Raw genomic sequence first — 56,656 nt, 5'->3', positions numbered from 1 at the left:
GCCTGTTCGGCGATGGCGTCAAGCAGGCGCCACACGGTCGTGCGCTTGACCTCGGCATCCTCGAGCGCCCGTGTCACCGGCACCTGGTAGACGCCAAGCGGTTCCAGTCCCGATCGCGGCAGGTAGGAGCGGCCGGGATCGCCGACCAGTATATCGGCGCCGCGCCGCTTGAGTGCCGAAAACCACGGCATCAGCCGGGCGGCGAAGGGTTTGTCATAGAAAACGTCTCCGGCGAGCACGACATCCCATCCCGCATCGGTGCCGACGCAGTCGGTGCCGAGGAAATCGATCGCGACGTCGTTGGCTTGCGCATTAAGGCGAACCGCGGTTTCGCAAAACGGATCGATGTCGGCGGCGATCACATCCGCCGCGCCGGCTTTGGCGGCGGCGATGGCGACAAGGCCGGAGCCCGAGGCGAAGTCGAGCACGCGCTTGCCCCGTACCGTGTCGGGATTGTCGATGACATGGCGGGCGAGGCCCTGGCCGCCGGCCCAGGCGAAAGCCCAGAAGGGCGGCGGCAAGCCGATCTCGACCAGCTCCTCCTCGGTCCGCTGCCACAAGTCATGCGCTTCGTCGGCGAGATGAAGCGTGATTTCCGGCACATGCGGCGGCGCCATCAGCGCCGTATTGTCGAGAATGAACTGTCTGGCGCTGTCGGGGGTGAGTGCCGTCACGGCGCCGGCGTCAGGCCGCCCATGCGGCAGACTTCCTTCCATTCGGCCGGCGTCACCGGCTGCACGGAAAGCCGTCCAAGCCGCACCAGCGCCATCTCGGCCAGCTTCGGATTGGCCTTGACGTCCGCCAGTGTCGGCGGATTTGGCACATCCTTGAAGGCGCGGATATCGACACATTCCCAGCGCGGGTCGTCCGACGTGGAGTCGGGGTGGGCGAGCGCGCAGACCTCGGCGATGCCGACGATGTCGAGCCCTTCATTGGAATGATAGAAGAAGCCGAGATCGCCGACCTGCATGGCCTTCATGTTGTTGCGGGCGGCATAGTTGCGTACGCCGTCCCATTGCGTGCCGGACTTGCCCTTGGCCTTCAACGCCTCGAAGGAGAAAACCGAGGGTTCGGATTTGAACAGCCAGTAGTTCATTTTTTCTCCTCCATGCGATCCAGTCGCGGGCGCCGGGAATTAACTAGCCGCCGGCTTGTTGAACGTCCAGTTCCACTGCCGGATTTCGACGCTTTCAAACAGTCCGGCCTTGGCATAGGGGTCGGCGGCCGACAGAGCCTGCGCACCCGCCATGTCAGGCGCCTCGACCACGACGAGGCTGCCATTGGGCTTGCCGTCGGCATCGAGGAATGGACCGGCAAAGGCCAGTTTCTTGTCGCCGTTCAGTCCTTCGAGAAAGGCGACATGTTCGGGTCGCGTGTCGAGGCGCACTTGCAGGCTTCCGGGCTTGTCCTTGCAGATCAGAGCAAACAGCATGGTCTTTCTCCTGGATCAGAGTGAGGGGGTCAATCGTTGGTTTCGGTCTTCAATGGCCGCGTCATCAAGGCCGTCACCGCCTGCTGGACGGTGATGGTGCCTTCGATTATCGCCGCCACGGCAGCGATAATCGGCGCGTCGATGCCGCGCTCGGCGGCGATGCGGGCCGCGATGGCCGCCGTCGGCACGCCCTCGGCCAGCGGCAGTCCAGAAAGCGCCTTGCCCTGTCCGAGCGCCAGCCCATAGGCGAAATTGCGCGATTGCGACGACGCGCATGTGAGCAGCAGGTCGCCAAGGCCGGAAAGCCCCATCAGGGTCTCGGGCCGGGCGCCAAAGGCGGCGCCGATGCGGCGCAGTTCGACGAAGCCGCGCGTGACCATGGCGGCCTGGGCACTGGCGCCGAGGCCGGCCCCGGTAACGGCGCCGGCGGCGATGGCGAAGACGTTCTTCAGCGCGCCGCCGATCTCGACGCCGATCAGGTCGTCGCTCGAATAGCAGCGCAGGTTTTCCGCCGAAAAACGGGCGGCAAGGTCGGCCGCCAGGGTCTCGTCGCCAGCAGCCACCACCACCGCTGTCGGCAGGCCGCGGGCGACGTCGCTGGCAAAGCTCGGCCCGGACAAGGCGGCAACCGGGTTTGGCGGCAAGATTTCCGCGGCGATCGCCGACAACAAGGCGCCGGTGTCGCGTTCGATGCCCTTGGCGCAAAGCACGAGCGGAATGCCAGCCGGCATATGATCCCTTGCGCTCGCCAGCGTCGTCCGCAATGCCTGCGCCGGCGTCACCGCCAGCACGCAATCGCTTCCGGTGAGCGCCGCCTCGATGTCGCTCGTCGCCTCGATGCCGGGCGCAATCGCGATGCCGGGAAGGTAGCGCGGGTTCTCACCGCGGCCGATCGCGGCGACCGTTTCGGGATCACGCGCGAACAGCCGCACCGAATGGCCGGCGCGCAGCATGGCCAGCGCCAGCGCCGTGCCCCAGGCGCCGCCGCCGAGCACGGTGACATGCCAGCCGCCTTTGCCGCCAGTGCCCGCGCTCTTCATGGCTCGATCGGTCATGCCTTTGCTCCGCGCCGGCCGGAGCCGACCATTGGCGTCGAGACGCTGTCCAGCGGCCAGCGCGAGCGCGGCACAAAATCGAAGCCGTTCTCTTGCGCCATTCCCTCGCGCAGCCGCTCGATGCCGGCCCAGGCGATCATCGCCGCATTGTCGGTGCACAATTTCAACGGCGGCGCGACGAAGGCGAAACCGGCCTTGGCACAGAGCCCTTCAAGCGTGGCTTTGATGGTGCGGTTGGCGGCAACGCCTCCGGCAACGACCAGCGAGGGCCTTTTGGTGCCCGGGAACGTCTCGCTGAAGCGCGCAAGGGCGCGAGACACGCGGTCGGCCAGCGCATCGGCGACCGCCGCCTGAAACGAGGCGCAGATGTCGGCGACATCCTGTTCGCTCAACGGCTCGATTGCCGTTGCCGCCTGGCGCACGGCCGTCTTCAGGCCGGAAAAGGAGAAATCGGGCTGCGCCGAGCCTTTCATCGGCCTGGGGAAGGCAAAGCGCGAAGCATCGCCCGACATCGCCGCCTTCTCGACATTGGGACCGCCAGGATAGGGCAGGCCGAGCATCTTGGCGGTCTTGTCGAAAGCTTCGCCGAGCGCGTCGTCTATGGTGGTGGCCCAGCGCTGGTAGTCGCCCACGCCGCGCACGGCGAGGATCTGCGTGTGGCCGCCGGAAACCAGCAGCAGCAGGTAGGGAAATTCGAGACCGTCGGTCAGCCGCGCCGTCAAGGCGTGGCCTTCGAGGTGATTGACGGCGATCAGCGGCTTGTTCGCCGCGGCGGCGATGGCCTTGGCCGTCATCAGACCGACAATCAGCCCGCCGACGAGGCCCGGCCCGGCGGTGGCTGCGATGGCGTCGACGTCGGCCAATGCCACGCCCGAATCGGCGAGTGCCGCCTCGATGATGCCGTCCAGCGCCTCGACATGGGCGCGCGCGGCGATCTCCGGCACCACACCGCCGAAGGCGGCATGTTCCTCGATCTGGGAGAGCACGATGTTGGACAGGATTTTCGGCGCGGCGTCGCCCTCCAGCGCCACGACGCTGGCGGCGGTCTCGTCGCAACTCGTCTCAATGCCCAGTACGCGGATCAATTCGTCGCTATCCCAAGAGATTGTGCAGCCGGGCTTTCCCCGTTAGGAGGTCAGCCGATATTCAGGTGATGCCGGCCTGCAAATGGCGGGTTTCTGCGCTTCCGGTGCTCACGTACCCAAAAGTACGCTGCGCTCCGGTTCTCAAAACCCACTATTTTCGGCACGGCCTGACCTGAATCTCGACAGACCTCGATCTGCTCGGGGGTTATCACGGACCGCTCGCCATGCAAACAATCTTGAAAATCGGAACGCGCGGCAGCCCGCTGGCGTTGGCGCAGGCGCATGAAACACAGGCGCGGCTGATGGCCGCGCATGGCATGCCAGCGGCAGCGTTCGAAGTCGTCGTCATCTCGACCAGCGGCGACCGCATCCAGGACCGGCCGCTGTCGGAAGCCGGCGGCAAGGGCCTGTTCACCAAGGAAATCGAGGAAGCGCTGCTGGCCGGCGCGATCGACATCGCCGTGCATTCGTCGAAGGACATGCCGACGCAACTGCCCGCCGGCCTGGAACTCTCGGCTTTCCTGCCGCGCGAGGATGCGCGCGACGCCTTCGTCGGCAAGGCGGCCAAGACGATCGCCGAGCTGCCGCGTGGCGCAAAGGTAGGCTCGTCGTCGCTCAGGCGCCAGGCGCTGATCCGGCGCATGCGGCCCGATCTCGACGTGGTGATGTTCCGGGGCAACGTGCAGACGCGGCTGCGCAAACTAGAGGAAGGCGTCGCTACCGGTACCATCCTGGCCTATGCCGGACTGAAGCGGCTCGGACTGGAACATCTGGCTACCGACCTGATGCCGCTCGACATTTTTCCGCCGGCGCCGGGACAGGGCGCGATCGGCATCGAGACGCGTATCGGCGACCGCGACGTCGAGAAGATGCTGGCGGCCATCCACGACGTGCCGACCGGACAGGCACTTGCCTGCGAGCGCGCCTTTCTCGCCGCTCTCGACGGCTCCTGCCGCACGCCGATCGCCGGCTATGCGGCGGTCGAGGCCGGAAAACTCTCTTTTGCCGGGCTGATCATCTCGCCCGACGGCACGCAGTCGCACACGGTCGAACTGCGGGGGTCGGCAGAAGATGCCGCGCGCATCGGCGATGAGGCGGCGAGGACGGTGCGGGCCAAGGCTGGCGAAAAGTTCTTCGACGGCTGGCTCTGACATGCTTCGCGTCCTGGTGACCAGGCCGGAACCAGGCGCGTCGCGCACGGCGCGTCGGCTTGAAGATGCAGGCTATGAGCCGCTTCTTTTGCCTCTGACCGCGACGATTGCCTTGCCTGTCGATGCCGGACTGATCGGAGGCGACGCCGTCGTCGTTGCCGTCACCAGCGCCAATGCCCTGCGCCATGCCTCGAAGGAGACGATCGCGGCGCTTGCCGACCTGCCTTGCCACGCCGTGGGCGCCAGGACCGCCGAGGCCGCGCGCAAGACAGGTTTTGCGTCCGTCGTTGACGGCCCCGGCGATGCCGGATCGCTGGCCGATGGCCTCGCGGCGGCCTTTCCCGGCAAGGGTATCGACTATCTCTGCGGACGCGTGCGCTTTCCGCTGTTCGAGCAGAGGCTGGAAGCCTCTGGAGTCCGGGTCCAGGCCGTCGAGACATATGACACAGTAACGGTGGGGTATCAGGACGAGGCCATCCTCGCGCGGCTGTCCGGCCGACCGGTCGATGCGGTGCTGCTCTATTCGGCCACGGCGGCGGCGGCGATGCGAGCCCTGATCGGGAAACCGGCCCTGAGCGGTATCTTTGAAAGAACACGGTTTTTCGCGCTTTCAGCGCGCATCGCCGCCGCCTTCGGCGACGCCGCCGGCAAAGCAATCCACAGCGCGGCCAGGCCCGACGAGGAGGCGCTGCTGGCGCTTTTGCGGACTCCAGGTTGAGCCGCGTCATCACACCGCCCCTTTTCACCGCTTGGTGATGTGCTAGACCCTTTCTGAGAACCATCACGCGCCGCCGGGCGTTGAGACGAAGCGAATTTTGCGGAGCCATGCATGGTCAAGACGCCGAAGATGCGACACTCGAAAAGCCGCCGCGAGCCGGTGACCATCGATCTCGAGCCCGGCGCCGTCTCGCGCATCGTCGACGAGGATGCCGCCCAAACCGATGACACGAAGACCGATGAAGCCAAGGCCGAGGAGGCCGTGACCGCTTCCCAGCCGCAGGCTCCCGAGGAGCCGATGCATGCCGACCAGACCGATCTCGAACCCTGGGAGCATGCCGATGCCGCCGCCCGGCAGGCCGGCACGGAGGCGCAGCCAGGCGCCGAAAGCAAGGCCGGAGAGCCGGAATTGCCTTATCCCGGTTCGAATGCATCGGAGAGCCGTGCCAAGGCCTCCGACTACAATTTCGATGATGCCTCATCGAAGGGCGGCGACGACAACAAGGCAAAGACCGAGACGCGGAGCGAGAAGATGGCGCCGACGCCGCCTGAGGCAAAGCGTGGCGGCCTCAATGGCATTGCCGCCGGCATTGTCGGCGGTGTCATCGCGCTTGTCGGTGCCGGTGGGCTGCAGTTTGCCGGTCTGCTCGGCGCGCCGGGCTCCGGCGCGGGTGTGTCGCTCGACGGGGTCAATGGCGAGATCGCTTCGCTCAGGACCGAAATCGCCGGCCTGAAGGAAACCGGCGGCGACAACGGCGCCTCGGCCAAGGTCGACGGCCTGTCGTCGGCGCTCGACCAGGTCAAGAGCGATGTCGCGGCGTTGAAATCGGCGGTCGAACAGGGCGGCGCCGGCGACAATGCCGGGCTTGCCGCCCTTGGCGACAAAGTCAAGCAGATCGAAACGGCGGTCGCGGCGCTCGGCAAGGCCGGCAGCGCCGCCCCCGTCGATCTTGGCCCGATCAACGAAAAGCTCGCCGGCCTTGATGCGCTGGTGAAATCAAGCGGCGAGGCGGCGAAGGCGCAGGAGGGCCGGCTCGCCGCGCTGGAGCAGTCGGTGTCGCAGCTTTCCGGCAAGGTCGACGCACAGGCATCGCAGCCGAAGATCGCGCTCGCCATTGCCGCTTCGGCGCTGAAGGCCGCGCTCGACCGTGGCGCGCCATTCTCGGCTGAGCTCGATACGCTGGCCGCGATTTCGCCCAATGCGCCTGAGCTCGCGACCTTGCGCCCCTATGCCGAAAAGGGGGTTCCGACCCGCACCGAGATCGCCTCGCAGATGGATGCCGCGGCCAATGCCATGGTCGCCGCCGCCACCCCGGTCGACCAGAATGCCGGCTTCCTGCAAAATCTGATGGCGAGCGCCGAATCGCTGGTCAAGGTGCGGCCGATCGGCGCCGTCGAAGGTAAGGGCGCGCCGGAAACCGTGGCGCGCATGGAGGTTGCGGTCACTCAGGGCGACTACGCCAAGGCGCTTTCGGAATATGACACGCTGCCGGAGGCCGTGAAGGCGGCGGGCGCCGACTTTGCCGGCAAACTAAAGGCGCGCATCGAGGTCGAAACCCAGGTCGACGCGCTGATCTCCGGCGCGATGAAGGCATGAGGGCAACACGATGATCCGCCTGCTCGCCTTCCTCATCGTCGTCTTCGCTCTCGGGCTGGGCTTTGCCTGGCTGGCCGACCGGCCGGGCGACATGGTCGTCACCTTCAACGGTTACCAGTACCAGGTCAGCCTGATGGTGGCGGCGGTGGCCGTCGTCGCCGTTGTCGCGGCGGTGATGATCCTGTGGTGGCTGGTCAAGTCGCTGTGGAACAGCCCCTACACCATTTCGCGCTATTTTCGCGTGCGCCGCCGCGACCGTGGCTATCAGGCGCTGTCGACGGGTATGATCGCCGCCGGCGCCGGCGATGGCGCGCTGGCCCGCAAGAAGACCAAGGAAGCGGCCAAGCTGATCCGTTCGGACCAGGAGCCGTTGATCCATCTGCTCGAGGCGCAGGCATCGCTGCTCGAAGGCGACCATGAAGGCGCGCGGCAGAAGTTCGAGAGCATGCTTGACGATCCCGAAATGCGGCTGCTCGGCCTGCGCGGGCTTTATCTGGAAGCCGAACGGCTGGGTGATCGCAACGCCGCTCGCCACTATGCCGGCCGTGCCGCCGCGGTGGCGCCGCAACTGGCCTGGGCCGCCGAATCGACGCTGGAGGAACTGACCGCGCGCAGCGACTGGGACGGCGCGCTGAAGCTGGTCGAGGCGCAGAAGTCGACACGGCAGATCGAACGCGACGCCGCCAGCCGCCGCCGGGCCGTGCTGCTCACGGCCAAGGCCCAGGCGCTCGCCGATAGCGATCCTGCCGCCGCCAGGACAGCCGCAATGGAGGCCAACAAGCTGCAGCCTGACTTTGCGCCGGCCGCGGTTGCCGCAGCCGCCGCGCTGTTCAAGCAGAACGATGTCCGCAAGGGCTCCAAAATCCTGGAGACGGCATGGCGAGCGGAGCCGCATCCGGAACTGGCTGAGCTCTATACCCATGCCCGGCCGGGCGACGCGGTGCTGGACAGGCTGAACCGGGCGAAGAAGCTGCAGGACATGAAGAAGAACCATGCCGAATCGTCGATGACGGTGGCGCGCGCCGCGCTCGATGCGCAGGAATTCGCGACCGCCCGCCGCGAGGCCGAAGCGGCGATCCGGATGGACCGCCGCGAGGGCGCCTATCTGCTCCTGGCCGACATCGAGGAGGCCGAGACCGGCGACCAGGGCAAGGTACGGCAACTGCTTTCCAAGGCGGTGCGGGCGCCGCGCGATCCGGCCTGGGTCGCCGACGGCGTGGTCTCGGAGCGGTGGGCACCGGTATCGCCGGTCACCGGGCGGCTCGACGCCTTCGAGTGGCGCGCGCCGATGGAACGGCTTGGGCAGCTGATCGACAGCCGCGAGGATGCGCCGGATGCTCCAGTCGCGGCCATCGAAGCGCCGCCGAAGCCCGTCGCGGAAAAGCCGATCGACGTCATCGATCATGCCGCGGTTGGAAGCGAGAGCAAGCAAGCCGACAACCAGGCGGATCACGTCACGCCGGTGACGGCGGCGGCGTTCGCGGCGGTGCCAACCGATGCCGAGGCCGTCGAGCCGGCGGAAGAGCTGGCGCGCCTGCCGGATGATCCCGGCGTCGATCCGGACGAGGACGCGGAAAAGTCGCCACGCCGGTTCCGGCTGTTTTGATTTTGGCCCGCGGGCGATAGACCTGGCCGCCGGGCCGTTTGGGAATGGATTGATGTTCGAGCGCGTTCTGTCGTTTCTCAGGGATTTGCCGGCCGGTTCGGGCAGCCACACCAGCACGGACGATCCGCGCGTCGCGGCTTCGGCGCTGCTCTACCATGTGATGAACGCCGATGGCGTGCGCCAGGATGTCGAATGGGAGCGCTTCAAGGCGGTGCTGGCGCAGAGCTATTCGATCAGCGGCGCCGAACTCGAAGCGCTCGCCGCCGCCGGTGAGCGCGCCGACAACGAAGCGATCGACCTCTACGCCTTCACCAGCGTGCTCAAGCGCCATCTCGATGCCGAGGGACGCAAGGCCTTCATCGGCCTGATGTGGGAGATCGTCTACGCCGATGGCGAGTTGCACGAGCTCGAGGACAATACGGTGTGGCGCGTCGCCGAGCTGATCGGCGTCGAGCGCCACGACCGGGTCGAGGCGCGTCGCAAGGCGGCGGCGCAGGCGCCGGGCGCGCGTGGAACGTCGAGCGACGAATAGACGGGATCCCGCCTGACGATGCCGCGCAGACCAAGCCCGAAGCCAAAGATCCTGATCGTGCTGCATCAGGAGAATTCGAGCCCCGGACGCGTCGGCCACATGCTTTTGCAGGAAGGCTTCGATCTCGACATCCGTCGGCCGCCGCTCGGCGACGCCTTGCCGGAAACGCTAGACGGCCATGCCGGCGCGGTGGTGTTCGGCGGGCCGATGAGCGCCAATGACGAGGACGAGTTCGTCCGCCGCGAAACCAATTGGCTGGAAGTCCCGCTCAGGGAAAACCGGCCGCTGCTCGGCATCTGCCTCGGCGCGCAGATGCTGGCCAATCATCTTGGCGGCAAGGTCGAGGGCCATGGCGATGGGCTGGTCGAGATCGGCTGGTATCCGCTCAAGGCGACCGAAGCCGGCCGGAAACTGATGCATTGGCCCGAAATGGTCTACCAGTTCCACCGCGAGGGCTTTTCGTTGCCTGATGACGCGACGCTGCTGGCCACGAACGAGACCTATCCCAACCAGGCCTTCCGCTATGGCGACAATGCCTGGGGCATCCAGTTCCACGGCGAACTGACCAGGGTGATGATGCAGCGCTGGGTGGTGCGCGGCGCGCACCGCTTCGAACTGCCCGGTGCGCAGCCCGGCCGCGACCATCTCGGCGGCCGGCTGATCTGGGACATGCATCTGAAGCGCTGGCTGGACGAGTTTTTGGGTATGATCTTTGGCAAGCCGGTGGCGCGGTAGCGGCAAGCCGGCGGTCGAAACGGCCGATGGCCCGGTTTTTGAACCGGGAGGCGACGCGCTTCGGTTACGCCGAAAAACTCACGCTCACGCCACGCTGGCGGAAATAGGCCTGCATCAATTTGCGGCCCGAGCGGTTGTTCTGCGCCAGCTTGGCGGGATCGAACACTGCCTGCTTTTTGCCCTCTCGCGTCAGCGCGGCCTTGAGCGTCGCGATATGGGCGTCGATGTCGGCATTGTCCGCCCGCAGCGACGCGTAGATGCTGTCGGTTGCCTCGGCCACGGTCGGTTCGCTCACTTTTTTCGTCCTTTGTTGATCGGGCGGCGGCTTAGCACAGATTCGCGGCTGCGCCGATACCGATGAAACCGTCAATTGCGGCTGTTCAAATGCCGCACGCGCTGCAGCGCCGGGAACAGGTATGCCCACAGGCCGGCAACCGCGACGGCGCCGACGCCGCCGATCACCACGGCCGGAACCGTGCCGATCAGCGCCGCCATGGTGCCGGCGCGGAATTCGCCGACCTCGTTGGAGGCGCCGACGAAGACCTGGTTGACGGCGTTGACGCGGCCGCGCACCTCGTCGGGTGTCCACAGCTGGATCAGCGTTTCCCTGATGTAGACGCTGAACATGTCGGTGGCGCCGAGCAAGGTAAGCGCCAGGATCGACAGCCAGGTGACGGTCGACAGGCCAAACAGGACAGTGCATGCACCGAACGCGGCGACGAAGCCGAGCATGATCTTGCCGGCATTGTCACGAAGCGGGTGCCCGGCCAGCCAGACGGCGACGCAGATGGCGCCGATGCCGGGCGCCGAGCGCAACAGGCCGAGGCCCCACGGACCAAGCTCCAATATGTCGCGGGCATAGACCGGCAGCAGCGCCGAGGCGCCGGAGAGCAGCACGGCAAAGAGGTCGAGCGAGATGGCGCCGAGCACAATCTTCTCGCTCCAGATGTAGCGAAAGCCGGCAAACAGCGTCTCCATCGTCGGCTTGTCGGTCGCGGTCTGCTGAGCAGGCTTGGGAATGGTGAAGATCAGCAGGCCGGCCACCAGCATCAGCACGGAAGCGACGGCGTATGCGGCTTCGGCCGAGACGCCATAGAGCAGGCCGCCGGCGACCGGTCCGATGATGGTCGCCGTCTGCCAGGCGGATGAGTTCCACGCAATCGCGTTGCCGAAATCTTCCGGCGGCACCAGATTGGCGAACAGCGACGATGATGCCGGGCCGTAGAAGGCACGCGCCATGCCGAACAGCGCGAGAACGACGAAGATCGGCAGCGGACTGACGAGGCCGCGCAGCGTGAAGTACAGGAGAACGAGGGCACAGCATGCCTCGACCACCGTCGCCAGCGCCATGATCAGGCGGCGGCCGAAGCGGTCGGCGACGACACCGGTGACCAGCACCAGGAGCAGCGATGGGAGGAACTGGACGATGCCGACAATGCCGAGGTCGAAGGGGTCACGCGTCAGATCATAGATCTGCCAACCGACGGCGACGGAGACGATCATGGTCGCGAAAGTGGTGAGAAAGCGGGCCGTCCAGTAACTGAGGAAGGCCTTGTGCCGGAAAGCCGCATAGCGCTGCTCCGGCGAAGTTTGTTCAGGCATCATTGGATATGGCCCCGTTGCGATGGCATCGGCTGGCGGGGCACTTCCCGGATGGGCGCTGGTCCGACCAATGGACTTGGTGAAGTTCGGCGCGCATATGCGTCAAAATCAGGCGTGGATCAAGGGACTTTCGCGCGGCGGCGTGGATCGCACGATGAAGTTACCGCCGCAACGCAGCCGAAATCGCCTCGAGTCCGCCCTTCAACTCGGCCTCCGTCGGCCAGCCGAAGCCGACGCGGAAGAAGCGTTTTTCCATTTCGAACCAGTGGCCGGGCCCGACATAGGTGCCGTGGTCTTCCAGCAGCCTGACATAGAACCGGTCGAGGTCGAAGCCGGGATCGACATCGAGGCGCGGGAAGCCGACGACACCGCCCTCGGGCCGCACCCAGTCCACCAGGGGCTCGCCATCGATCCAGGCCTGGACGATGTCGCGGCGCTTTGTCATCTCGGGCAGCAGCGTGGCCAGGAACGCGTCGCGACGCTCCAGCATGCCGCGCGCGATGCCTTCGTCGATGACGCTGCCGCAGATGCCGATCTGCTCCTTGGCGGCGAGGAATTTTTCCTGCAGGGCGGCATCCCTGGTGATCAGCCAGCCGATGCGGATGCCGGGAATGCCGAAGGCTTTCGACAGCGACGAGACGCTGATCGCCTTCGGGCTCAGCGATGCCGCCGCGGGCAGGCGCCTGCCATAGGAGAGATCGCGATAGGTCTCGTCGACGAGCAGCCGGCAGTCGCTCGCCTCGGCGAGCGCGACCAGCGCGTCGAGATCGGCGCGGCGCATCATGGTGCCGGTCGGGTTGTGCGGGCAGGTGACGCTGATCAGCCTGGTGTTCGGCCGCATCGCGGCCTTGATGGCCTCGATATCGAGGGCGAAGCCGTTCTTGAAGGCGAGGTCGACGAAGCTGATGGCGCAGCCGATGGCCCTGGGCGTTTCGATGTTGGTGGCGTAGTTGGGCCTGATGACGACGAGATGATCGCTGGCCGACAGAAGCGAGGTCGAGATGATGAACAGAGCGCCGGCGGCACCCGCCGTCACCAGCACGTCGTCGGGCGAAATGCCGGCATCCTGAGCCGCGACCAGCGCGCGCAACTCCCTATCACCGCGATGCTCGCCGTAGAAAAGCGTGAGATCGGGAAGGGACAGGCCGATGTCAGAGAGCTTCTGGTCGGCGATCGAGCTCTCGGAGAGATTGTAACGGATACGGTCGTAGCCGTATTCCTCCGGCGCTTCCTTCTCGATCACCATCCTGGTGTAGTTCATGGCTTCCCCCGGATCACCTTTGTCGGATCAGGATGACGCTGGCTGGATCGTCATGCTGATCATCTGTCAGTTGAGCATGATCTCTGGACAAACGAAAACCGTTTGTCCGAGAAGACCGGCCTCCACCTTTCGGGATCATGCTCCGACTATCCAAGCCACAAAAGCACGAAGCCTGCCAAGGCGGATTCGCCGGCAGGCTTCTATTCCAGTTGTCCTAACTATTGGCTCAGGGGGAATTGCTCAGGCCGAGACCTTCGCCTTGCGCCCCTTGGCCTTGACGGGTGCGACATCGACGGCCTTGCGGCCGAGGCCGATCGACTTCGCCAGTTCGGAACGCGAAGCGGCGTAGTTGGGGGCAACCATCGGATAATCGGACGGCAGGCCCCATTTGGCGCGGTAGGCATCCGGCGTCAGGCCGAAATGCACGCCGAGATGACGCTTGAGCGATTTGAACTTCTTGCCGTCCTCGAGGCAGATGATGAAATCCGGCGTCACCGACTTCTTGGGGTTGACCGCCGGCACCAGCGGTTCGACGACCGGTGCGGCCGGTTTGCCAAGCCCGCCGATGGAGGTGGCAACGCTGGCGATCAGGTCCGCCAGACCGGAGGCGGGCAAGCGGTTCTTCTCGACATAGGCCGATACGATGTGGGCGGTCAGCTCCAGAAGGTCGATATCCTTGCTGGCGTGGCTGTTTTCGTCGGTCAATTTATTCCTCCATCCATGGCGCATGACCTCGAAAATGGGGCCGTTTTCAAAAAGGATAATGCGCAAATTAAAGTGCGTCGTCTCTGTGCGTCCCGCGCGACGCGATGTAGTAGGGCTGAATTCCTAGTCGGCAAATCTCGGCAATGCAATCTATCGGCGCGGCATCACACGCTATTTTGAACAACTATACTAAACTGTAATAATATCAGACGATGAGGGCCTTGTCGCGCCACAGACGAAATCCGCCTTCGAAGGCGCGTGTGTTGTCGCCGCGCCTGGAGTTGGCGGGCAATTCGTCGAGCTTGTCAACATTGCCGCCGCCGATGACGACATAGTCTGGCTGCAGGGCGGCGCTCAGCCGGTCGACGACGTCGAAGACATAGCCGCGCCACTTCTTCTTGCCACGCTTTTCCAGGCCGCGCTCGCCGACATAGTCCTCGAAACTGTGGCCTTTCCTGTAGGGCAGGTGGGCGAGTTCCATCGGTTGGGCGACGTTGTCGAAGACCATCGCCGCGCCGAGACCGGTTCCGAGGCCCAGGAACAGCATGCGACCGCCCTGATAGCTGCCGACGGCCTGCATCAGCGCGTCGTTCACCACCTTGACCGGCTTGCCGAACGGCGCGGCGAAGTCGTAGCCGGCCCAGCCCTTGCCGAGATTCTTGGGATCGAGCACCGGTTTGTTGTGACGCACCGGACCTGGATAGCCCATCGAGATGACGTCGTAGGACAGGCCCTGGGCGAGCTTCTTGACCTTGTCGATCATCTGCTTCGGCGTCAGGTCCGGGCCGGAATCGGCGCGGCGTTCCTGGCCGCCGTCGCTGGTCAGAATCTTGACGTGCGAGCCACCGATGTCGATCGCAAGGACGACCTGCCCGGTATCCGATGCAGCCTGCTTCACCGCCTTGGCCATCTTGTCACTCCGCTCATGCCACCGGGTCGATCCAGCCATTGGGCGGGCCGAAGCCGGCCATGGCGTCGGCCGGCCCCCATGTCTTGGGTTCGTAGAGATGCGGCGGCGTGGTGTCGCCGAGCACCGGACCGACGATGCGCCAGGCGAGTTCGGCCGCATCCTGGCGGGTGAAGAGCTGGCCATTGCCGTTCATGGCGTCGCCGATCAGCCGTTCATAGGGCGGCATGTCGCCCTTCGAATCGTCGAGCGCGGTCAGTTCCACCTGCTCGCCGATCATGTCGTCGCCGGGCGCCTTGCGCTGCGCGCCGATGGCGATCATCACCTGCGGGTCGATGCGGAAACGAACGTAATTCTGATCGGCGGGCTTGATCGGGTCGAAGACGTCGAGCGGCGGCCGCTTCAGCCGCACCACCACCTCGGTCACATGCACCGGCATGTTCTTGCCGGCGCGGATGAAGAACGGCACGTCCTGCCAGCGCCAGGTGTCGACGAAGAAACGCACCGCCGCGAAGGTCTCCACCGGCGAGTTCGGGGCCACGCCGGGCTCGGCGAGGTAGCCGGCGAACTGGCCGCGCACAACATCGTCCTTCGTCAATGTCCGGATAGCGCGCAGCACCTGCACCTTCTCGTCGATCAGGTCGTCGGCGGAACGGCCGACCGGCGGCTCCATGGCAAGCAGCAAAAGGATGTTGAGCAGATGGTTCTCGATCACGTCGCGGATCGCACCGACATCGTCATAGAATTTGCCGCGGCCCTCGACGCCGAAATCCTCGGCCATGGTGATCTGCACGCTTTCGACGAAATTGCGGTTCCAGATCGGCTCGAGCAGGGAATTGGCGAAGCGGAAATAGAGCAGGTTCTGGATCGCTTCCTTGCCGAGATAGTGGTCGATGCGGAAGATCGATTGCTCGTCGAACACCAGATGCAGCACCCGGTTCAGCCAGCGGGCCGACTGCAAATCGTGGCCGAAAGGCTTTTCCACCATCAGCCGCGCGCCCTGCGCGGTGCCGGATTGCTCCAGCCCCTGCACGACGGTCTCGAACATGGACGGCGGCACCGCCATGTAGTGCAGCGGCCGCCGGGCGCTACCGAGCGCGGTCTTCAGCTTCTCGAAGGTTGCCGGATCGCGGTAATCGCCGCTGACATAGCGCAGCAGCGAGGCAAGCTTGGCGAACACCGTCTCATCGACGGCGCCGAGGGCATGGACTATGCCGTCACGGGCGCGGTCCTGCAACTGCTTCAGATCCCAGGCGTCGAACGCGACGCCGATCACCGGTTCGGTGAGCGTGCCCTTGGCGACCATCTGGTAAAGCGCTGGAAATATCTTCTTGTGGGCGAGGTCGCCGGTTGCTCCGAAGAGCACCAGCGTGTCGGACCGTTCCTGGCTCATGCGTGCGTCTCCCCTCTCGCCGTCACTTGCCGCCCTTCGGCTTTTCGATGTGGCCGCCGAAAGCATAGCGCATCGCGGACAACAGCTTGTCGGCGAATTCGGATTCGCCCTGCGAGGAGAAGCGGTCGAACAGAGCCGATGACAGGACCGGCGCCGGCACGCCGGTGTCGATCGCCGCTTTCAGCGTCCAGCGGCCTTCGCCCGAATCCGAGACGCGGCCGCCGAAGTTCGCAAGCCCCGGATCGCTCTTCAACGCGCCCGCGGTAAGATCGAGCAACCAGGAACCGATGACGCTGCCATGCCGCCAGACCTCGGCCACTTGGGGAAGGTCGATGTCGAACTGGTAATATTGCGGGTTTTCCAGCGGGCTGGTCTCGGCGTCCGCCGTGCGCTGCCTTTTGCCGGCATTGGCCGATTTCAGGATGTTCATGCCTTCGGCATAGGCGGCCATGACGCCATATTCGATGCCGTTGTGCACCATCTTGACGAAGTGACCGGCGCCGCTCGGTCCGCAATGCAGATAGCCATAGGGGGCGGTGCCGGCGGTCTTGTCGGGGGTGGCCGCACCGGCGTCGAGCCCCGGCGCCAGCGTGGCGAAGATCGAATCGAGGTGCTGCACCGCCACATCGGGCCCGCCGATCATCAGGCAGTAGCCCCGCTCCAGCCCCCAGACACCGCCGCTGGTGCCGACATCGACAAGATGCATACCCTTGGCGGCGAGTTTCGCCGCCTGGTCGACGGCGTCGTGATAGTAGGAATTGCCGCCGTCGATGACGATGTCGCCGGGCTCCATCAGCGCCGCGACCTGGTCGATGATCTTGCCGGTGATCGCCGCCGGCAGCATCAGCCAGACACAGCGCGGCTTGGCCAGCTTGCCGACGAATTCCTCCAGGGAGGCTGCTCCCAAGGCGCCGTCGGCGACCAAGGCCGCGACGCTGGCCGGATTGATGTCATAGACGACGCATTCGTGGCTGTCGCGCATCAGGCGCCGCACCATGTTGGCGCCCATCCGGCCCAGTCCCATCATTCCGATCTGCATGGTTTTGTCCCTGTTTCCTGAAAAAGAGTCTCGGGTTTCCCTGGGGAAGGGGGTCTACTGGCTATCCTGCCCGCCTGATATGACAGAGAAGTCGACATTCTCCCAATCGCCGCTGCCGGGCCAGAAAAAAGTGAAGATCAGGGTGCTTCCGCTGGGGAGGCTGGCCGTCGGCAGGTCGACAAGGTGGATGCCGAAGGTGTTTTCGACGGTCTGGCTATCGCGCACTGTTACCCAATTGTCGGCGCTCCAGTGGACGGTGGCGGCGGCCAGAAGTTCGATGCGCAGCGTCTTGCCTTCGGGCAGGGCGCGGATCTTGTTGTTGAAGCGCCATGTCCTGAACGGCGAGACGGCTTTGTCCCTGATGTAGCGCGTGACGCCTTGCGGCGGCATGTCGAAGACGGCGCCGTCGCGCAGCGAGCGCAAGAGCTTGATGTGCTCGGAATGCGCCCAGACCAGCGGCATGGCGCTGCCCGAAGGCTTGCCGTGCAGCAGCTCGCGGTCCGCAATATCGGCGCCGTCCCAGACCTGTTCCGGCAGCAGGCCGCCGGATCCCGCGGAGCCTTCCAGCGCATCGAGCAGGCTGGCCGCCTTGTCCTTGCGCCCCGCCGCCAGCTCGTAATGGGCGCGTTCGCCGGCAAGCAGCGGCCAGGGCCGGCCCTGGCCGGTGCCGTCGAAGGGCGAGCCGTCCTCGTGTTCGCCATAGCCGTCGCTGTTGTAGCGGTACCAGAGCGGACCTTGCGGCAATTCACAGCGCAATTGCGCGTCGATGACCTTGACCGTGTCGAGGATGCGCGGATCGCTGGCGGCCCTCAGGCCAAAGCGCACCAGCGCCAGCGCGTCGGGGCTGACGATTTCCTCAGCGGGCCGGTCGGTGTCACCCGGCGGCCGGTTCTTGATCGGGACATAGCCATCCCTGGGCGAACCGGCATCGGCGCTATCGGGCGGCGCGATGCGCACGTAATAGCCGTCGACGCCCATCGCCTTGCAGGTGGCGGTGCCGGTGACATAGGTCCAGCGCTCGACCTGGTCGTTCCAGCCATCGGCGGTTTCGCGCAGATAGGCCGCTTCTTCCTTCCTGCCACAGGCGTCGAGCAGGTCGGCGCCGGCAAGCAGTGCCGCGATCTCGACGGCCAGCGTGAACGGGCTGTAGCCGGCGTCTTCTTCCCAGCGGTCCTCGCCGGTGACGGGGCCATTGCGCACGACATAGGAAGCGGCGCGCTCGATCATCGGCAGAAAGGCCTCGAGCCCGGTGGCCGGCAGATGGCCAGCGCGGTGCAAGGCGTCGGCCAAGAGGAGAGGAAAGGCGCACTCGTCCATCTGGATACCGGGCCAATAGGCGGAGCCGTCAAGCCAGGCATTCTGCGGCCAGTGGCCGTCCGGCTGCTGGATGGAGCGGAGGTATTCAAGGATCTGGAGCGCCGAGGCGGCATCGCCGGCGGCGAGAAAGCTGCCCGCCGTCTCCACCAGGTCGCGCGGCCAGACCAGGTGGTAGCCGCCGAGATCGTCGTCGCCCTTGTTGAATCCCCAGGGGATCGACAGGCTGGCCACCGCGGCGCCCGGCATCGCTGATGACCGGTGGGTCGCCAGCACGGCGGTGGAGACGCGGTAGCTGTTGATCCCGGACGCCGCGCGGCGGTCCAGCGGCAGCAGTCGCGCCTGCCATTCGCGCCATTTTCCGACGTAGGATTCCGCGGCCGGCTCAAAACCTTGCCTCAGGCTGGCGAAGGCGTTCCCGGCGGCTTCGTCCGGAGTCGCGCCAAAACCCAGCGCCAGCACGGCCTTTGTCTTCGTGGCGGTGAAGCCGATCTCGCCGGTCAGCGCGACATTGCCGTCCTCGGCGCGCCGGCAAGCCGGATCGAGCTCGCCGGCATGGTTCAATTGCTGCCAGCCATCGGAAACACCGACATAGCCGGCCGAACAATCCTGCCAGGGCAGCGAGGAGGCCAGCGCCAGGCAGGTGCCGCGCCCCGAGGCAAACAGGACGGGCTGTGCCTCGTACTCGCCGATCCACGCGGTGTTGCCCATGCCGGCGTTGACGAGATGCGGCGCCAGAAGCGCGTAGACGCGGTAGTCCGCGGCAGTGCCCTTGAGCGGCGTGAAGGCGACTTCCTGCAGCAGCACCGGGCGGGCAGGATCGGCCAGGATGCGCTTCTCGATCCGGTAGGCGCCGTCATCGGCCGTATTGGCCAGCATGTAGGCCGGCACGCCGTCCTCGAACGGCTCGATGGCGTGCGCGGCGTCGCGCTTTTCTTCCGAGAAATATCCGCCCTTGCCGGTGACGATCAGGCCCAGATCGCGCGTGCAGGCGCTGTCGACGCGCGGATAGTAGATTTCGTTCAGGATGCCGTGGCTGAGGGTGAACCAGACCTGGCCCGCCGGCGAAAGCGCGGTTCCGACGCCGCTCTTGGCGCTTGACGTCCAGCGCGCCGGAATTCCCGGTGCGCCTGGGGGAACGATCGGCGTCGCCGTCATGCTTTCAGCCTCATATCCGCATGCCTAGCCCATCAGCCGAAGCCTTTTCAATCGTCGCACCGCAATGTGATCGTGGGCTCCTCACCGATTGCAGTTGACAGCTTGCCGGCCCTTCTGCACTTTTGTCTGACAATAGATAAAAAACAGGGCCACTTTCCACACCACTTTGATCCGCAGGCAGCCAGACCATCAACACTCGGGAGGAGTATGACATGAAGAAACTGTTCGTTCTGGGCACCCTTGCAGCGGTGCTCGCAGCCGGGACGGCTTTCGCCGACACCAGCGGCAAGAAGATTGCGTTTTCCAACAATTACGCCGGCAATTCGTGGCGCCAGGCGATGCTCGACAGCTACGGCATCGTCACCAAGAAGGCGGTCGACGACAAGATCGTCGGCGCGGCCGACGTCTTCACCACCGCCGACAAGGAGGTGCCGACGCAGGCCGCCCAGGTGCAGAACCTGATCCTGCAGGGCTATGACGCGATCGTCATCAACGCCGCCTCGCCGGATGCGCTCAACGGCGCCATCAAGCAGGCTTGCGATGCCGGCATCGTGGTCGTGTCCTTCGACGGCACCGTCACCGAACCCTGCGCCTACCGCGTCGTCGTCGACTTCAAGGACATGGGCAAGCAGGAAGTCGAGCAGATGGCCAAGTTCCAGCCCAAGGGCGGCAATCTGCTGGAAATCCGTGGCCTGGCCGGTACCTCGATCGACGATGCCATCCATGCCGGCATCCTCGAAGGTGTCGCCGCCCATCCCGAATTCAAGATCGTCGGTTCGGTGACCGGCGACTGGGACCAGACCACGGCGCAGAAGGCGGTGGCGACCATCCTGCCGTCGCTGCCCGACATCGTCGGCATCGTCGACCAGGGCGGCGACGGCTATGGCGCCGCGCAGGCCTTCGCCGCGGCCGGCAAGCCGCGCCCGACCATCATCATGGGCAACCGGCAGGACGAACTGAAGTGGTGGAAGGAGCAGAAGGAGAAGGACGGCTACCAGACCTGGTCGGCGTCGATCGCGCCCGGCGTCTCGACGCTCGCCTTCTGGGTGGCGCAGCAGGTGCTCGATGGCCGCAAGGACATCCCGCACGATCTCCTGGTGCCCTACCTCGCCTTCACGCAGGACGATTTCGAAGCGGCACTGCCCAAGATCAAGGAGGGCGGCGTCGCCACCCACGAATACACGCAGGAAGATGCCATCGCGGCCATCAAAGCCAACATCAAGTGATGTGCCGTTGCCGTCCGTATCGCCGAGCGGATATCGTTGAGCATGGCTGATGCCGACGTCATAAGGCTGAACGGCGCCGAGAAACATTTCGGCGCCGCCAATGTTGAGGTCGTAAGACTTGACGGCGCCGAAAAGTATTTCGGCGCCGTCAGGGCCTTGGCTGGCGTGGATTTTCATGTCGTATCAGGCGAATGCGTCGGCCTTGTCGGCCACAATGGTGCCGGCAAGTCGACGCTGATGCATATGGTGGCGGGCACCCTCACGCCCGACGCCGGCACCATCGGCGTGCATGGCAATGCCGAGGCGCACTATTCGGTGTCGCGGGCTCAGCAGCTCGGCATACGCTGCGTCTTCCAGGAGCTGTCGCTGTGCCCCAATCTCAGCGTCGCCGAGAACACGCGCATCAACCACGCTGCGCTCTCCGGTTTTGGCTGGCGGCGCAGGGCGGCCGACCTGATCTCCGCCAAGCTCGACGAAATCTTTCCCGACCACGGCATTTCGGCGTGGGACATCGTCGGCGATCTCTCGATCGGCCGGCGCCAGATGGTCGAGGTGGCGCGCGCCTTCACGGTGACCCGGGACCGGCTCGATCTCGTCATCCTGGATGAGCCGACCTCGTCGCTCGATGCCCATACGGCAGGCCAGTTGCTCGCCTTCGTGCGCCGCTTCGTCGCCGGCGGCGGCAGCTGTATCCTGATCTCGCATGTGCTGGGCGAGGTGTTGCGCAACGCCGACCGGATCGTGGTGATGCGCGACGGCAAGGTGGTGGCCTCGGACGCGGCCGGCGCCTTCGACCGCGACCGTCTGGTGACGGTGATGGGCGGAACGGAAGCGCGCGAGAGGACCGCCGCGCAGGCCGCTGCCGCCAAACCGGGCGCCAGTCCGCTGCGGGTTCGGGCGCGGCCCGCCGGGCAGGCCGACGGCAAGGATCTTGTCGCCTGCGCGGGCGAGATCATCGGCCTTGCCGGGCTGGCCGGTCATGGCCAGACCGACTTGCTGCTGCGGATCTTTGATGCTGCCGCGCGCGCCAAAGCCGGCATCGAGGTCACGGCGCCGGTGGCACTGGTGGCCGGCGACCGCCAGTCGGACGGAATTTTCCCGCAATGGTCGATCGCGCAGAATATCGGCATCCGTTCGCTGGCGCGTCTGCGCAACGGGCTGCTGATCTCGCCGCGCCGCGAGGCCGAACTGGCCACGCTCTGGCAGAAGAAGATCGGCATCCGCACGCCCGACATGGACAACAACATCTTCTCGCTGTCGGGCGGTAACCAGCAGAAGGCGCTGTTTGCCCGCGCGCTGGGGTCGGATGCCGAGATCGTGCTGATGGACGACCCGATGCGCGGCGTCGATATCGGCACCAAGCTGGAGGTCTACGACCTCGTGCGCGAGGAAGCCGCCAAGGGCCGCACCTTCCTGTGGTATACGACCGAAACCGAAGAGCTCGACAATTGCGACCATATCTATGTGTTCAAGAACGGTCGCATCGTCGCCAACCTGACGCGCGACGAGCTGACCGAAGAGAAGATCATCCAGTCCTCTTTCGGCGATGCGGCCTGAGATGAGCGCGCCCATCGACAATGGCTTCAAGGGTTCGGCGGCGCGCAACGCGGCGGCGCGGGCGCGCCTGTTGCGCGGCTTGCTGCCGGCATTGTCGCTGGCGCTGGTCCTGGCGGCAATCGCCTGGCTCAATCCGCGCGCCATCAGCTATTTCGGCTTCAGCCTGATGCTGAACCTGGCTATTCCGATCGCGCTGGCGACGATCGCGCAGATGTTCGTCATTGCCGGTAACGAGCTCGACCTGTCGATCGGCACTTTCGTCGGCTTCGTCGGCTGCGTCACCGCGACCTGGCTCAAGGACGCGCCGCTCATCGGCGTCGCCATCCTCGCCGGCTCGATCGGTATCTATGCGCTGCTCGGCGCGCTGATCCACCTGCGCAATCTGCCGTCCATCGTGGTCACGCTCGGCATGAGCTTCGTCTGGCAGGGGCTCGCCATCCTCGTCCTGCCCAAGCCCGGCGGCAAGGCGCCGGACTGGCTGCTGGCGATCATGTCCTTCAAGCCGCCGCTCATTCCGTTCCCGATCATCGCCGCGCTGCTGATCGCGGCGGTCGTGCATTTCGGCCTGATGCGCACCTCCTACGGCGCGATCCTGCGCGGCTCCGGCGGCAATCCGGCGGCGCTCAGGCGCGCCGGCTGGTCGCTGCTCAAGACCAAGATCGTGCTGTTCGCGCTGGCCGGCCTGTTCGGCGTGCTGTCGGGCATGGCGCTGATCGGCATCACCACGTCGGCCGATGCCAATATCGGCAATGGCTATACGCTGCTGGCGATCGCCGGCGTCATTCTGGGCGGCGGCGAGTTCGTCGGCGGCCGGGTTTCGCCGATCGGCGCCGTCATCGGCGCGCTCACGCTGGCGCTGGCCGCGTCGCCGCTGCTCACCTTCATGCACATCCCGCCCGACTGGCAGGTGGCCGCCAATGGCGCCATCCTGATCATCGTGCTGGCGGCACGGGTGCTGATCAGCCGCAGGGAGAGGTGAGCCATGGCCTCGCTGAAAACGCTGCTCGCAAGACCCTGGATCTGGTCGTTCGTCGGCGCGCTGCTGGTGTGGCTGGCGACGATCGCCTTCACCGGCGGCTATGGCGCCGGCGGCATGGTCACCGCGGCGCTGTCGCTTGCCGTGTTCACCGTCATCGTCGGCGTCGGCCAGATGTTCGTCATCACGCTCGGGCCGGGCAATGTCGACCTGTCGCTGCCGGCCAATATCGGCCTCGCCAGCGCGGTCGCCATGAAGGTGATGGGCGGCAGCGACGCCATGATCGTGGTGGGCCTGCTCGCCGCGCTCGCCTGCGGTGCCGCGATCGGCGCCATCAACTATCTCCTGATCTGGGCGCTGCGCATTCCGCCGATCATCGCCACGCTGTCGGCGAGCTTCATCATCCAGTCGGTCGACATCAGCTATGGACGCGGGCTGCAGATCAAGCCGCCACCGGGCTTCGCCGATTTCACCAACTGGCAGGTGCTGGGCATTCCCGTGCTGGCGATCCTCACCGTGCTGTTCACCATCGGCGCGGCCATCGCGCTGCAGCGCATGATCTATGGCCGTTCGGTGCTGGCGATCGGCCAGAACATTCGCGCCGCCTGGCTCGCCGGCGTCAATGTCGGGCGCATCCGCTTCCTCACCTACACGCTGTCGGGCGCGCTCGGCGGCATCGACGGCGCCCTGCTTGCCGGCTATTTCCGCGGCGCCAATGTCGATATCGGCAATGAATATCTGCTCGCCTCGATCGCCGTCGTCGTCATCGGCGGCACGTCGGTCGCCGGCGGCAAGGCCAATGTGCCCGGTGTGTGGGGCGCGGCGCTGTTCCTGGTGCTGCTGTTGACCATGCTCAACACGTTCGGCGTCAGCGCCGGCGTGCGGCTCCTGCTGACCGGACTGATCATCGTCGGAGTGATCACCGCTGCAGGCGGCGAGAAGACGGTGCGCTGACTCAGCCTTCTAGGTGCCGCGCCAGCATCAGCCTCAACTCTTCCAGGACGCCGTCGCGCAAGCGTTTCTCACCAACCAGGGCCAGCGGGATGCGCATAAGCTGCGGCACGATCACGGCCAGCCGCTCGGCCTGACCAGCCGGCAGCGGCGGCTCGGCTTGCGCGAATAGCGCCGCGATCTGCCCGCGCCGGTGTGCGCGCATCTTGCGTCGCCAGCCTTCGTCGCCGGGCAGGTCGAGCAATGCCGAATAGGCAGCATGCGTGGTGAGAAAGTCGCCGAGCACGCCAAACAGCGCATCGGCGATCGCCGCTGCGTTCAGGCCGCCGGTACGCTCGCGCAAGACATCGAGCCGGGCCGACAGATCCTCGGCGTTCTCGGCCAGGATGGCTTGCGCCAGCGCCTCCTTGGTCGGAAAGAACAGATAGAGCGTGCCTATCGCGGCACCCGCGCGGGCGGCGATCTCTGTCATGGTCGTCGCCTCGAATCCCTTCTCGACGAATAGCGCCGAGGCGCTCGCCGTCAGCGCGGCGACCCGCTCGCGGCCCCTTTTTTGCTGCGGCGCACGCGGATTCGCTGTCGGGGCTCTTGCTTTTTCCGAGGCCATCCTCATATTTCCAAACCTGAGACTATCCTCATATATTACGCTGACGGCAATCGCGCCAGCGCCGTCGAGAGTTACCACCATGAATACCGCCGCAGACAGTCGCCCGCAGAGCCACAAATGGATGGTTCTGAGCAACACCACGCTCGGCATGCTGGCCGCCGCCATCAACGGCTCTATCCTGCTGATCAGCCTGCCGGCGGTGTTTCGCGGCATCGGTCTCAAGGCGCTCGACCCCGGCAACATCAATTACCTCTTGTGGGCGATCATCGGCTACATGATCGCGACAGCGGTGCTCGTCGTCGCCTTCGGCCGGCTCGGCGACCAGTTCGGGCGCGCGAAAATGTACAATCTCGGCTTCGCCATCTTCACCGCCGCTTCGATCGCGCTCAGCCTTTTGCCGGGCCAGGGTGATTTCGCCGCGATCTACCTGATATCGGTGCGCATCATCCAGGGCATAGGCGGCGCGCTGATCATGGCCAACTCGACCGCGCTGCTCACCGATGCCTTCCCCGAAAACGAGCGCGGCTTCGCGCTCGGCATCAATGTGGTGGCGGCGATCGGCGGGCAGTTCGTCGGCCTGCTGATCGGCGGCCTGCTCGCCGACACGGACTGGCGGCTGGTGTTCTGGATCAACGTGCCGTTCGGCCTTGTCGGCACGGTCTGGGCATATCTCAAGCTGCATGACGCTCCGAACCGCTCGACGCACACGATCGACTGGCTCGGCAACGTCAGCTTCGGGCTTGGGCTGGTTCTGATCCTCACCGCCATCACCTATGGCCTGCAGCCCTATGGCGACCAGGTCATGGCCTGGTCCAGCCCGAAAGTGCTGGTGCTGTTTGCCGTCGGCTTCCTCTCGCTGATCGCCTTCATCCTCATCGAGCAGCGCGTGGCCAAGCCAATGCTCGACCTGAAACTGTTTCGCATCCCCGGCTTCGCCTATGGCAATATTGCCAATCTCGCCTCGGGCATTGCGCGCGGCGGGCTGCAGTTCATGCTTATCGTCTGGCTGCAAGGCATCTGGCTGCCGCTGCACGGCTATTCCTTCGAGGAGACGCCGCTGTGGTCGGCGATCTTCATGCTGCCGCTGACCGCCGGCTTCCTCATCGCCGGCCCGGTGTCGGGCTATTTCTCCGACCGGATCGGCGGCGTGCCCTTCGCGGTCGGCGGCATGGTCGCGGGCGCGGTGAGCTTCGTCGCCTTGATGGCGCTGCCGGCCGACTTCTCCTACGCGGCCTTTGCCGGCCTGCTGTTCCTCAACGGTCTCGGTTCGGGCCTGTTCGTGGCGCCGAACTCGACTCAGATCATGAATTCGGTGCCGGCGCGCGAGCGCGGCCAGGCTTCGGGCATGCGGGCCACCACCACCAATGCCGGGCAGGTGCTGTCGATCGGCCTGTTCTTCAGCCTGATGATCGTCGGCCTTGCCGCCAGCCTGCCGCAAAGCATGGAGGCGGGCCTGCTGGCCCAGCACGTGCCGGAAGGGGTGGCGCACCAGATTGCCAACATGCCGCCGGTCGCCAGCCTGTTCGCCGCCTTCCTCGGCTACAATCCGATGGGCGAGCTGATACCGGCGGATGTGCTGCACGCCCTGCCGCAACAGAGCATCGACACGCTGACGGGCCATGCCTTCTTCCCTGAATTGATGTCGGGGCCGTTCAAGCATGGGCTGGTCTTCGCCTTCACTTTCTCGGCCTTGCTCTATCTCATCGCGGCTTTCGCCTCCTGGCGCGGCGGACGCGGCAAGGATGCCCTCATGCCGGAGATGCTGGCCACGGAGGCCGCCGGTCGAAGGTAGGTTTTGCCGCTAATCATTGTGCCAGGGCGGCATCCGGTTCCCTTCCGCACGATGGCGCTGTAAGTCCTGTTCGCGCGGCGATCGCCGCTACCATTCTGGGAGGTTTGCGTGTCCGATTTCCTGACGGTCAGCCGGGACGGCGATGTCGCCATCGTCACCATCGACAATCCGCCGGTCAACGCGCTGAGCTTCCATGTCCGCGAGCCGCTGATGCAGGCGCTGGTTGCCTTGCGCGACGATCCTTCGGTCGCTGCGATCGTGCTCGCCTGCGCTGGGCGGACCTTCGTTGCCGGCGCCGACATCACCGAATTCGGCAAGCCGGAGCGGCAGCCCGATCTGCGTGCCATCGTGGCGGTGCTGGAGACAATCGCCAAGCCGACGGTCGCGGCCATCCACGGCACCGCGCTCGGCGGCGGGCTGGAGCTGGCGCTCGGCTGCCATTTCCGCGTTGCCGATCGGGGCGCCAAGCTCGGCCTGCCCGAGGTCAAGCTCGGCCTCCTGCCTGGCGGCGGCGGCACGGTGCGGCTGCCGCGCCTTGTCGGTGCCTTGAAGGCGCTGAGGATGATCGTTTCGGGTACGCCGATCAGTGCCGACGAGGCGCATGGCGCCGGCCTGGTCGACGCCGTCTTCGACGGTGATCTGACCATACACGCCGTGAATTTCGCCCGCGAAATTGCCCGCAAGGGCGGCCCGTTCACGCCAATACGCGATCGCGTTGCGGGGGACACCGATCTCGTTGCCTTCGATGCCGAGGCGGCGGACCTTGCCAGGAAGGCGCGCGGCCTCGAAGCGCCGATCGCCTGCGCGCAGGCGGTGCGCAATGCCGTCACGCTGCCCTTCGACGGGGCGCTGGCGGCGGAGCGGGCGCTGTTCGTGAAACTCGTCGCCGGCGACCAGTCGCGGGCGCAGCGACATCTTTTCTTCGCCGAGCGAGAGGCGGCAAAGCTCCCCGGCAAGGACACGCCCAAGCGCAGGATCGGCCGTGTCGGCGTCATTGGCGCCGGCACGATGGGCGGCGGCATAGCCATGGCTTTCGTCAATGGCGGGTTCCCCGTCACGTTGCTGGAAACCAGCCATGAGGCCTTGCAGCGCGGGCTGGCGACGATCGAGAAGAACTATGCGGTCTCCGTTTCGCGGGGTTCCCTGACCGAAGACGCCAGGCGTCAGCGGCTTAGCCAGTTCAAGGGCTCGACCGACCATGCCGATCTCGCCGATTGCGACCTGATCGTCGAGGCGGCGTTCGAGGACATGGCGGTCAAGAAAGAAATCTTCGGCAAGCTCGACGCGGTGGCGAAAGCGGGCGCCATCCTTGCCACCAACACCTCCTATCTCGACATCGACGAGATCGCCGCCACGACCTCGCGGCCGCAGGACGTGCTCGGCCTGCATTTCTTCTCGCCAGCCAATGTCATGAAGCTCTTGGAGATCGTGCGGGCGCAGAAGACCGCGCCGGATGCGCTGGCGACCGTCGTCGACCTGGCGCGCCGGATCGGCAAGGTAGCCGTGGTCGTCGGTGTCTGCCACGGCTTCGTCGGCAACCGTATGCTGGCCGCGCGTGGCGCCGAATCCGAAGCGCTCCTACTCGAAGGCGCGACGCCCAGCCAGATCGACAAGGCGTTCACCGATTTCGGCTGGCCGATGGGTCCGTTCCAGATGGGAGACCTCGCCGGCCTCGACATTGGCTGGCGCAACCGCAAGGCGCGAGGCCTGACGGCCGTGATCGCCGACACGCTGTGCGAACAGGGGCGTTTCGGTCAGAAAACCGGCCGTGGCTTCTACCTCTACAAAGCCGGTGCCCGGTCAGGCGTTGCCGATCCCGAGGTCGAGGCGCTGATCCGCGACAAGGCGGCCGAGGCAGGCATCGCCCCGCGCACCATCGGCCCGGACGAGATCATCGAGCGCACGCTCTATCCCCTGATCAACGAGGGGGCGAAGATCCTGCAGGAAGGGATCGCGGCCCGCGCGTCCGACATCGATGTCGTCTGGGTCAACGGCTATGGTTTTCCCGTCGGCAAGGGCGGCCCGATGTTCTGGGCCGGCCTCGAAGGCGCGGGGAAGATCGTCGCGCGGCTCGAGCATTGGCACGAGCGGACCGGTAAGGACGTCTTCAAGCCGTCTCCGTTGCTGAAGCGGATGGCCGAGACCGGTTCCTGGGGAGACGGCGCGGCGGCCTGATCGGGGTTTACCTTATCCGCGCGTCGATGATCTCGACGAAGCGGGCGAAGAGACCGGCCTGCGACTTGATCTTGAGCTTGCGGTAGATGTTGCGGCGATGAACCTTCACGGTTCCTGGCACGATGCGCATGGCTCTCGCGATCGATTCCGTCGAATGTCCCTGCAGCACAAGGTCGACCACATGCTTTTCGCGCGGCGTCAGCGACAGGCTCTTCCAGATATGGGCGCGGTCGAACTCGTTGACGGCGGCTATCGTCTCATCGTGCTTCGCCTCGGCCGGTTGTTCGGCCGGAAGGGCAGGCCAGCGCAGCCTGGCGAGCTCGATCACCGCCGGCGCCATGTCGCGCAGCAGCCTTGCGTCGGCCGTGCCGAACGGACCTGATGCGCTGAGCCGCATCAGCGACAGCACCAGCGCGTCCTTGCCCGCCAGCGGCACGAAGAAGCCGACCTCCTCGGCCAGTCTGGTCTGGCTGTAATAGGAGCGGAAATACTCGCTGGCGTAGAAACGGTCGGGCGCAAGCTCGCGCATGCGCCAGAACCCCTCCTTGCGCTCGACAGCCGCGTGGTGGAACGGATCGAGCAGATAAGGTCCCTCCTGATAGAGGGCGACGAAGACATGGCTTTCGGCCGGCGAGAAGGTCTCGAACAGCAGCGGTGGTCGCGAGGCGCCGCGATAGCCGAAGATCACGCAGTGATCGAACCCGACATGTTGCCTCAGCCAGTCGACCATCGCCTTGCCGAAGAGGTCGCCGCCGGTCTCCCGCGTCGCCGCGACAAGGGCCGCGAGCTTTCGGTATTCGTCGTTGCGGGACAATTGATACCCCCCTGAGCGAGAAAATAGATCAGATATACCACCGCTGAGGTATATACTAGCCGGCATTGGCTCTGGTAGCGTTCTCAAAATCGATCCCGTCGCTGGAGCCCGCAGCCTTTGACCGCAGTGCCCGACATCGAGTTTCGCGGCGTCACCAAGCGCTATGGCGCGGTGACCGCGGTCAGCGGCATCGATCTCTCTGTCCCGCCCTCCGCCTTCGTCGCTCTGCTCGGGCCGTCCGGGTGCGGCAAGACGACGTGCCTGCGCATGATCGGCGGCTTCGAGCAACCGAGCGAAGGCCAGGTGTTGATCCGCGGCCAGGACATGGCCGGCACGCCGCCCTACCGGCGGCCGGTCAACATGGTGTTCCAGCAATATGCGCTGTTCCCGCATCTCGATGTGGAAGCCAACGTCTCCTACGGGCTGCGCCAGGCAAGGCCCAGGCTGTCGTCGTCCGAGATCCGCCGGCGGGCGGGCGAGGCGCTCGAAATGGTGCGGCTCGCCGGCTATGGCGGCCGTAAGATCCACGAACTGTCCGGCGGGCAGCAGCAGCGCGTCGCCCTGGCCCGTGCGCTGGTCAACAAGCCTGCCGTGCTGTTGCTCGACGAGCCGCTGGCGGCGCTCGACAAGAAGCTGCGTACCGACATGCAGATCGAACTGCAGAACCTGCAGCGCGAGATCGGCATCACCTTCGTGCTGGTCACCCATGACCAGGAGGAAGCGCTGTCGATGAGCGACTTCGTCTGCGTCATGAATGGCGGGCGCATCGTCCAGCTCGGACAGCCGAGCGAAATCTATGACGAGCCGGCCGATCTGTTCGTGGCCGATTTCGTCGGCAAGACCAATCTGCTTGCCGGCAAGGTTGCCGGGCATGCCGGCGATCTCGTGGACGTGGCGCTGGCGGACGGCACCGTCATTACGGCACGCAAACGCACGAGCCTGCGACAAGGCGAGGCCGTCTCGGTCAGCCTGCGCCCTGAATCACTCAGCCTCGGCGCTTCCGACAGCGGCCCGCTCAAGGGCGTCGTGCGCAACCGGATTTTTCTGGGCTCGACGGCGGAATACGCGATCGAGGTCCAGGGCATCGGAACATTGCTCGCCAAGGCCGACCATCTGATCGGCCAAGGCAATCTCTTCAAGCCGGGTGAACCCGTCGCCATCGGCTTTGCCAAGGGAACGCCGCTTGCGTTCCCGGAAACCAAGAACAGCGGGACCAACCAGAGGGTAAACAACCATGTCGAAATCATATCGTGACGGACTGCCGATAAGCCCCGAGAATTTCGTCGACCAGCTGATGCGCCTGAAGCGCGGCTCGATCGGCCGCCGCGACTTCCTCGGCCTCACCGGCCTTGGCATCGCGACCGCGGTGATGGCGCGCGAAATCGGCATCCTGCCGACGCCGGCCTTTGCCGCCGAAAACCTCGGCGACCGCATGTCGATCGCCACCTGGCCGAACTATCACGACCCGCAGACCTTCGAGAATTTCATGAAGGATACGGGCGTCGCCGTCGAAGTGAATGTGTTCGGCTCCAATGAGGAGATGCTGGCCAAGCTGCAGGCCGGCGCCTCGGGCTGGAGCCTGTTCGTGCCGACCAACTACACGATCTCGACCTACAAGAAGCTCGGCATCATCGAGCCGCTGGAGATGGCGAAGCTGCCGAACTTCGACGGCACGCAGGAAGACCCGCGCTTCACGTCGGAGGGCACCATCGACGGCACCATTTATGCCGTGCCGAAAAACTGGGGCACGACAGGCTTTGCCGTCAACACCAAGAAGCTCGCCAAGCCGATGACGAGCTGGAAGGAATTCTGGGACACGGCGATGGCCGAGGGCGATGGCCGCACGATGGTGCACGACTATCAGCTGACCACCATCGGCAATGCGTTGAAATACTATGGCTACTCCTTCAACTCGCTGAAGCAGGATGAGCTCGCCAAGGCGGAAGAACTGCTCTTGAAGGTCAAGCCGCACCTGTTCGCGGTCTCCAGCGACTATCAGCCGGGGATGCGGGCGGGCGACGCCTGGATGACCATGTGCTGGACAAATGACGGGGCGCAGCTGCATCGCGACATTCCCGAGATCGCCTATGTGCTGGGCAAGGAAGGCGGCGAGATCTGGACCGATTTCTACGCCATTCCGAAGGACGCACCGAACAAGCCGGCCGGTTACGCCTTGCTCAACTATCTGATGAATCCGCAGGTCGCGGTGAAGGAGCATCTGGCCAACGGCGCGCCCTCGACGGACGCGCGCGTCAACAAGCTGCTGCCCAAGGAAGTGCTCGACAATCCGATCCTCTATCCGGCCGCCGATCTCTTGACGCCGCTCGAATTCGGCGCGGCGGCAACGCTGACCGATCCGGGCCGCGCCGAGCTGATGGCGCGCTTCAAGTCAGCCTGAGGCCGGCCTGACGCAAACGGAAAACCGGCGGGCCTGGGTCCGCCGGTATCGGGACGGTTCCATGCACGGCAACAGATTCAAGCACAATGTCCTGACGGCGCTGCTGCTCGCCCCGGCCACATTATGGCTGGTGGTGTTTCTGGTGCTGCCGTTTATCGCCATTGCCGTGTTCAGTGTCGGCGCGCGGGCACCGGAGGGCGGCTACCAGGCGGCCTTCACGCTGGCGCAATATGCCAACCTCCCGGCCCGGGCGACCGCTTTCTGGAACACCATGGTGCTGGCGCCGGTGGGCGCGCTCGCCTGCCTGCTCGTCGCCTATCCCGTCGCCTACTACTTGGCATTGAAGGCGCCGCAGCGCTGGCGGCTGATCCTGCTGGCGCTCGTCGTCATTCCATTCTGGACCAGCCTTTTGATGCGGACCTATGCCTGGATGTACATCCTGGGCGGTCGCGGCATACCGGCCCTGCTCGCCTTTGTCGGCATCGAGGATGTCAGACTGATCAACACGCCGGGCGCTGTCCTGCTCGGCATCGTCTACGGCTATCTGCCGCTGATGATCCTGCCGATCTATGTCAGCCTCGAGCGGCTCGACCGCAGGCTGTTGGAAGCTTCCGCCGATCTCGGCGCGACACCGCTCTCCACCTTCCTTGGCGTGACCCTGAAGCTGTCGCTGCCGGGCGTCATGACCGGCTTCTCGCTGGTGATGATCCTGCTGCTTGGCGAATATCTGATCCCGACGCTGCTCGGCGGCGGCAAGGTGTTCTTCATCGGCAATGCGCTGGTCGACCTGTTCCTGCAGTCGCGCAACTGGCCGTTCGGCTCGGCCATCGCGATCACGCTGGTGGCGGTTTCGGTGGTGGTGCTGATCGCGGCCAACCGCATTTCGAGCCGGGTCTCGGGCGCACGCCGGGTGGATCTGATCTGATGCGCGCCTTCGTCACCGCCGTCTTTGCCTTCCTCTATCTGCCGATCGTGCTGGTCGTGCTGTTCTCTTTCAATGCCGGTCGCCATGCCAGTGAGTTCACCGGCTTCTCGGTGCAGTGGTACGGCACGGCGCTGTCCAATCCGTTCCTCGTCGAGGCGCTGAAGAACAGCCTGTTCATCGCCACCACCAGCGCCCTGCTGGCGGCGGTGTTCGGCACCGCGGCAGCCCTTGGCCTGGCGCGTGTCGGCATCAGGACCCGCGCCGTCTTCGACGCACTGCTGGGTGCCGCGATCGTCGTTCCCGGCGTCGTCATCGGCATCTCGACCCTGGTCGCGCTCGTCCAGCTGTTCGGCGTGCTCAATCCGCTCCTCGCCTCGATCTGGCCCGACGACCAGCCGCCGCGCCTGTCGCTCGGCTACGGCTCGATCATCGCCGCGCACGGCCTGTTCTCCATGGCGCTGGTGACGATGATCGTCGGCACGCGTCTCGCCAGCCTCGACCGCAATCTGGTCGAGGCGTCGAGCGACCTCTACGCCACGCCGCTGACGACCTTCCGTTCGATCGTGCTGCCGCAGATCATGCCGGCGGTGGTCGCCGGCTTCCTGCTCGCCTTCACCTTCTCGTTCGACGATTTCATCGTCGCCTTCTTCGTCGCAGGCGCGCAGACGACGCTGCCCATCTACGTCTTCGCCTCCATCCGGCGCGGTGTGACGCCGGAGATCAACGCCATCGCGACGATCGTGCTCGTTGCTTCCGTGTTGCTCGTGGTGCTTGCCCAATGGCAGTTGCGCCAGCGCAAGCCGTCAAACTGAAAGCCGCTCCATGATTCTCAAAGACCGCATCGCGGTGGTGACAGGCGCCGGCTCCGGCATCGGGCGCGCCGGCGCCATGATCATGGGCAGGGAAGGGGCGGTCGTCGTCATCGCCGACAGGGACGGGGCCGCCGGCGAAGCCACGGCCGCGGACATCCGCATGGCGGGCGGTCGGGCCGAGGCGATCGTGACCGACGTCGCGAACGACAATGCGGTCGAGCAACTCCTTGCCAGGACGCTCGACAAGCACGGGCGCATCGATATCCTGCACAATCACGCCGGCATTCAGGTCGGAGGCACGCTGACCGAGGTCGAGACCGGCGGCATGGATGCCTCGTGGCGGGTCAATGTGCGGGCGCAATTCCTGGCGGCGCGGATCGTCATGCCGTCGATGATCGCGCAAGGCGGCGGCGTCATCCTCAACACGGCCTCGAATTCTGGTGTGTTCTACGACCGTGAGATGATCGCCTACGCCACGTCGAAACATGCCGTGGTGGCAATGACCAGGCAGATGTCGCTGGACTATGCCCGGCACAATGTGCGCGTCAACGCGCTATGCCCGGGCTGGGTCGATACGCCCTTCAACGAACCGTTCATCGCCCAGATGGGCGGACGCGAGGCAATCGAGACCTATGTCCGCACCAAGATCCCTATGGGGCGCTGGGCCGTGGCCGAAGAGATCGCCGAGGCGATCCTTTTCCTCGTCTCGGACCGCTCCTCCTTCATGACCGGCCAGGCGCTGGTGATCGATGGCGGGGAAAGCATCGGCTAATCGTCACTTTCCCGCCCAATCGCGGACGAAAAGCCGCTACGCGCGGTTTCCGGAATTTGTCCTAGGACCATGGTCCGGCCGGCATGGGACTTCAGTAGCACTGCAGTCCAGGATCGTATATCTTCTTTTAATATCAAATGGTTGCTGCCATCTATGCTTGCGCTGATCGCGCATTGAGACCGCATTTATCTAAAGTTTACTGCGCAGAATTAGCGCCTTCTCATACGAACTTGCCCTAGCGGCTGGGCACCGGGCGGCGATTCCCAGAGGAGGTTACGATGGCCAATCGAAAAACTTTGCTCGCGGCGCTTGCCGCATTGGCGCTGCTGGCGTCTCCGGCGCTTGCCGGAGCCGGCGGTAACGGGCACGGCAATGGCGGAGGTGGTAATGGTAATGGTGGCGGCAATGGCAACGGTCACGGCAACGCTGGCGGCAACAGCGATAGCAACGGGGGCGATGCCTCGCATGGCAAGTCGTCCTCGGCGCCGGGGCATGTAGCCAGAACGGACACCGACACGACGGCCAGCACCACGGTCGATACGACGACACAAGCTTCGCCGAAGGAGAAGAACATCCACGCCAAACTCGGCCGGCTGAACTCGCTGCAGCGCAATATCAACGCCTATATGAACTCCAAGAGCAAGAAGTTCGCCGGCATCCAGGCGTTCGTGACGCAATCGGCGAAAGCCAAGGTCGCTCAAGCCCAGCTGGACGTTCTGAATTCGCAACTGGCCGCGCTGACATCGCTGACCCCGGAACAGATAGCTACCATGTCGCCCGAGGATCAGGCGGCCCTGCCCGGAAAAATATCGGCTCTGACGGACGAGGTCGCCGCCCAGCAGGACGCGGTGGATGCGGCGGCGGTCGGTACCGACCCGGCGACGCTCGACGCGGCACTGACGGATATGGCCAACAAGCCTGTCGACGCCGAGGTCACCACCTGGGCCCAAGGCGTCCTGGCCGACAAGATCGATCAGACGGCGGCCAGGCTCCAGGCCGAAACAACGCCGTAGCGGATCCTCACCGAAGGCGGCAGCTGTTCAAAGAAGATGCCGCCGGGCCTCTCCCGGCGGCATTGCTTTTTTCCGGCCTCCCCGACGAACGCCGCTACGCAGTTTTCCTGGAATTGCCGGTGGTCGTCTCGGCCTTCAACCACTCGGCAAAGAGTGTCATTGCCTGCGAGTTCTGGCGCCGGCGCTTTGCCGACAGCCAGTAGCGGCCGACATCAACGGTGCTGTCAAAAGGCTGCACAAGCTGTCCGCAATCAAGCTCCCGGCGGAACATCGAGACCGGGAGCAGGGCCACGCCCGCGCCCTGGACAGCGGCGTTGGCCATGGTGACGGAGGAATCGAAGACGATGCCCTTGATCGGCGGGCAGTGGCGCCCGGCCGCCTCGAACCAGCGCAGCCATTCATCTTCCCGGTAAGAGCACAGCAGCGTTTCGCGTGCGAGATCGGATGGATCTTGCAGGCGTGCCGCGATGTCGGGCGCACAGGCCGGCGAGAAGGCGCCCGGCAGCAGCGGTGTGTTGTCGGTCCCCTGCCAGGAGCCATCGCCGAAGCGGATGGCGAAGTCGAGACCGTCGGCGGCGAGATTGACCCGGTTGTTGTTGGTCGAGATGCGCAGCTCGATGTCCGGATAGGTCTGGTGGAACAGCGGTAGTCTCGGGATCAGCCAGCCCGAGGCGAAGGTGCCGACTACGCCGACGGTGACGATGTCGTGGAAGCGGCCACCCTCGAAGCGATCGAGCGTGACGCCGATCCGGTTGAAGGCATCGCTCAGCACCGGCAGCAAGGTTTCGCCTTCCTCGCTCAAGGCGAGCCCATGCGGCAGCCGGCGAAAGAGCCGGACGCCAAGCACCTCCTCGAGACCCTTTACCTGATGGCTGACGGCGGCCTGGGTGACGCGCAATTCAAGGCCGGCTCCGGTGAAGCTCAGATGCCGCGCGGCGGCCTCGAAGGCGCGCAGGCCGTTCAGCGGGAGGTGCGATCGCTTCATGAGCAGCCCAAATTTTTCTTGTGACGGGGACGATGTTTACTCGTTTGCGGCGCGTGTGAAACCGGTCCAGTTCTGCGTCGCGGGGCAACAGAGAGTATGGACATGACAAGCAGACGCGGTTTCATCGGTGGTCTCGCGGTGGTTTTGACGGCCCCGATCACTCTGGGTGCAATTGCCAGGGCGGCAACGAGCCCGACAAAATTTGATGGGGTCTTGCCGAAAATAAGGCGGATCGAGGCGAAAAGCGGCGGCAGGTTGGGTGTGGCTTGCCGGATTGCCGGAACGACCACGCAGTTCGGCTACCGCGAGAATGAGCTGTTTCCGATGTGCAGCACCTTCAAGGCGCTGATGGCGGCGCTTGTCCTGCACCGTGTCGATGGCGGCATTGAACAGCTCGAGCGGGTCATCAAGGTTCCGCACAACGCCGTCATCGCCAATTCTCCGACGACCAAGAAATTCGCCGGCGGCGAGATGACGGTGGCGCAGCTTTGCGAGGCGGCTGTGACCGTCAGCGACAATGGCGCGGCCAATCTGCTGCTGGCCTCCTTCGACGGTCCGCCGCAGCTGACGGCCTATCTGCGCTCGATCGGCGACACGGTGACTAGGCTCGACCGCATCGAGCCGGAGCTGAACGAATCCGTGCCGGGCGACCCGCGCGACACGACCTCGCCGCTGGCCATGATCGAGGACTATGAGCGTCTCGCTCTCGGCGACGCTCTTTCGCCGAAGAGCCGAAAGCAATTCGTCGACTGGCTCGTGGCCAACAAGACCGGCGATGAGCGCATCCGGGCCGGGCTGCCGAAGGGCTGGAGATGCGGCGACAAGACCGGCACCGGCGCGCGCGGCAGCACCAATGACGCGGCTGTCATCTGGCCGGCTTCCGGCAATCCGATCCTGATATCGGTCTATCTGACCGGCACGAAACAGGCGCTGGCCAAGCGCAACGCGACGATTGCGTCCGTGTCGCGGGCGCTCGTCGAAGCGATCGAGGCATGAGGCAATGACAGGCGCGCGGTTGTCCCGCGCGCCTGTTCAGACGTGCTTGCGGCCGCCGGTCTCGCGGAACCAGCTGTCGGGATAGGGATACCACCAGTCCTGGATCGCCGGCTTGTGGTCGATGATCACCATTTTTGAGCGGCGGAAAGCGTCGAGGCCCTGGCGCCCGAGTTCGCGGCCGAGCCCGGACGCCTTCCAGCCGCCGAAGGGCAGGGCGTCATTGTCGATCAGCGGGTTGTTGACCCAGACCATGCCGGCCTCCAGCCGTTCGGCCGCCTCATGCGCTTCGGCGAGGTCTGTGGTGAAGACCGAGGCGCCGAGCCCGAAGGGGCTGTCATTGGCAAGCCTGATGGCTTCGTCGAAATCCTTGACCCGGCAGATGGCGGCGACCGGGCCGAAGCACTCTTCGCGCACGATGGCCATATCAGGGGTGACACCGGTCAGGATTGTCGGTTCGTAGAACCAGCCGGTGTTGTGCGCCGGCGGAATGCGGCCGCCTGTGACAGCGGTGGCGCCGTTGCGGATTGCGTCATCGACCAGCCGCATCACCTTGGCCCGTGCGGCCTCGCTCACCAGCGGGCCGATCTCGGTCTTGTCCAGGCCGTTGCCGATGCGCAGCGCCCGCGTCTTCTCAGCGAACAGATCGACGAAGCGGTCATGCACGGCATCGACGACGAAGAAGCGCTCGGCCGAGGTGCAGACCTGGCCGGTGAGGTGGAAGGCGGCGGTGACGCTGCCGGCGGCCGCCACGTCAAGCGGTGCGTGCTGGCTGATGATCAGCGGATCGCTGCCGCCGGCCTCGATGACGCAGGGTTTCATGCGCTCGGCGCAGGCGACCGCTACCGCCTTGCCGGCGGCGACCGAGCCGGTGAAGGCAACGGCATGGGTCCGCCCGGACGCAATCAGCGCCTGCGCGGTAGCGGCTCCGCCGGGCAGGCAGGAGACGAGGCCTTCGGGCAGTGAGCGGAACACGGTCATGTAGTCCAGCGTCGACAGCGTCGTCGCCTCGGCCGGCTTGATGATGCAGGCATTGCCGGCGGCGAGCGAGGCGGCCACGGTCCAGCACATCAGCAGGATCGGGAAATTGTAGGGCATGATGTGGACGGAGACGCCATAGGGCTCGTAGCGGGCATATTGGAACGAGCCGGCCTGTGTGGTGCCTGCGATCTTGCCGGCATCGTCGCGCGCCATCTCGGCATAGTAGCGGAAGATCGGCGCGCAATTGGCGATCTCGCCGATGGCTTCGGGATAGGGCTTGCCCATTTCGCGCACCATCAGCTCGGCGCAGCGCGTGAAGTCCGCTGCCTCGATGGCATTGGCGACGGCGTGCAGATGCCGGGCGCGGCTCTTGGCGTCGAGCTTCTTCCAGGCTGCCTGCGCCATGGTGGCGGCCGACAGCGCGGCATCGATCTCTCCATCGCTCGCCGACGCTATGGCGCCGACCGTTTCAAGCGTTGCGGGATCGATGACCGGCTTTGCCGTGCGGCCCATCGGGCGAAAGTCCGGATTGACGAAGAAGGTCGGCCGGTCGGGGGAGAAATGCATGTTGTCCTTCTCCACGCAGGGAGCCTTCTCTGGGGATTGGCCGCCGGGAATCAGCGGATCATGTAGACCTTCTTGATGGTCTCATGGACGGTGCAGACGCCCTTCCAGTCCTGCGGGAAGAAGGCCGCCGTGTCGGGCTCGATCTCGATCACCTCGCCCGACTCATGCACATAAGTGCAGCGCCCCTCCAGGAAATGGCAGAACTCGTCGCGCGTGACATGACAGTGCCATTTGCCCGGGGTGCAGACCCAGAGTCCGCATTCGGAGCGGCCTTCCGGCCCCTTGTGGAGCAGCTTGCCCGAGGTGTGGGATTGCCCCTCTATCATCATTGGGATGACGCCCCAGTCGACGACGTCGGTGATTGCAAGCGGCGACTGCATGATCGGCGTGGTCATATGGATTTCCCTGGTAAAGTGCTCAGCGGCACATGAAGGCCTTGGTCAGCGTTTCAGTGATGATGGAGATGCCGGTCCAGCCGGCCGGGAAGAAGACGAGCGCGCCGGCTCCGACCGGGATTTCCTCGCCGTCGTCCCTGACATAGCTGCCGCGTCCCGACAGGAAATGGCAGAATTCGTCGGCGGCAAAGCTGACCTTGCGCGTGCCCGGCGTGCAGGACCACAGGCCGCATTCGCTCGATCCGTCGGGATTTTTCGAAAGGATCTTGCCCGATGCGCGCGGCGCGCCGGCGAGCGTGTTGGCGCCAGCACCCCAATCTTCCAGTTCCACGTTCGCGGCGGCAGGCCAATGCGGTGTCGACATGTCTTGCTCCTGATCTGAGAGGTCACGCCAGCATGTAGACGTTGCGCATGGTCTCGTGAACCGTGCATTCGCCCGTCCAGCCGGCTGGGAACATGACCACGGTCCCGGCCGAGACTTCTATCACTTCACCGACATCCGAACGGTAGGTCGCGCGGCCGGAGACGAAGTGGCAGAGTTCGTCGCGCGGAATCGCCAAGCGCCAGCGGCCTGGCGTACAGACCCAGATGCCTGATTCCGGCTGGTTGTTCGGACCCTTGTGCACGAGTTTTCCGCTGGAGTGCGATGCGCCCTCCAGCGCGTCGGGCTGGGCGCCCCAGTCGACGAGGTCGGTGCGGGTGGAGGCCTGGTGAAGGTGCGGGGCGGAGGAGGTCATGGTCGTGCTCCGCGGTTATGACGCCCAGCATTGATGCGTTGCCGCCCTACGAGGCCCCTCTCTGTCCGACAGAGAGGGGTGCCCGGGCTCGACATTTCAATCGGTCTCACAGCAGCGCCTCCAGCAACCCTGCGGCTTTTTCCGGTCCGTTCTGCGCCCGCATGCTTGCGGAGGTGGCGGCCAGCTTGGCCTTCATGGACGGATCGGTCAGACAGGTTTCGATCTTCGCGACCAGCTCCGCATCGCTCCAGTCGTAGCGCGGCATGCCGAAACCGTGGCCGGTTTCCTCGACCCGGGTGGCGTTGTCGTGGCCGTCCCAGACATAGGGCATGATGATGGCCGGTTTGCCGAAATAGAGGCACTCGGTGAACGAGTTGTTGCCACCATGATGGATGACGGCGTCGACCTGCGGGATGACCGAAGGCTGCGGGAACCAGCTATCGACGATGACGTTACCGGGCACGTCGGTGTATTGGTCCTTGTAGCCGCCGACATTGACCAGCGCGCGGTAGCGCGTCTTGCCGAGCGTGGCGATGATGCGCTTCAAAAGATCGACGTCGCCGGCGCCGAGGCTGCCGAAGGAGACATAGAGCAGCGGGCCGTCATTGTTTTTGGTAAAGCTCGGCACGGTATACGGCTTTTCCTGCCGCACGCAGCCTTCGAGATACTGGAATTTTGCCGGATCGAGCGGATGGCGGCGCTTGAATTTTGCCGCTTCCGGATAAAGCAAGAGGTTCAGGTAGGGCGAAGCCTCGAAGAACTGGCCGATCGGATAGGGCGCCTCGTGATTGGCCTTCAGGAAGGCGTTGAAGTCGTCGTGGATCGGCTTGATGACGGCGTTGAAATGATCGCGGTAGCGCTGGTGGCCGGCATGGTCGTTCTCGCCGCAACCGGAGAGATGGGGCGGGATATCCTCGTCCTCGATCTCGTTTTCCGAGCAGGAGATGACGCGCACCCAGGGCTTGCCGAACTGCTTGATCGCCGGGAACAGGATGACGTTATCGACGCAGATCACGTCCGGCTTGATCGCCGCGAGCACGCGCGGCAGGTCCTTCTGCGCCCATTTGGCGCTGTCGACGATCGCCGTCCAGCAATCCTTGACGTAATTGTCGACCTGATCGTAGGGCGATTTGCGGAAGTTCGGGATATGGCCGTTGATGAAGTCCTCCCAGAACTTGGCCATCTGCTCGGGCGGCATCGGTTCGGAGAGGTTCACAGGATGCGCCTCGAAGCCGTAGCCTCTGTAGACCTCGACGAAGCCGGGGTCGGACAGGAACACCGCCTTGTGGCCGCGCGCCTCGACGGCCTGCGCGATACCGACGGAATTGAGCGCCGGGCCGTAGGCGGCTTCCGGGAAAAACGCGATCGTCTTTTGCGCCATCAGGGCTTCTCCTCCAATCATTCCTTGAAAATTCTGACGTCGGCGGCGTCCCAGCCGAGTTCGACCTGGTCGCCGGACGAGACCGGCCGGCGGTCGGCGGCATCCGCGGTGACGCGCACCAGGAATGGCTTCGGCGACAGCGGCGTGCGGATATGCAGTTGCAGGTCGAGGCCCTGATAGGCCAGCGCTTGAACCGTTCCGGTGGTGCGGTTGGCGGTCTCCGCCGATGGGAACAGCCTGATGCGCTCGGGCCGCACCGAGGCGACAGCTGCGGCACCTGGGGACAGCGCTGACGGAACCTTGCCGGCGATGCGCGTGCCGTTCGTCGCCGCCACGCCATCGGCGGATACCTTGCCGGGCACAAAATTCATCACGCCGATGAAGTCGGCGACGAAACGGTCGGCGGGATGCTCGTAGATCGCGTGCGGCGTTTCGCACTGCAAGAGCCTGCCGTCTTTCAGCACCGCCATTCGGTCGGCCATGACGAGGGATTCTTCCTGGTCATGGGTGACGATAACGAAGGTGATGCCGACCTCGTGCTGCAGCCGCTTCAGTTCGAGCTGCATGGCGCCGCGCAGTTTCTTGTCGAGCGCGCCGAGAGGCTCGTCGAGCAGCAGCAGGCGGGGGCGCTTGACCAGCGCACGGGCGAGCGCGACGCGCTGCTTCTGGCCGCCCGACAGTTGCTCCGGCTTGCGGTCGGCGAAGGGCACGAGTTCGGTCGTCGCCAGGATGGCGTCGACGCGCGACCTGATTTCAGCCGCGGGCAGACGCTCCATCTCCAGACCGTAGGAGACGTTGGCGCGCACGCTCATATGCGGGAACAGCGCGTAGGACTGGAACATCAGATTGACCGGCCGCTTGTTTGGGGGCGTCCTGGCGATGTCCTTGCCGTCGAGCAGGATGCGTCCGTCGGTCGGCGTCTCGAAGCCGGCAAGCATGCGCAAGAGCGTGGTCTTGCCGCAGCCGGAAGGTCCGAGCAGGGCGAAGAATTCGTTTTCCCTGATGTCGAGCGAGATGCCGTCGACGGCAGTGACGCGGCCGAAATTCTTCGACACGCCATCGATGGCAAGCAGCGTGCGCGGTTCTTGAACGAGGCCATGGCGTCGGGCGCCATATAGCCGTCCCAGTTGGAGATGACGAGGTCGGCGGCGTAGGCCGGCGCCGACAGCACCATGGCAAGGCCGAGAGCGAGCGAAGATATTCTGGGCGCACGGCGCCGCAGGCTGTTAGCGGTCATGGCAGTCTCCCATTCCGGTTGATCGTCGAATTCATTGGCGGACCCCGCGCGACAGTGGCCGCAGCGTCGGTCCTGTTCCCTCGGTCTTTTTATTGCCGATTGCATTGACAGTACTATTGCAGAAAAAAGTACGTCAATCCATAAATTGCCAACCGGCTGCGGAATCTGGCCGATTGCGTCCCTTAGGGCGATCGGTCAAACCATGCCGGCAATTTCGACCACGAGACCACATATGCAAGCCGCAGCCCGACGACCTCGCACCAACCATCTCGACCTGGCGCAGCGCATCCTCGACGTGGCGCGGCAACGCGGCTTCGCGCCCGGTGCGCGCCTGCCCGAGCAGCAAATCGCCTCGCTGTGCAATGTGTCGCGCACGCCGGTAAGGGCGGCGCTCAGCCTGCTGGCGGAGCAAGGCGTCGTGCGCTGGGAGGCCGAGACCGGTTATGTCATGGCCGTCGACCTCGCCGCGCAGCCGGCAATATCGGCCGAACTGCCCGCAGCCGAGGAGAATGAGCTTGCCGAGATGATCCTGCGCGACCGGTCGGCGCGGCGCCTGGACCAGACAGTGACCGTCGCCGGATTGATGCGGCGGTACAATGCCGAGCGCAAGACGGTACTAAAATCGCTGAACAGACTAACTGAAGAAAATTTGCTCGATCGCGCACCTGGCCAGTCCTGGCTGTTCCGGCGCGCGCCCGACGATCCCGAAGCGCAGGGCGAAAGCTACGAGTTCCGGCTGTTGCTGGAGCCGGCGGCGATCCTGGCGCCGGGCTTCCGGCTGGACGGTGCGCGGGCCGCCGCGCTGCGACAGGGCATGGAGGCGCTGTCGGCGCTGCCCGATGCCGCCTTCGACACGCGCGAGTTCCAGCGGCTCGACATCGATTTCCACGGCATGATCGCCGAGGGCAGCGCGAACCGCTTCGTCGCCGATGCGCTGGCGGATCATCTGCGGCTGCGCCGCCTGCCGGGGATCTATGCCGGGGTCAATGTATACAGGCTCAAGCAATCGCTGCTGGAACATCTGAACATACTCGACCATCTCGAAAGCCGGCAGTATGAGGTTGCTGCCGACTTGCTGCGCATCCATCTGCGGCTGTCGCGCAGCCAGCGGCCGCAAGCGGCCAGCCGTGGCGCTCCCGCGCTGTTCGGCATGATCAGCCGGCCGGAATGAAGAGGATTAATTGACGCGCCGAGCGAGCCCGACCATCGCGCTGTTTCCCGAAGCCAGTTTCGGGGCGGCGTTGAATTGCGTCGGCATCGCGCAGGCTTTGCGCGCCCGGGGCGCCAGGCCGGTCTTCATCTGCCATGCCGGCTTTTCCGGCGTCTTTGCCGAATATGGCTTCCAAGAATACCAGCTGCCGACCGACGAGCCGCTGAGCGACAGCGAGCGCCAGAGCTATTGGCAGGCCTTCGTTCGGCGGCATCTGCCGCATTTCCGGCTGAGCCCGATCGACCAGCTCGAAACCTATGTCGCGCCGACCTGGGAGGCGATCGTCGACACGGCGGTCAATGCCGAGGCGCCGCTGCGGCAGTTGCTGGCGCGGCTGAAGCCCGATGCCGTGGTGCTCGACAATGTCGTCATGTTTCCGGCGATATCGGCCGCCGGCTGCCCGTGGGTGCGCGTCGTCTCCTGCGCCGAGACCGAGCTGCCGGATGCCGCGGTACCGCCCTATCTCTCCGGCATGGGCGCTGACGATCCGCAACGGGCAGCGTTCGAGGTGCGCTATCTCTCAGCTTCGGCGCCGGCGCATGACCGCTTCAACCGGTTCCGCGCCGATTGCGGCCTGGCGCCGCTGCCCAAGGGCCAGTTCCTCGAAGCCTCGCCCGACCTCAATCTGCTCCTGACGCCGTCGATCGTGAAGCGCGAGCGCGCCGCGCCGCTCGATCCCGGTCGCTTTGTCTATCTCGAAGGCTGTGTGCGCTCGGAAGGGCCGTTCGAGGTGCCGGTGTTCCCGCGCAATGGCGGGCCGCTCGTCTATGTCAGTTTCGGCAGTCTTGGCGCCATGGATGTCGGCCTGATCGAGCGAATGCTTGCCGTGTTCGACAGGCTGCCGGCGCGCTTCATCGTCAATGTCGGCGGGCTGCGGGATGCCTACCGCGCGGTGCCGGACAACGTCTATCTCGATGCCTGGTTTCCGCAGCCCTCAGTGGTGGCGAAGTCCGACCTGTTCATCCACCATGGCGGCAACAACAGTTATTGCGAGGCGCTGCGGTTCGGCGTGCCGTCGCTGATCATGCCCTATTGCTGGGACGGGCACGACAATGCGCGCCGCGCCGAAGAGACCGGCACCGGCGATCATATCGGCCGTGACGGCTGGACCGAAGGAGTACTGGAGAGAGCCATTGTCGGCCTGCTGGCCGATGACGCCATGCGCGCCCGCCTCAAGGACAATGCAGCCCAGATGGCGCTGAAACCGGGAACGGACGTGGCCGCGCAAGCCATACTCTCTCTGATACGGACTTGAACGAAATGCCTGACAAAAACACGAATACCGCGACTTCCATCAACGGCAACGACCCGAAGGCCTGGCTGGCGCGGCACGGCATCAACGAGGTCGAATGCCTGGTGCCAGACATGAACGGCGTGTTGCGCGGCAAGGCGCTGCCGACCGCGAAATTCCTCAAGGCGCTGGAAGACCGCGCGCTTTATCTGCCGAGCAGCGCCTTCCTGGTCAGCATCGACGGCCGCTATTCCGGCTCCATCGACGAGGGTTTTGCCTATTCCGACCCCGACACTCGCATGGTGCCCGATGTCTCGACGCTCTGCCTGGCGCCGGGCGGCGGTGCGGGCAGGGCGTATGTTTTCGCCGATGCCTTCCACATGGACGGCAGGCCTTGGATGGCCTCGCCGCGCCATGTGCTGCGCGCCGTGCTCGACCTCTACCGCCGGCGCGGCTGGCGCGCGGTGGTGGCGCCGGAGCTCGAATTCTATCTGACCGCGCACAATCCCGATCCGGACAAGCCGCTGACCGCGCCGGTCGGCGCAAACGGCCGTGCGGAAGGTGTCCAGCATCCCTACGATATGGCCGCGCTCGAGGAGTTCGAGCCGGTGATCCGGCGCATCTATGATTATGCCGCCGCCGCCAAACTGCCGCTCGACACGCTGATCCATGAATCGGGACCGGGGCAGCTCGAAATCAACCTCCTGCATGGCGATGCCTTGCCGCTCGCCGACCAGGTGCTGCTGTTCAAGCGCTTTACGCGCCAGGCCGCGCAGCAATGCGGCATGCATGCGACCTTCATGGCCAAGCCGATCGCGGCCCAGGCCGGCAGCTCGATGCATCTGCACATGTCCATCGTCGACGAGGCCGGCAACGCGCTGTTTGCCAGCGCCGACGATGCCGACACCGAGATGTTCGGCCATTTCATCGGCGGCTTGCAGAAATACGTGCCGGAGATCATGCCGCTGTTCGCCCCGAACGTGAATTCCTACCGCCGCATCCGGCCGAACCACAGCGCCCCGGCCAACATCGAATGGTCGCACGATAACCGCTCCTGCGGCCTGCGCGTGCCGGCCGGCGGGCGCATGGCGCGGCGGGTGGAGAACCGGCTTCCCGGTGCGGATTCCAATCCCTATCTGGCGATCGCCGGGTCGCTGCTTGCCGGCTATCTCGGTGTCGAGCAGAAGCTTTCGCGCTCCGCCGAGGCGTCGGGCAATGCCTACAAGATCAGGAGCACGCTGCCGAAAACCATGGAGGAGGCGCTGGACCGTTTCGAGGCGTGTGCCCCGGTACGAGAGCTGTTGGGCGAGGACTTCTTCCAGACCTATCTGCGCGTCAAGAGCGTCGAACTCGACCTGTTCCAGAGCGTGGTGACGAGCTGGGAACGCGATCACCTCTTGCTGAAGGTGTAATCATGGCATCTTCAACGGGTTTCAATTCCGGTCTCGATATCGGCAAATCCTACTATGTCGCCACCGCCAATCCGGCGCCGGACCATCCGGCGCTCGCCGGCGATGTCGACGCCGATCTGGTGGTGGTCGGTGGCGGCTGCACCGGCCTGTCGGCCGCTCTTCACGCCGCCGAGCGCGGTCTGAAGGTGGTGCTGCTCGAAGGCGGCAAGATCGGCTGGGGCGCGTCGGGCCGCAATGGCGGCCAGATGATTCCAGGCCTGCGCAAGGGCGCCAAGGGCCTGGTCAAGCTCTATGGGCCCGAGCGTGCCAAGGTGCTGTTCGACCTTGCCTTCGAGGCACGCGGCCTGGTGCTCGACATTATCGAGCGCCACGCCATCGATTGCGATGTGAGGCTCACCGGCCATCTGGTCGGCGCGGTCAATGGCTCCGACCTCAGGGATCTCGAGGAAGAGGCCAAATGCCTCGAGAGCGTGATGAAATTCCGCGAGGTCGAGATTCTGTCGGCGGCGGATGCGCGGGCCAAGGTCGACACGCCCTATCACGGTGCCATGTATGAGCCGCTCGGCGGCCACATGCATCCCTTGAACTACACGCTCGGCCTTTCCCGCGCGGCGGTCGCCGCCGGTGTCGTCATCCACGAGAACTCGGTGGCGGTGAAGCTGGAGCGCGAGCCGTCGATCCGGGTTTCGACGGCCAAGGGTTCGGTGCGGGCCAGGCACGTCGTGCTGGCGGGCGACGCGCTGCTGCATGGGCTGGAGCCACGCGTCAACAGCCGCATCATGCCGGTCGGCAACTACATCGTCGCCACCGAGCCGCTGGAGGGGGCGCGCAATGTCATCCCGGCCAATGTCGCGGTGTCCGACACGCGCTTCGTCGTCAACTACTACCGCATGTCGGCGGATGGACGCCTGCTGTTCGGCGGCGGCGAACGTTACACGCCGACGCCGCCGGCCGACATCGCCGGCTTCGTGCGGCCGCATATGGAAGGCACGTTCCCGCAGCTCAAGGGCTGCCGCATCGACCACGCCTGGGGCGGGCTGGTGTCGGTGACGACGTCGCGGCTGCCGCATGTCGGGCACTATGGCGAGGTCTATTTCGCGCATGGCTATTCCGGCAAGGGCGTCATCCTGTCGACGCTGTCGGGCAAGCTCTTGGCCGAGGCGATCACCGGCGACGCCTCGCGGCTCGACCTGTTCTCGACGCTGACGCCGCTGCCGTTCCCCGGCGGCACGGCGCTGCGGGCTCCGCTCTATGTGCTGGGCATGCTGTGGTACGCGATGCGGGATCGCATCAAGCATTGAAGGGGGTACGAACGCACGCAATTCTTGTGACGTCGGCGGGACAGGCCCGCTGACGTCGAAAACGATAGGCTCCCCTCAAACCACGAATAAATCCTCGATCCGCTGCTTCGCTTCAAGCAGCGCCGGCAGAATTTGCCGCTCCATCTCCATCACCGTAAATCGCGCCGACTGGGTCGAGACGTTGATGGCCGCGACCGTGCTTCCCGAGCGGTCATGGATCGGCACGGCGATGGAGCGCAGCCCGAGCTCCAGCTCTTCGTCGACGATGGCGAAGCCGTCCGTTTTCGCTTTGGCGATGGCGCCGGCCAGCAATCTGGGGTCGGTGATCGTCTTTGCGGTCCGTTTCTCGATCGTCGCCTGGCTTAAAAACGTGTCGAGCTCGGGAGGCGTCAGGCCGGCGAGCAACATGCGCCCCATCGAGGTGCAATAGGCCGGCAACCTCGTGCCGACATCGAGCGACACGCTGAGGATGCGGCGGCCGGGAATACGGGCGACGTAGACGACATCCTGGCCCGACAGGATCGCGGCCGAACAGGCTTCGTTCAGCTGCGCCGCGACGGCGCGCATGATCGGGGCGGTGAAGCTCCATAGCGAGGTTCCGCCGAGCCAGGTTCGGGCGACGGTCAGGAGGCGCGTCGACAGCGAAAACACACGGCCTTCCTGCGTCGCATAGCCGGTGGCCGTGAGCGTCAGCAGGAAGCGGCGGGCGCCAGCGCGGGTCAGGCCGGCTTTCTCGGCCATCTCGGTCAGGGTCAACCCCTGGGGGTGCCGGGCGAGGATTTCCATGACGGCAAGGCCACGTTCCAGCGAACCGACATGGTCGCGCGACACAGCTTCCTCGTCCATTTCGCCTCCGCGCCATGCTGTCTCGGCCTGGATTGACTTGGAGTCAGATCATGGCTTAGAAAGTATCACATATAAAACAAAAGTTCGCAATACGAACTTTTTTTGGACCTGGAGCCGATGCGATGGTCAAGTTCCTGCCGCTCAAACAGGCGGTTGCGGAGAACCTGAACGATGGCGATAGCGTCGCCTTCGAAGGCTTCACGCATCTGATCCCGACCGCTGCCGCCCACGAGGCGATCCGTCAGGGCTTCCGCGACCTGACCCTGATCCGCATGACGCCGGACCTGATCTACGACCAGATGATCGGCATGGGCATGGCGAAGAAGATCGTCTTTTCCTATGTCGGCAACCCAGGCGTCGGCCTGTTGCGGCGCGCCCGCGATGCCATCGAGAATGGTTTTCCCCGGCCGATCGAGGTCGAAGAACACAGCCATGCCGGCATGGCCAATGCCTATGAGGCGGGCGCGGCGGGCCTGCCCTGCGCGGTGTTTCGTGGCTATCGCGGCGCGGGGCTGGCCGAGGTCAATCCGAACATCCGATCAGTCACCTGTCCGTTCACCGGCGAGGTGCTGGCGGCGGTGCCTTCGATTCGGCCCGATGTCAGTTTCATCCATGCGCAGAAGGCCGACAGGAAAGGCAATGTTCTGGTCGAAGGCATCATCGGCATCCAGAAGGAGGCCGTGCTGGCGGCCAGGCGCGCCATGGTGACGGTCGAGGAGGTGGTCGACACGTTCGACGACTTGCACCCGAACCTGACCGTGCTGCCGCGCTGGACGATCGCGGCGATTTCCGTCGTGCCCGGCGGTTCGCACCCGTCCTATGCGCATGGCTATTATGCCAGGGACAATGCCGCCTATCTCGAATGGGACGAGATCGCCGCCAACCGAGAAAAATTCCAGGCCTGGATGCAGGCGAACGTCATCGAGAAGAGCGCCGACGATTTCGCGGCCCGAGTCGAGCATCTGAGGAAGGCGGCATGAGCGAGCTCGGTTTTACCCCAAACGAGATGATGACGATCGCCGCCAGCCGCGCCCTGACGAACGACGATGTCTGCTTCGTCGGCATTGGCGCCCCGTCCGCCGCCTGCAACGTGGCGCGGCTGACGCATGCGCCCGACATCACGCTGATCTACGAGAGCGGCACGATCGGCACCGCTCCGCAAGTGCTGCCGCTGTCGATCGGCGACGGCGAACTGTGCGAAACGGCGGTGACCACCGTCTCGGTGCCGGAAATGTTCCGCTACTGGCTGCAGGGCGGTCGCATCTCGATCGGCTTACTGGGTGCTGCCCAGCTAGACAAGTTCGGCAACATCAACACGACGGTCATCGGCGACTATCATCACCCGAAGACCAGGCTGCCGGGCGGCGGCGGCGCGCCCGAGATCGCGACCTCGTCGAAGCAAGTCTACATCACCATGGCGCAGTCGAAGCGCGGCATGGTTGAGAAGATCGATTTCTTCACCTCCTTTGGACATGGCGAAGGTGGCGATCATCGCAAGCGGCTTGGCATCGATACCGCCGGTCCGACCTTGCTGATCACCGATCTCGCGATCTGGAAGCCGGACCCCGTGACCAAGGAATTCACGGTCGTCTCGCTGCATCCCGGCGTCACCTGTCAGCAGGTGCAGGACAGCTGTGGCTGGGTGGTTAAGTTCGCGCAGGCGCTTGACGAAACGCCGGCGCCAAGCGAACTCGAACTCCAGACATTGCGCGACCTTCAGGCCCGCACCAAGGCGGCGCATGAAGGGACCGGAAAAGGGAAAGCCGACTGACATGGCCGAGGCCTATATCTGCGACTATATCCGCACGCCGATCGGCCGTTTCGGCGGTTCCTTGTCTTCCGTGCGCGCCGACGATCTGGCCGCCATTCCGCTCAGGGCGCTGGCCGAGCGCAATACCGGCGTCGACTGGCAGGCGGTCGACGACGTCGTCTATGGCTGCGCCAATCAGGCGGGCGAGGACAACCGCAACGTGGCGCGCATGGCGCTGCTGTTGGCCGACCTGCCCAAGGAGATACCGGGCTCGACCGTCAACCGGCTGTGCGGCTCGGGCATGGATGCGCTGACCATCGCGGCACGCGCTATCAAATCAGGCGAGGCTGAATTGATGATCGCCGGCGGCGTCGAATCGATGAGCCGGGCGCCCTTCGTCATGCCCAAGGCCGACACGGCGTTTTCGCGCAATGCCGAGATTTACGACACCACCATCGGCTGGCGCTTCGTCAATCCGTTGATGAAGAAGCAGTATGGCGTCGAATCCATGCCGGAGACCGGCGAGAACGTGGCCGAGGATTTTGCCGTGTCGCGCGCCGACCAGGATGCGTTTGCGGTGCGCAGCCAGGACAAGGCGGTCGCGGCGCAGGCCAACGGCCGGCTGGCTAAGGAAATCACTGAAGTGACGATCCCGCAGCGCAAGGGCGATCCGGTCGTCGTCTCGAAGGACGAGCATCCCCGCGCCGGAACGACGGTCGAGGCGCTGGGCAAGTTGCCGACGCCGTTCCGCCAGGGCGGCACGGTGACCGCGGGCAACGCATCGGGCGTCAATGATGGCGCGGCAGCCCTGATCGTCGCTTCGGAAGCGGCGGTGAAGAAATACGGCCTGACGCCGATCGCCCGCATTCTCGGCGGGGCCGCCGCCGGCGTGGCGCCGCGTATCATGGGCATCGGCCCGGCCCCGGCGACGCGGAAGCTGTGCGCGCGGCTTGGCCTGACGCCGCAACAGTTCGACGTCATCGAGCTCAACGAGGCGTTCGCCTCGCAAGGCATCGCCGTGCTGCGCCAGCTCGGCATCGCCGAGGATGCACCGCACGTCAACCCGAATGGCGGCGCCATCGCGCTCGGCCATCCTCTGGGCATGTCGGGCGCCCGCATCTCCGGCACGGCGGCGCTGGAACTGCGCGAGCGCGGCGGCCGCTATGCGCTCGCCACGATGTGCATCGGCGTCGGCCAGGGCATCGCCATCGCGCTTGAGCGGGCTTGAGCAGAGCAATCGCGACATAACGGCGATCGTGCTGCCAAACTTGTGGCGGAAACTGCAAATTGCCGAGGTTGGCGCGGCGCCAATCTGAAGCGATTGGCCGTACTCTCAAATTTGACCATGTGGACAAAAGTCCGCACCCGTTCCATAGTTCCCCGTCTTGAAATTTTCACGAACGGCCGGCTCGACACGGCTGTCGAACAGAGGGGAATGCAATGGAAAACCGGAAGAAACCAGTCCAGATAAAACGCGATGGGCTGTCGCGGCGCAACGTCCTGGAGCTTGGCGCGCTGGGTCTCGCTGCGGCGATGCTGCCGGGTGCGGCCTTCGCCAAGGACAAGAAGCTGAAGGTGGCGGCGATCTTCGCCACGCCGATCGAGGAACCCTGGGACAACCAGGTCCATGTCGCGCTGCTGAAGGCGCAAAAGGAATTGGGCATCGATTACAAATGGTCGGAGAAGGTGCAGACCGCCGATTTCGGCCGCGTCATGCGTGAATACGCGCAGGGCGGCTATCAACTGGTGCTGGGCGATGCCTTCGCGGCCGAACGCGAGTCGCGCCGCACCGCCAAGCAGTTCCCGAAGACCGCCTTCTTGTTTGGCTCGGGCGCCGGCCCGGCGGAACCCAATTTCGGCGTCTTCGACAACTGGATCCACGAGCCCGCCTACCTCTCAGGCATCATCGCCGGCAAAATGTCGAAGTCGGGCACGGTGGGCGCCGTCGCGGCGATGGGCATTCCGGAAGTGAACCGGCTGGTCAACGCCTTCTTCGCCGGCGCCAAGGAGGTCAATCCGAACATCAAGAAGAAGGTCTCTTTCATCGGCTCCTTCTTCGATCCGCCCAAGGCCAAGGAAGCGGCGGTCGCCCAGATCGACGCCGGTGTCGACGTCATCTATGCCGAGCGTTTCGGTGTCATCGAAGCGGCGGTGGACAAGAAGATCCTCGCCATCTCCAACATGTCCGACCAGTCGAGCCTCGGCCCCGATACGGTCATCACCGGGCCGGTCTGGGACATGTATCCGACGGTCGAGCAGGCGATCAAACTGGTCAAGGCCGGCGTCTTCACCGCGCAGGACTATGGCGACTTCTCGCGCATGGCCAAAGGCGGTTCGTCGCTCGCGCCCTACCACAAGTTCGACAAGACGCTGCCGGCCGACGTCAAGGACCTGGTCGAGAAGAAGAAGGCGGAGATTCTCGAAGGCAATTTCCGGGTGGATGTCGACGAGAACACGCCGGTTTCGGATTGAGACCTGGTTGAGGGAGGCGTGAAGCCCCCCTCTCTATCCTACCGGACGTTCGTCATTCGGAAAGCCAAGCAATTGGCTTTCCGGGTAGCGTCTTCTTAACAGCGCTGGAGATTGGCGAAGGCCGATGTGCCATCAATCTCCCCCCTTGAGGGGGAGATGGCCGGCAGGCCAGAGAGGGGGCCTCGCGCTACCCTCCGCGACTAGCCGGATCGCAATTCAGGAGCACCCTTGTCCGCCCCACTCATCGAAATGCGCGGCGTCACCAAGAGCTTCGGCGCCGTCAAAGCGAACGAGGCTGTCGAGCTCATTGTCGCGCCCGGCGAAATCCTCGGCCTGCTGGGCGAGAACGGCGCCGGCAAGACGACGCTGATGAACATATTGTTCGGCGCCTACGCGCCGGATGCCGGCGAGATCCTGATCCAGGGCCAGCCGGCGAGAATCACCAGCTCCGCCGATGCGCTGGCTGCCGGAATCGGCATGGTGCACCAGCATTTTCATCTGGCGCCACGGCTCACCGTGCTGGAGAACCTGCTGATCGGCATTCCGGGCAGATCGGGGCGGATCGACCGTGCAGGCGGGCTGGCGCGGCTGGCCGAAATCAGCCGCCAATACGGGCTGACGCTCGATCCCGACCTGCCGGTTTCGGCGCTGTCGGTCGGCGAGCAGCAACGGCTGGAAATCGTCAAGGCGCTGTTTCGCGGCGCCAAACTGCTGATCCTCGACGAGCCGACCGCGGTGCTGGCGCCGAGCGAGGTCGACGGACTGTTTTCGGCGCTGCGCTCGATGGCGGCGCAGGGGCTCGGCATCATCTTCATCTCGCACAAGCTCAACGAGGTGCGGGCACTCACCCATCGCTGCACGGTGCTGCGGCATGGCCGCGTCGCCGGCCGTGTCGACGACCCCGCCAACACGACATCGGCCGCCATGGCCGAGCTGATGTGCGGTCACGAGATCGTGCCGCCGGCGCGCGGACCCTCGACGCCAGGGGCCGAGGTGCTGAAGCTCGACGGCATCTCGACCTCGAAGCATTCCGGCACGGCGCTGCGCGACGTGTCGCTTGTCGTGCGCGCCGGCGAAATCCTTGGCATCGCCGGTGTCTCCGGCAACGGTCAGCGGGCGCTGGCCGAGGTGATCTCCGGTGTGCGGGCGCCGAATGCCGGGCGGATGGCGATCGCCGGCCATGATGTCGCGCGATTCTCGCCGCGCGAGGTGCAGGCGCTCGGTCTCGGCCGCATCCCGGAAGACCGCATGACGACCGGACTGGTGACCAATCTGCCGCTCGCCGATTCCATGGTGCTGCCGCGCATCGGCACGGCTGCCTTCTCCGCCAAGGGGCTGCTCAAGCCGGACGCGATCCGCGCCTTCGCCGAGGAACAGATCAAGGCGTACGACATCAGATGTCCCGGTCCCATGGTTCGCGCCGGGGCGCTGTCGGGCGGCAATCTGCAGAAAGCGCTTTTGGCGCGCGAGCTGGCCTTCGATCCCAAGGTCCTGATCGTCTCGCAGCCGACGCGCGGCCTCGACATCGGGGCGGCCCGCTTCATCCATGAAAAGTTCCTTGCCATGCGCGCCAAGGGCTGCGGCATCATCGTCATCGGCGAGGACCTCGAAGAGCTGCTGGTGCTCTGCGATCGCATCGCGGTGATGTATGAGGGCCGCATCGCCGGCACGCTTGCGAGCGCCGATGCGACCGTCGCGCGGCTCGGACTGCTGATGACCGGCGCGGAGGGCCACGGCTGATGTTTCGCCTGGAAGCCCGTAGCTCCACACCGGCCTGGTTCAACCTCGCTTTGCCGCTGCTCGCCATCGTGGCCACGCTCGTCTTGTGCAGCGGGCTGATCGCGCTGGCCGGAGCCGGCGTGCTCGAATCCTATGGCGTGATGTTCACCGCGTCACTCGGCGACAGCTATGCCATCACCGAAACGCTGGTGCGCGCCGCGCCGATGATCTTCACCGGGCTGGCGGTGGCCGTCGCCTTCCGGGCAAAATTCTGGAACATCGGCGCCGAGGGGCAATTGCTGGCCGGCGCGGTGGCAAGCTGCTTCGTCGGCGCCATCCCGATGCCGGGGCCGCTCGCCATGCTCTTGATGGCGCTGGCCGGTGCGGCCGCCGGGGCCGCTGTGGCGCTTGTCCCCGCGACGCTGCGGGTCAGATTCAAGGTCGACGACGTCGTCAGTTCGCTGCTGCTCAATTCGGTCATCTATTATGCGCTGATGGCGCTGATCGAAGGGCCGTGGAAGGATTCCTTCAGCGGCTATCCGATTTCGCCGCCGATCGAGGATTCGGCCAATTTCCCGGTGCTGATCGAAGGCACGCGGCTGCATCTCGGCGTCGTCGTGGCGCTGGTCGCGGCGCCCTTGATCTGGTTCCTGATCGTGCGCACCACGCTCGGCTTCAGGATCCGCGTCACCGGCGAGAATCCGGAAGCGGCTCGCTATGGCGGAATCCATGTCGAGCGCGTGCTGCTCTCGACCGCGTTGCTGTCGGGTGCTCTGGCGGGACTGGCCGGTGTCGGCGAGGTGGGCGGCGTGCACTTCCAGGTGATGAGCGACATCTCGCCGGGCTATGGCTATTCCGGCATCGTGGTCGCGATGCTGGCGCGGCTCAATCCTTTGGGCGTGGTTCCGGCGGCGATCTTCCTGGCTGCCGTGATGACCGGGGCCGAGGCGATGTCGCGGGCGACAGGCGTGCCGGCCTTCCTCAGCGATGTCATCCAGGGCACGGCATTGCTTGCCATGCTGGTGGCGCTGCTGTTCACCGCCTATCGCATCCGCCGCGTCGGAGCAGTCTCATGAGCGCGGTGTTCGAGCAGATTTTCCAGGTCGGCTTTCTCGCGGCTATCATCCGCATCGCCACGCCGCTCGCCTTCGCGACGCTCGGCGAAATGTTCTCCGAGCGGGCCGGCGTGCTCAATCTCGGCATAGAGGGCATCATGCTGCTCTGCGCCATGACCGGGTTCACTGCCGCCAGCCTGAGCGGCAGCCTGTGGCTCGGCGTGCTCGCCGCGGTGCTGACCGGCATGCTGATGAGTGCGCTGCATGCGCTGTTCACGGTCGCGCTCGGTTTGAGCCAGCATGTCTGCGGCATCGGCGTCACCCTGTTCTCGTCGGGCCTCGCCTATTTCCTCTACCGGCTGATCTTCGGCCAGCAATCGGTGCCGCCAAGCATCAAGGGTTTCGAGACGCTGCCGATCCCGGTTCTCTCCGATATTCCAGTGCTCGGGCCTGCCGTGTTCAACCAGTTCGCGCTGGTCTACATGGCGATCCTGGCCATCCCGCTCGCCGCCTTCGTGCTCTACCGCACGCCATGGGGCCTGTCGGTGCGCATGGTCGGCGAAAATCCGCGCGCGGCGGATTCCGCCGGCGTCAGCGTGGTTGGAACGCGCTTCCAGGCGGTGATCCTCGGCGGCGCGCTGATGGGGCTCGCCGGCGCCTTCCTGTCGATGGCGCAGTTCAACGCCTTCACCTTCGGCGTGGTCTCGGGGCGCGGCTGGGTAGCGATCGCGCTCGTCGTGTTCGGCCGCTGGGATCCGTGGCGTTCGGCGGGTGCGGCGCTTCTCTTCGCCTTCGTCGACGCCTTGCAACTGCGCATGCAGGCGAGCGGTTTGGGACATATCCCCTACGAGGCGTTCCTGATGCTGCCCTTCATCTTCACCATCGTCGCCATGGCTTTCATGTCGCGCAACGCGGTGGCGCCGTCGGCTCTCTTGAAGCCGTTTCGGAGGGAAGAGCGGTAGGAACCACTTCCTTGGGAGAATAGAGCTGCCAGGCGCCGGCGCCGCCCCTTGTATCTGCACGGAGGAGAGTTTGTGCGATGTAAGCGACTGAGCCTCGGACCGGATGGCCATCCGG

53 protein-coding genes (1 of these 53 cut by a window edge) are annotated in these 56,656 nt (G+C 65.3%); 30 read left to right on the top strand and 23 right to left on the bottom strand.

All coding sequences use genetic code 11. The features are described from left to right. The 5 genes in view from FJ967_RS26425 to tsaD are tightly spaced (at most 39 nt apart) and all read right to left on the bottom strand, a layout consistent with a single transcriptional unit that may run on beyond the window. On the bottom strand, positions 1–716 hold the 5' portion of the coding sequence (locus FJ967_RS26425) for a methyltransferase (RefSeq protein ID WP_181176151.1). The gene continues 10 nt to the left of window position 1, outside the view; only the first 716 of its 726 coding nucleotides appear in the window; it begins with the start codon at positions 714–716; its stop codon lies beyond the left edge, outside the window. Further along, the gene (locus FJ967_RS26420) at positions 671–1,096 is read right to left on the bottom strand and encodes an EVE domain-containing protein (RefSeq protein WP_140735258.1); all 426 of its coding nucleotides are present in this window, start codon (positions 1,094–1,096) and stop codon (positions 671–673) included. Before FJ967_RS26420 ends, FJ967_RS26425 begins: the two co-directional genes overlap by 46 nt. Before the next feature lie 39 nt (positions 1,097–1,135). Beyond that, positions 1,136–1,432, bottom strand: coding sequence for a YciI-like protein (locus FJ967_RS26415; RefSeq protein WP_140735257.1), 297 nt, complete (start codon positions 1,430–1,432; stop codon positions 1,136–1,138). A gap of 29 nt (positions 1,433–1,461) precedes the next feature. Next, positions 1,462–2,487 carry an NAD(P)H-dependent glycerol-3-phosphate dehydrogenase gene (locus tag FJ967_RS26410; RefSeq protein ID WP_181176150.1) on the bottom strand — a complete coding sequence of 342 codons (1,026 nt, stop codon included), beginning with the start codon at positions 2,485–2,487 and terminating at the stop codon, positions 1,462–1,464. Next, positions 2,484–3,569, bottom strand: a complete 1,086-nt coding sequence (gene tsaD / locus FJ967_RS26405) for a tRNA (adenosine(37)-N6)-threonylcarbamoyltransferase complex transferase subunit TsaD (protein ID WP_181176153.1) — start codon at positions 3,567–3,569, stop codon at positions 2,484–2,486. Before tsaD ends, FJ967_RS26410 begins: the two co-directional genes overlap by 4 nt. A 227-nt stretch (positions 3,570–3,796) precedes the next feature. On the opposite strand from tsaD, the gene hemC reads away from it, so the two are divergent. The 6 genes from hemC to FJ967_RS26375 all read left to right on the top strand — a co-directional run bounded on the left by hemC (position 3,797) and on the right by FJ967_RS26375 (position 9,910). Then, a complete protein-coding gene (hemC, locus tag FJ967_RS26400) occupies positions 3,797–4,723 on the top strand; it encodes a hydroxymethylbilane synthase (RefSeq protein WP_140735255.1) in 927 nt (308 codons plus the stop codon). 1 nt (position 4,724) lies between these two features. After that, complete coding sequence (locus FJ967_RS26395) at positions 4,725–5,441, top strand: uroporphyrinogen-III synthase (RefSeq protein WP_140735254.1); 717 nt, start codon at positions 4,725–4,727, stop codon at positions 5,439–5,441. Between the two features lie 111 nt (positions 5,442–5,552). Continuing rightward, complete coding sequence (locus tag FJ967_RS26390) at positions 5,553–7,037, top strand: COG4223 family protein (protein WP_140735253.1); 1,485 nt, start codon at positions 5,553–5,555, stop codon at positions 7,035–7,037. A 10-nt stretch (positions 7,038–7,047) separates the two neighbouring features. After that, complete coding sequence (locus FJ967_RS26385; RefSeq protein WP_140735252.1) at positions 7,048–8,643, top strand: heme biosynthesis protein HemY; 1,596 nt, start codon at positions 7,048–7,050, stop codon at positions 8,641–8,643. Positions 8,644–8,695: 52 nt separating this feature from the next. After that, positions 8,696–9,175, top strand: a complete 480-nt coding sequence (locus FJ967_RS26380) for a TerB family tellurite resistance protein (protein ID WP_140735251.1) — start codon at positions 8,696–8,698, stop codon at positions 9,173–9,175. Positions 9,176–9,193: 18 nt separating this feature from the next. Beyond that, the gene (locus FJ967_RS26375; RefSeq protein ID WP_140735250.1) at positions 9,194–9,910 is read left to right on the top strand and encodes a glutamine amidotransferase; all 717 of its coding nucleotides are present in this window, start codon (positions 9,194–9,196) and stop codon (positions 9,908–9,910) included. A 64-nt stretch (positions 9,911–9,974) separates the two neighbouring features. Here FJ967_RS26375 and FJ967_RS26370 read toward each other — a convergent pair whose 3' ends face one another. From FJ967_RS26370 to FJ967_RS26335, 8 genes are all read right to left on the bottom strand, one after another. Continuing rightward, the gene (locus tag FJ967_RS26370; RefSeq protein WP_140735249.1) at positions 9,975–10,205 is read right to left on the bottom strand and encodes a hypothetical protein; all 231 of its coding nucleotides are present in this window, start codon (positions 10,203–10,205) and stop codon (positions 9,975–9,977) included. A 71-nt stretch (positions 10,206–10,276) separates the two neighbouring features. Then, positions 10,277–11,515 carry an MFS transporter gene (locus FJ967_RS26365; protein ID WP_140735248.1) on the bottom strand — a complete coding sequence of 413 codons (1,239 nt, stop codon included), beginning with the start codon at positions 11,513–11,515 and terminating at the stop codon, positions 10,277–10,279. Positions 11,516–11,672: 157 nt separating this feature from the next. Next, positions 11,673–12,773: an aminotransferase class I/II-fold pyridoxal phosphate-dependent enzyme gene (locus FJ967_RS26360; protein ID WP_140735247.1), complete on the bottom strand. Its 1,101-nt coding sequence runs from the start codon at positions 12,771–12,773 to the stop codon at positions 11,673–11,675. 240 nt (positions 12,774–13,013) lie between these two features. Further along, on the bottom strand, positions 13,014–13,478 hold the full coding sequence (locus FJ967_RS26355) for a MucR family transcriptional regulator (RefSeq protein ID WP_140735246.1): 465 nt from the start codon (positions 13,476–13,478) through the stop codon (positions 13,014–13,016). Positions 13,479–13,683: 205 nt separating this feature from the next. Further along, positions 13,684–14,388, bottom strand: a complete 705-nt coding sequence (locus FJ967_RS26350) for an ROK family protein (protein WP_140735245.1) — start codon at positions 14,386–14,388, stop codon at positions 13,684–13,686. Positions 14,389–14,401: 13 nt separating this feature from the next. Further along, positions 14,402–15,778 (bottom strand): glucose-6-phosphate dehydrogenase, encoded by a 1,377-nt coding sequence (gene zwf / locus FJ967_RS26345; protein ID WP_140735244.1) that lies wholly within the window; start codon positions 15,776–15,778, stop codon positions 14,402–14,404. 22 nt (positions 15,779–15,800) lie between these two features. Further along, complete coding sequence (gnd, locus tag FJ967_RS26340) at positions 15,801–16,817, bottom strand: phosphogluconate dehydrogenase (NAD(+)-dependent, decarboxylating) (RefSeq protein ID WP_140735243.1); 1,017 nt, start codon at positions 16,815–16,817, stop codon at positions 15,801–15,803. A 54-nt stretch (positions 16,818–16,871) separates the two neighbouring features. Further along, the gene (locus FJ967_RS26335; RefSeq protein WP_140735242.1) at positions 16,872–19,289 is read right to left on the bottom strand and encodes a glucan 1,4-alpha-glucosidase; all 2,418 of its coding nucleotides are present in this window, start codon (positions 19,287–19,289) and stop codon (positions 16,872–16,874) included. Between the two features lie 212 nt (positions 19,290–19,501). Here FJ967_RS26335 and FJ967_RS26330 point away from each other — a divergent pair, with 212 nt between their 5' ends. The 4 genes from FJ967_RS26330 to FJ967_RS26315 are packed head-to-tail and all read left to right on the top strand — an operon-like array spanning position 19,502 to position 24,002. Continuing rightward, a complete protein-coding gene (locus FJ967_RS26330; RefSeq protein WP_140735241.1) occupies positions 19,502–20,515 on the top strand; it encodes an ABC transporter substrate-binding protein in 1,014 nt (337 codons plus the stop codon). A gap of 36 nt (positions 20,516–20,551) precedes the next feature. Then, positions 20,552–22,072, top strand: a complete 1,521-nt coding sequence (locus tag FJ967_RS26325) for a sugar ABC transporter ATP-binding protein (RefSeq protein WP_246675393.1) — start codon at positions 20,552–20,554, stop codon at positions 22,070–22,072. Position 22,073: 1 nt separating this feature from the next. After that, a complete protein-coding gene (locus FJ967_RS26320) occupies positions 22,074–23,051 on the top strand; it encodes an ABC transporter permease (protein WP_181176149.1) in 978 nt (325 codons plus the stop codon). Positions 23,052–23,054: 3 nt separating this feature from the next. Beyond that, positions 23,055–24,002: an ABC transporter permease gene (locus tag FJ967_RS26315; protein WP_140735239.1), complete on the top strand. Its 948-nt coding sequence runs from the start codon at positions 23,055–23,057 to the stop codon at positions 24,000–24,002. Position 24,003: 1 nt separating this feature from the next. On the opposite strand, the gene FJ967_RS26310 is transcribed toward FJ967_RS26315, so the two are convergent. Continuing rightward, positions 24,004–24,771 carry a TetR/AcrR family transcriptional regulator gene (locus tag FJ967_RS26310; RefSeq protein WP_210243593.1) on the bottom strand — a complete coding sequence of 256 codons (768 nt, stop codon included), beginning with the start codon at positions 24,769–24,771 and terminating at the stop codon, positions 24,004–24,006. Between FJ967_RS26310 and FJ967_RS26305 the strand changes: the two genes are divergently transcribed. Continuing rightward, positions 24,728–26,398, top strand: a complete 1,671-nt coding sequence (locus FJ967_RS26305; protein ID WP_210243592.1) for an MFS transporter — start codon at positions 24,728–24,730, stop codon at positions 26,396–26,398. The two genes, FJ967_RS26310 and FJ967_RS26305, sit on opposite strands and share 44 nt — an antisense overlap. Positions 26,399–26,506: 108 nt before the next feature. Further along, on the top strand, positions 26,507–28,573 hold the full coding sequence (locus FJ967_RS26300; protein WP_140735236.1) for a 3-hydroxyacyl-CoA dehydrogenase NAD-binding domain-containing protein: 2,067 nt from the start codon (positions 26,507–26,509) through the stop codon (positions 28,571–28,573). Positions 28,574–28,580: 7 nt separating this feature from the next. Here FJ967_RS26300 and FJ967_RS26295 read toward each other — a convergent pair whose 3' ends face one another. Beyond that, the gene (locus tag FJ967_RS26295; protein ID WP_140735235.1) at positions 28,581–29,387 is read right to left on the bottom strand and encodes a LuxR C-terminal-related transcriptional regulator; all 807 of its coding nucleotides are present in this window, start codon (positions 29,385–29,387) and stop codon (positions 28,581–28,583) included. A gap of 117 nt (positions 29,388–29,504) precedes the next feature. On the opposite strand from FJ967_RS26295, the gene FJ967_RS26290 reads away from it, so the two are divergent. From FJ967_RS26290 to FJ967_RS26265, 6 genes are all read left to right on the top strand, one after another. After that, positions 29,505–30,641 (top strand): ABC transporter ATP-binding protein, encoded by a 1,137-nt coding sequence (locus FJ967_RS26290; RefSeq protein ID WP_140735234.1) that lies wholly within the window; start codon positions 29,505–29,507, stop codon positions 30,639–30,641. Then, positions 30,622–31,785 carry a spermidine/putrescine ABC transporter substrate-binding protein gene (locus FJ967_RS26285; protein ID WP_140735233.1) on the top strand — a complete coding sequence of 388 codons (1,164 nt, stop codon included), beginning with the start codon at positions 30,622–30,624 and terminating at the stop codon, positions 31,783–31,785. Before FJ967_RS26290 ends, FJ967_RS26285 begins: the two co-directional genes overlap by 20 nt. A 61-nt stretch (positions 31,786–31,846) precedes the next feature. Beyond that, positions 31,847–32,710, top strand: a complete 864-nt coding sequence (locus tag FJ967_RS26280; protein ID WP_140735232.1) for an ABC transporter permease — start codon at positions 31,847–31,849, stop codon at positions 32,708–32,710. After that, on the top strand, positions 32,710–33,522 hold the full coding sequence (locus tag FJ967_RS26275) for an ABC transporter permease (protein ID WP_140735231.1): 813 nt from the start codon (positions 32,710–32,712) through the stop codon (positions 33,520–33,522). The genes FJ967_RS26280 and FJ967_RS26275 overlap by 1 nt, the downstream gene beginning before the upstream one ends. A 10-nt stretch (positions 33,523–33,532) precedes the next feature. Then, positions 33,533–34,294 (top strand): glucose 1-dehydrogenase, encoded by a 762-nt coding sequence (locus tag FJ967_RS26270; RefSeq protein WP_140735230.1) that lies wholly within the window; start codon positions 33,533–33,535, stop codon positions 34,292–34,294. Positions 34,295–34,572: 278 nt separating this feature from the next. Then, the gene (locus FJ967_RS26265) at positions 34,573–35,307 is read left to right on the top strand and encodes a hypothetical protein (RefSeq protein ID WP_140735229.1); all 735 of its coding nucleotides are present in this window, start codon (positions 34,573–34,575) and stop codon (positions 35,305–35,307) included. Between the two features lie 94 nt (positions 35,308–35,401). On the opposite strand, the gene FJ967_RS26260 is transcribed toward FJ967_RS26265, so the two are convergent. After that, a complete protein-coding gene (locus tag FJ967_RS26260) occupies positions 35,402–36,292 on the bottom strand; it encodes a LysR family transcriptional regulator (RefSeq protein WP_140735228.1) in 891 nt (296 codons plus the stop codon). A gap of 213 nt (positions 36,293–36,505) precedes the next feature. On the opposite strand from FJ967_RS26260, the gene bla reads away from it, so the two are divergent. Then, a complete protein-coding gene (gene bla / locus FJ967_RS26255) occupies positions 36,506–37,288 on the top strand; it encodes a class A beta-lactamase (RefSeq protein ID WP_246675392.1) in 783 nt (260 codons plus the stop codon). A gap of 36 nt (positions 37,289–37,324) precedes the next feature. Here the strand turns inward: bla and FJ967_RS26250 are convergent, their stop codons facing one another. From FJ967_RS26250 to FJ967_RS26225, 6 genes are all read right to left on the bottom strand, one after another. Further along, positions 37,325–38,833, bottom strand: a complete 1,509-nt coding sequence (locus FJ967_RS26250; RefSeq protein ID WP_140735226.1) for an aldehyde dehydrogenase family protein — start codon at positions 38,831–38,833, stop codon at positions 37,325–37,327. 50 nt (positions 38,834–38,883) lie between these two features. Then, positions 38,884–39,228 carry a cupin domain-containing protein gene (locus tag FJ967_RS26245; RefSeq protein ID WP_140735225.1) on the bottom strand — a complete coding sequence of 115 codons (345 nt, stop codon included), beginning with the start codon at positions 39,226–39,228 and terminating at the stop codon, positions 38,884–38,886. Positions 39,229–39,250: 22 nt separating this feature from the next. Further along, the gene (locus FJ967_RS26240; protein WP_140735224.1) at positions 39,251–39,592 is read right to left on the bottom strand and encodes a cupin domain-containing protein; all 342 of its coding nucleotides are present in this window, start codon (positions 39,590–39,592) and stop codon (positions 39,251–39,253) included. A gap of 22 nt (positions 39,593–39,614) precedes the next feature. Next, positions 39,615–39,965: a cupin domain-containing protein gene (locus FJ967_RS26235; protein WP_140735223.1), complete on the bottom strand. Its 351-nt coding sequence runs from the start codon at positions 39,963–39,965 to the stop codon at positions 39,615–39,617. Positions 39,966–40,071: 106 nt separating this feature from the next. Next, positions 40,072–41,346, bottom strand: coding sequence for a glycosyltransferase (locus FJ967_RS26230; RefSeq protein WP_140735222.1), 1,275 nt, complete (start codon positions 41,344–41,346; stop codon positions 40,072–40,074). Positions 41,347–41,363: 17 nt separating this feature from the next. Further along, positions 41,364–42,401 (bottom strand): ABC transporter ATP-binding protein, encoded by a 1,038-nt coding sequence (locus FJ967_RS26225; RefSeq protein WP_246675391.1) that lies wholly within the window; start codon positions 42,399–42,401, stop codon positions 41,364–41,366. Between the two features lie 414 nt (positions 42,402–42,815). Here FJ967_RS26225 and FJ967_RS26215 point away from each other — a divergent pair, with 414 nt between their 5' ends. The 4 genes from FJ967_RS26215 to FJ967_RS26200 are packed head-to-tail and all read left to right on the top strand — an operon-like array spanning position 42,816 to position 47,737. Beyond that, on the top strand, positions 42,816–43,754 hold the full coding sequence (locus FJ967_RS26215; protein ID WP_140735220.1) for a GntR family transcriptional regulator: 939 nt from the start codon (positions 42,816–42,818) through the stop codon (positions 43,752–43,754). A gap of 10 nt (positions 43,755–43,764) precedes the next feature. Further along, positions 43,765–45,048, top strand: a complete 1,284-nt coding sequence (locus tag FJ967_RS26210) for a glycosyltransferase (RefSeq protein WP_140735219.1) — start codon at positions 43,765–43,767, stop codon at positions 45,046–45,048. 5 nt (positions 45,049–45,053) lie between these two features. Beyond that, entirely contained in the window at positions 45,054–46,436 is a 1,383-nt protein-coding gene (locus FJ967_RS26205) for a glutamine synthetase family protein (protein ID WP_140735218.1), read from the top strand. 2 nt (positions 46,437–46,438) lie between these two features. Continuing rightward, positions 46,439–47,737 carry an FAD-binding oxidoreductase gene (locus FJ967_RS26200; protein ID WP_181176147.1) on the top strand — a complete coding sequence of 433 codons (1,299 nt, stop codon included), beginning with the start codon at positions 46,439–46,441 and terminating at the stop codon, positions 47,735–47,737. Between the two features lie 75 nt (positions 47,738–47,812). Here FJ967_RS26200 and FJ967_RS26195 read toward each other — a convergent pair whose 3' ends face one another. Next, positions 47,813–48,583, bottom strand: a complete 771-nt coding sequence (locus FJ967_RS26195) for an IclR family transcriptional regulator C-terminal domain-containing protein (RefSeq protein WP_140735217.1) — start codon at positions 48,581–48,583, stop codon at positions 47,813–47,815. Between the two features lie 122 nt (positions 48,584–48,705). Between FJ967_RS26195 and FJ967_RS26190 the strand changes: the two genes are divergently transcribed. The 7 genes from FJ967_RS26190 to FJ967_RS26155 all read left to right on the top strand — a co-directional run bounded on the left by FJ967_RS26190 (position 48,706) and on the right by FJ967_RS26155 (position 56,541). After that, the gene (locus FJ967_RS26190) at positions 48,706–49,563 is read left to right on the top strand and encodes a CoA transferase subunit A (RefSeq protein WP_140735216.1); all 858 of its coding nucleotides are present in this window, start codon (positions 48,706–48,708) and stop codon (positions 49,561–49,563) included. Then, a complete protein-coding gene (locus tag FJ967_RS26185; protein ID WP_140735215.1) occupies positions 49,560–50,354 on the top strand; it encodes a CoA-transferase subunit beta in 795 nt (264 codons plus the stop codon). The genes FJ967_RS26190 and FJ967_RS26185 overlap by 4 nt, the downstream gene beginning before the upstream one ends. Before the next feature lies 1 nt (position 50,355). Then, positions 50,356–51,561: a 3-oxoadipyl-CoA thiolase gene (pcaF, locus tag FJ967_RS26180; RefSeq protein WP_140735214.1), complete on the top strand. Its 1,206-nt coding sequence runs from the start codon at positions 50,356–50,358 to the stop codon at positions 51,559–51,561. A 212-nt stretch (positions 51,562–51,773) separates the two neighbouring features. Then, the gene (locus tag FJ967_RS26175; protein WP_140735213.1) at positions 51,774–52,805 is read left to right on the top strand and encodes a BMP family protein; all 1,032 of its coding nucleotides are present in this window, start codon (positions 51,774–51,776) and stop codon (positions 52,803–52,805) included. A gap of 228 nt (positions 52,806–53,033) precedes the next feature. Beyond that, a complete protein-coding gene (locus tag FJ967_RS26165) occupies positions 53,034–54,545 on the top strand; it encodes an ABC transporter ATP-binding protein (protein WP_140735212.1) in 1,512 nt (503 codons plus the stop codon). Further along, positions 54,545–55,600 carry an ABC transporter permease gene (locus tag FJ967_RS26160; protein ID WP_140735211.1) on the top strand — a complete coding sequence of 352 codons (1,056 nt, stop codon included), beginning with the start codon at positions 54,545–54,547 and terminating at the stop codon, positions 55,598–55,600. The genes FJ967_RS26165 and FJ967_RS26160 overlap by 1 nt, the downstream gene beginning before the upstream one ends. Beyond that, positions 55,597–56,541: an ABC transporter permease gene (locus FJ967_RS26155; protein ID WP_140735210.1), complete on the top strand. Its 945-nt coding sequence runs from the start codon at positions 55,597–55,599 to the stop codon at positions 56,539–56,541. Before FJ967_RS26160 ends, FJ967_RS26155 begins: the two co-directional genes overlap by 4 nt. Positions 56,542–56,656 lie beyond the last annotated feature (115 nt).

The organism is Mesorhizobium sp. B2-3-4 (assembly GCF_006442315.1).
Lineage (GTDB): Bacteria > Pseudomonadota > Alphaproteobacteria > Rhizobiales > Rhizobiaceae > Mesorhizobium.
This window is presented reverse-complemented; position numbering and strand designations above follow the sequence as displayed.

Excerpts from the sequence above, each read along its gene's own strand:
- FJ967_RS26420 (WP_140735258.1), bottom strand. The coding sequence starts at position 1,096 with ATGAACTACTGGCTGTTCAAATCCGAACCCTCGGTTTTCTCCTTCGAG.
- FJ967_RS26415 (WP_140735257.1), bottom strand. The coding sequence starts at position 1,432 with ATGCTGTTTGCTCTGATCTGCAAGGACAAGCCCGGAAGCCTGCAAGTG.
- FJ967_RS26410 (WP_181176150.1), bottom strand. The coding sequence starts at position 2,487 with ATGACCGATCGAGCCATGAAGAGCGCGGGCACTGGCGGCAAAGGCGGC.
- hemC (WP_140735255.1), top strand. The coding sequence starts at position 3,797 with ATGCAAACAATCTTGAAAATCGGAACGCGCGGCAGCCCGCTGGCGTTG.
- FJ967_RS26395 (WP_140735254.1), top strand. The coding sequence starts at position 4,725 with ATGCTTCGCGTCCTGGTGACCAGGCCGGAACCAGGCGCGTCGCGCACG.
- FJ967_RS26390 (WP_140735253.1), top strand. The coding sequence starts at position 5,553 with ATGGTCAAGACGCCGAAGATGCGACACTCGAAAAGCCGCCGCGAGCCG.
- FJ967_RS26385 (WP_140735252.1), top strand. The coding sequence starts at position 7,048 with ATGATCCGCCTGCTCGCCTTCCTCATCGTCGTCTTCGCTCTCGGGCTG.
- FJ967_RS26380 (WP_140735251.1), top strand. The coding sequence starts at position 8,696 with ATGTTCGAGCGCGTTCTGTCGTTTCTCAGGGATTTGCCGGCCGGTTCG.
- FJ967_RS26375 (WP_140735250.1), top strand. The coding sequence starts at position 9,194 with ATGCCGCGCAGACCAAGCCCGAAGCCAAAGATCCTGATCGTGCTGCAT.
- FJ967_RS26365 (WP_140735248.1), bottom strand. The coding sequence starts at position 11,515 with ATGATGCCTGAACAAACTTCGCCGGAGCAGCGCTATGCGGCTTTCCGG.
- FJ967_RS26360 (WP_140735247.1), bottom strand. The coding sequence starts at position 12,773 with ATGAACTACACCAGGATGGTGATCGAGAAGGAAGCGCCGGAGGAATAC.
- FJ967_RS26350 (WP_140735245.1), bottom strand. The coding sequence starts at position 14,388 with ATGGCCAAGGCGGTGAAGCAGGCTGCATCGGATACCGGGCAGGTCGTC.
- zwf (WP_140735244.1), bottom strand. The coding sequence starts at position 15,778 with ATGAGCCAGGAACGGTCCGACACGCTGGTGCTCTTCGGAGCAACCGGC.
- gnd (WP_140735243.1), bottom strand. The coding sequence starts at position 16,817 with ATGCAGATCGGAATGATGGGACTGGGCCGGATGGGCGCCAACATGGTG.
- FJ967_RS26335 (WP_140735242.1), bottom strand. The coding sequence starts at position 19,289 with ATGACGGCGACGCCGATCGTTCCCCCAGGCGCACCGGGAATTCCGGCG.
- FJ967_RS26330 (WP_140735241.1), top strand. The coding sequence starts at position 19,502 with ATGAAGAAACTGTTCGTTCTGGGCACCCTTGCAGCGGTGCTCGCAGCC.
- FJ967_RS26320 (WP_181176149.1), top strand. The coding sequence starts at position 22,074 with ATGAGCGCGCCCATCGACAATGGCTTCAAGGGTTCGGCGGCGCGCAAC.
- FJ967_RS26315 (WP_140735239.1), top strand. The coding sequence starts at position 23,055 with ATGGCCTCGCTGAAAACGCTGCTCGCAAGACCCTGGATCTGGTCGTTC.
- FJ967_RS26305 (WP_210243592.1), top strand. The coding sequence starts at position 24,728 with ATGGTTCTGAGCAACACCACGCTCGGCATGCTGGCCGCCGCCATCAAC.
- FJ967_RS26310 (WP_210243593.1), bottom strand. The coding sequence starts at position 24,771 with ATGGCGGCGGCCAGCATGCCGAGCGTGGTGTTGCTCAGAACCATCCAT.
- FJ967_RS26285 (WP_140735233.1), top strand. The coding sequence starts at position 30,622 with ATGTCGAAATCATATCGTGACGGACTGCCGATAAGCCCCGAGAATTTC.
- FJ967_RS26280 (WP_140735232.1), top strand. The coding sequence starts at position 31,847 with ATGCACGGCAACAGATTCAAGCACAATGTCCTGACGGCGCTGCTGCTC.
- FJ967_RS26275 (WP_140735231.1), top strand. The coding sequence starts at position 32,710 with ATGCGCGCCTTCGTCACCGCCGTCTTTGCCTTCCTCTATCTGCCGATC.
- FJ967_RS26270 (WP_140735230.1), top strand. The coding sequence starts at position 33,533 with ATGATTCTCAAAGACCGCATCGCGGTGGTGACAGGCGCCGGCTCCGGC.
- FJ967_RS26265 (WP_140735229.1), top strand. The coding sequence starts at position 34,573 with ATGGCCAATCGAAAAACTTTGCTCGCGGCGCTTGCCGCATTGGCGCTG.
- FJ967_RS26260 (WP_140735228.1), bottom strand. The coding sequence starts at position 36,292 with ATGAAGCGATCGCACCTCCCGCTGAACGGCCTGCGCGCCTTCGAGGCC.
- FJ967_RS26250 (WP_140735226.1), bottom strand. The coding sequence starts at position 38,833 with ATGCATTTCTCCCCCGACCGGCCGACCTTCTTCGTCAATCCGGACTTT.
- FJ967_RS26245 (WP_140735225.1), bottom strand. The coding sequence starts at position 39,228 with ATGACCACGCCGATCATGCAGTCGCCGCTTGCAATCACCGACGTCGTC.
- FJ967_RS26240 (WP_140735224.1), bottom strand. The coding sequence starts at position 39,592 with ATGTCGACACCGCATTGGCCTGCCGCCGCGAACGTGGAACTGGAAGAT.
- FJ967_RS26235 (WP_140735223.1), bottom strand. The coding sequence starts at position 39,965 with ATGACCTCCTCCGCCCCGCACCTTCACCAGGCCTCCACCCGCACCGAC.
- FJ967_RS26230 (WP_140735222.1), bottom strand. The coding sequence starts at position 41,346 with ATGGCGCAAAAGACGATCGCGTTTTTCCCGGAAGCCGCCTACGGCCCG.
- FJ967_RS26215 (WP_140735220.1), top strand. The coding sequence starts at position 42,816 with ATGCAAGCCGCAGCCCGACGACCTCGCACCAACCATCTCGACCTGGCG.
- FJ967_RS26205 (WP_140735218.1), top strand. The coding sequence starts at position 45,054 with ATGCCTGACAAAAACACGAATACCGCGACTTCCATCAACGGCAACGAC.
- FJ967_RS26200 (WP_181176147.1), top strand. The coding sequence starts at position 46,439 with ATGGCATCTTCAACGGGTTTCAATTCCGGTCTCGATATCGGCAAATCC.
- FJ967_RS26195 (WP_140735217.1), bottom strand. The coding sequence starts at position 48,583 with ATGGACGAGGAAGCTGTGTCGCGCGACCATGTCGGTTCGCTGGAACGT.
- FJ967_RS26190 (WP_140735216.1), top strand. The coding sequence starts at position 48,706 with ATGGTCAAGTTCCTGCCGCTCAAACAGGCGGTTGCGGAGAACCTGAAC.
- FJ967_RS26185 (WP_140735215.1), top strand. The coding sequence starts at position 49,560 with ATGAGCGAGCTCGGTTTTACCCCAAACGAGATGATGACGATCGCCGCC.
- pcaF (WP_140735214.1), top strand. The coding sequence starts at position 50,356 with ATGGCCGAGGCCTATATCTGCGACTATATCCGCACGCCGATCGGCCGT.
- FJ967_RS26175 (WP_140735213.1), top strand. The coding sequence starts at position 51,774 with ATGGAAAACCGGAAGAAACCAGTCCAGATAAAACGCGATGGGCTGTCG.
- FJ967_RS26160 (WP_140735211.1), top strand. The coding sequence starts at position 54,545 with ATGTTTCGCCTGGAAGCCCGTAGCTCCACACCGGCCTGGTTCAACCTC.
- FJ967_RS26155 (WP_140735210.1), top strand. The coding sequence starts at position 55,597 with ATGAGCGCGGTGTTCGAGCAGATTTTCCAGGTCGGCTTTCTCGCGGCT.